This window comes from Oribacterium sp. WCC10 (genome assembly GCF_900113415.1).
Lineage (GTDB): Bacteria > Bacillota > Clostridia > Lachnospirales > Lachnospiraceae > Oribacterium.
Genome location: NZ_FOPH01000008.1, coordinates 57,672 through 115,342, shown reverse-complemented (window position 1 = coordinate 115,342; position 57,671 = coordinate 57,672). Strand labels below are relative to the sequence as shown.

43 protein-coding genes (1 of these 43 only partly in view) are annotated in these 57,671 nt (G+C 41.2%); 36 read left to right on the top strand and 7 right to left on the bottom strand.

What is annotated here, in order from left to right; genetic code table 11:
* The first annotated feature begins 379 nt into the window (after positions 1-379).
* From BM294_RS07845 to fliD, 5 genes are all read left to right on the top strand, one after another.
* Positions 380-2,575, top strand: a complete 2,196-nt coding sequence (locus tag BM294_RS07845; RefSeq protein WP_091206563.1) for an alpha-galactosidase — start codon at positions 380-382, stop codon at positions 2,573-2,575.
* 312 nt (positions 2,576-2,887) lie between these two features.
* The gene (locus BM294_RS07840; protein ID WP_091206560.1) at positions 2,888-4,084 is read left to right on the top strand and encodes an FprA family A-type flavoprotein; all 1,197 of its coding nucleotides are present in this window, start codon (positions 2,888-2,890) and stop codon (positions 4,082-4,084) included.
* Positions 4,085-4,341: 257 nt separating this feature from the next.
* Complete coding sequence (locus BM294_RS07835; RefSeq protein WP_091206558.1) at positions 4,342-4,827, top strand: ferritin; 486 nt, start codon at positions 4,342-4,344, stop codon at positions 4,825-4,827.
* 225 nt (positions 4,828-5,052) lie between these two features.
* Entirely contained in the window at positions 5,053-6,633 is a 1,581-nt protein-coding gene (locus tag BM294_RS07830; protein WP_091206555.1) for a glucose-6-phosphate isomerase, read from the top strand.
* A gap of 335 nt (positions 6,634-6,968) precedes the next feature.
* Entirely contained in the window at positions 6,969-8,009 is a 1,041-nt protein-coding gene (fliD, locus tag BM294_RS07825; protein WP_091206552.1) for a flagellar filament capping protein FliD, read from the top strand.
* 223 nt (positions 8,010-8,232) lie between these two features.
* Here fliD and BM294_RS07820 read toward each other — a convergent pair whose 3' ends face one another.
* Complete coding sequence (locus BM294_RS07820; RefSeq protein ID WP_091206549.1) at positions 8,233-8,904, bottom strand: hypothetical protein; 672 nt, start codon at positions 8,902-8,904, stop codon at positions 8,233-8,235.
* A 201-nt stretch (positions 8,905-9,105) separates the two neighbouring features.
* Here BM294_RS07820 and BM294_RS07815 point away from each other — a divergent pair, with 201 nt between their 5' ends.
* From BM294_RS07815 to BM294_RS07790, 6 genes are all read left to right on the top strand, one after another.
* Positions 9,106-11,346 (top strand): ATP-dependent helicase, encoded by a 2,241-nt coding sequence (locus tag BM294_RS07815; RefSeq protein ID WP_091206547.1) that lies wholly within the window; start codon positions 9,106-9,108, stop codon positions 11,344-11,346.
* Between the two features lie 189 nt (positions 11,347-11,535).
* On the top strand, positions 11,536-12,948 hold the full coding sequence (locus BM294_RS07810) for an alanine/glycine:cation symporter family protein (RefSeq protein ID WP_091206544.1): 1,413 nt from the start codon (positions 11,536-11,538) through the stop codon (positions 12,946-12,948).
* Between the two features lie 212 nt (positions 12,949-13,160).
* Positions 13,161-14,084, top strand: a complete 924-nt coding sequence (locus BM294_RS07805; protein ID WP_175494592.1) for a hypothetical protein — start codon at positions 13,161-13,163, stop codon at positions 14,082-14,084.
* A 27-nt stretch (positions 14,085-14,111) separates the two neighbouring features.
* Positions 14,112-14,564 carry a NusG domain II-containing protein gene (locus BM294_RS07800; RefSeq protein WP_091206539.1) on the top strand — a complete coding sequence of 151 codons (453 nt, stop codon included), beginning with the start codon at positions 14,112-14,114 and terminating at the stop codon, positions 14,562-14,564.
* 386 nt (positions 14,565-14,950) lie between these two features.
* Complete coding sequence (locus BM294_RS16510) at positions 14,951-17,521, top strand: FAD-dependent oxidoreductase (protein WP_207648049.1); 2,571 nt, start codon at positions 14,951-14,953, stop codon at positions 17,519-17,521.
* Between the two features lie 378 nt (positions 17,522-17,899).
* The gene (locus tag BM294_RS07790) at positions 17,900-18,559 is read left to right on the top strand and encodes a zinc ribbon domain-containing protein (RefSeq protein WP_091206536.1); all 660 of its coding nucleotides are present in this window, start codon (positions 17,900-17,902) and stop codon (positions 18,557-18,559) included.
* A gap of 36 nt (positions 18,560-18,595) precedes the next feature.
* Here BM294_RS07790 and BM294_RS07785 read toward each other — a convergent pair whose 3' ends face one another.
* On the bottom strand, positions 18,596-19,666 hold the full coding sequence (locus BM294_RS07785) for an anthrax toxin lethal factor-related metalloendopeptidase (RefSeq protein WP_091206533.1): 1,071 nt from the start codon (positions 19,664-19,666) through the stop codon (positions 18,596-18,598).
* Between the two features lie 211 nt (positions 19,667-19,877).
* Here BM294_RS07785 and fliB point away from each other — a divergent pair, with 211 nt between their 5' ends.
* Positions 19,878-21,089, top strand: a complete 1,212-nt coding sequence (gene fliB / locus BM294_RS07780; RefSeq protein WP_091206531.1) for a flagellin lysine-N-methylase — start codon at positions 19,878-19,880, stop codon at positions 21,087-21,089.
* A 230-nt stretch (positions 21,090-21,319) separates the two neighbouring features.
* Here fliB and BM294_RS07775 read toward each other — a convergent pair whose 3' ends face one another.
* Complete coding sequence (locus tag BM294_RS07775; RefSeq protein WP_091206528.1) at positions 21,320-22,435, bottom strand: hypothetical protein; 1,116 nt, start codon at positions 22,433-22,435, stop codon at positions 21,320-21,322.
* Positions 22,436-22,830: 395 nt separating this feature from the next.
* Between BM294_RS07775 and BM294_RS16125 the strand changes: the two genes are divergently transcribed.
* Positions 22,831-23,226 (top strand): barstar family protein, encoded by a 396-nt coding sequence (locus tag BM294_RS16125; protein WP_091206526.1) that lies wholly within the window; start codon positions 22,831-22,833, stop codon positions 23,224-23,226.
* Between the two features lie 71 nt (positions 23,227-23,297).
* On the opposite strand, the gene BM294_RS07765 is transcribed toward BM294_RS16125, so the two are convergent.
* Together BM294_RS07765 and BM294_RS07760 are read right to left on the bottom strand one after the other, a co-directional pair.
* Positions 23,298-24,617, bottom strand: a complete 1,320-nt coding sequence (locus BM294_RS07765) for an EAL domain-containing protein (protein WP_091206524.1) — start codon at positions 24,615-24,617, stop codon at positions 23,298-23,300.
* Between the two features lie 360 nt (positions 24,618-24,977).
* Complete coding sequence (locus BM294_RS07760; RefSeq protein ID WP_091206652.1) at positions 24,978-25,874, bottom strand: tRNA modification radical SAM protein MnmL/YtqA; 897 nt, start codon at positions 25,872-25,874, stop codon at positions 24,978-24,980.
* A 79-nt stretch (positions 25,875-25,953) separates the two neighbouring features.
* Between BM294_RS07760 and BM294_RS07755 the strand changes: the two genes are divergently transcribed.
* The gene (locus BM294_RS07755; RefSeq protein WP_091206520.1) at positions 25,954-26,880 is read left to right on the top strand and encodes a Tim44 domain-containing protein; all 927 of its coding nucleotides are present in this window, start codon (positions 25,954-25,956) and stop codon (positions 26,878-26,880) included.
* A gap of 248 nt (positions 26,881-27,128) precedes the next feature.
* On the top strand, positions 27,129-28,400 hold the full coding sequence (locus BM294_RS07750; RefSeq protein WP_091206518.1) for a chloride channel protein: 1,272 nt from the start codon (positions 27,129-27,131) through the stop codon (positions 28,398-28,400).
* 163 nt (positions 28,401-28,563) lie between these two features.
* Here the strand turns inward: BM294_RS07750 and BM294_RS07745 are convergent, their stop codons facing one another.
* Complete coding sequence (locus BM294_RS07745; RefSeq protein ID WP_091206515.1) at positions 28,564-29,442, bottom strand: ROK family protein; 879 nt, start codon at positions 29,440-29,442, stop codon at positions 28,564-28,566.
* 349 nt (positions 29,443-29,791) lie between these two features.
* On the opposite strand from BM294_RS07745, the gene BM294_RS07740 reads away from it, so the two are divergent.
* The 5 genes from BM294_RS07740 to ptsP all read left to right on the top strand — a co-directional run bounded on the left by BM294_RS07740 (position 29,792) and on the right by ptsP (position 36,836).
* Positions 29,792-31,645 (top strand): alpha-amylase family protein, encoded by a 1,854-nt coding sequence (locus BM294_RS07740; protein WP_091206512.1) that lies wholly within the window; start codon positions 29,792-29,794, stop codon positions 31,643-31,645.
* Positions 31,646-31,888: 243 nt separating this feature from the next.
* Positions 31,889-32,713, top strand: coding sequence for an HAD family hydrolase (locus BM294_RS07735; protein ID WP_091206509.1), 825 nt, complete (start codon positions 31,889-31,891; stop codon positions 32,711-32,713).
* Positions 32,714-32,860: 147 nt separating this feature from the next.
* Positions 32,861-34,720, top strand: a complete 1,860-nt coding sequence (locus BM294_RS07730) for a PTS sucrose transporter subunit IIABC (RefSeq protein WP_091206507.1) — start codon at positions 32,861-32,863, stop codon at positions 34,718-34,720.
* A 78-nt stretch (positions 34,721-34,798) separates the two neighbouring features.
* A complete protein-coding gene (locus BM294_RS07725; protein ID WP_091206503.1) occupies positions 34,799-35,056 on the top strand; it encodes an HPr family phosphocarrier protein in 258 nt (85 codons plus the stop codon).
* A gap of 154 nt (positions 35,057-35,210) precedes the next feature.
* Entirely contained in the window at positions 35,211-36,836 is a 1,626-nt protein-coding gene (ptsP, locus tag BM294_RS07720) for a phosphoenolpyruvate--protein phosphotransferase (RefSeq protein WP_091206501.1), read from the top strand.
* Between the two features lie 205 nt (positions 36,837-37,041).
* Here the strand turns inward: ptsP and BM294_RS07715 are convergent, their stop codons facing one another.
* Positions 37,042-37,530 (bottom strand): peptidylprolyl isomerase, encoded by a 489-nt coding sequence (locus BM294_RS07715; RefSeq protein ID WP_091206498.1) that lies wholly within the window; start codon positions 37,528-37,530, stop codon positions 37,042-37,044.
* A 612-nt stretch (positions 37,531-38,142) separates the two neighbouring features.
* On the opposite strand from BM294_RS07715, the gene BM294_RS07710 reads away from it, so the two are divergent.
* The 16 genes from BM294_RS07710 to dapA all read left to right on the top strand — a co-directional run.
* The gene (locus BM294_RS07710; protein WP_091206496.1) at positions 38,143-38,574 is read left to right on the top strand and encodes a flavodoxin; all 432 of its coding nucleotides are present in this window, start codon (positions 38,143-38,145) and stop codon (positions 38,572-38,574) included.
* A gap of 98 nt (positions 38,575-38,672) precedes the next feature.
* Complete coding sequence (locus BM294_RS07705; RefSeq protein WP_091206493.1) at positions 38,673-39,251, top strand: DUF3793 family protein; 579 nt, start codon at positions 38,673-38,675, stop codon at positions 39,249-39,251.
* Positions 39,252-39,421: 170 nt separating this feature from the next.
* The gene (locus BM294_RS07700) at positions 39,422-40,288 is read left to right on the top strand and encodes a S1 RNA-binding domain-containing protein (protein ID WP_242944480.1); all 867 of its coding nucleotides are present in this window, start codon (positions 39,422-39,424) and stop codon (positions 40,286-40,288) included.
* Between the two features lie 245 nt (positions 40,289-40,533).
* Entirely contained in the window at positions 40,534-41,577 is a 1,044-nt protein-coding gene (locus tag BM294_RS07695) for a carbohydrate ABC transporter permease (RefSeq protein ID WP_091206491.1), read from the top strand.
* A 254-nt stretch (positions 41,578-41,831) separates the two neighbouring features.
* The gene (locus tag BM294_RS07690) at positions 41,832-43,154 is read left to right on the top strand and encodes a PP-loop family protein (protein WP_091206489.1); all 1,323 of its coding nucleotides are present in this window, start codon (positions 41,832-41,834) and stop codon (positions 43,152-43,154) included.
* Positions 43,135-44,061: a radical SAM protein gene (locus BM294_RS07685; RefSeq protein ID WP_242944479.1), complete on the top strand. Its 927-nt coding sequence runs from the start codon at positions 43,135-43,137 to the stop codon at positions 44,059-44,061. Before BM294_RS07690 ends, BM294_RS07685 begins: the two co-directional genes overlap by 20 nt.
* Positions 44,062-44,459: 398 nt before the next feature.
* Positions 44,460-45,200: a Fe-S cluster assembly ATPase SufC gene (gene sufC, locus BM294_RS07680; RefSeq protein ID WP_091206487.1), complete on the top strand. Its 741-nt coding sequence runs from the start codon at positions 44,460-44,462 to the stop codon at positions 45,198-45,200.
* A 68-nt stretch (positions 45,201-45,268) separates the two neighbouring features.
* Positions 45,269-46,687 carry a Fe-S cluster assembly protein SufB gene (sufB, locus tag BM294_RS07675; RefSeq protein WP_091206484.1) on the top strand — a complete coding sequence of 473 codons (1,419 nt, stop codon included), beginning with the start codon at positions 45,269-45,271 and terminating at the stop codon, positions 46,685-46,687.
* 266 nt (positions 46,688-46,953) lie between these two features.
* Entirely contained in the window at positions 46,954-48,003 is a 1,050-nt protein-coding gene (locus tag BM294_RS07670) for a SufB/SufD family protein (protein ID WP_091206481.1), read from the top strand.
* A gap of 129 nt (positions 48,004-48,132) precedes the next feature.
* Positions 48,133-49,377, top strand: a complete 1,245-nt coding sequence (locus BM294_RS07665; RefSeq protein ID WP_091206479.1) for an aminotransferase class V-fold PLP-dependent enzyme — start codon at positions 48,133-48,135, stop codon at positions 49,375-49,377.
* A gap of 46 nt (positions 49,378-49,423) precedes the next feature.
* Positions 49,424-49,891 (top strand): Fe-S cluster assembly sulfur transfer protein SufU, encoded by a 468-nt coding sequence (gene sufU / locus BM294_RS07660; RefSeq protein WP_091206476.1) that lies wholly within the window; start codon positions 49,424-49,426, stop codon positions 49,889-49,891.
* Between the two features lie 186 nt (positions 49,892-50,077).
* Positions 50,078-50,719 carry an RpiB/LacA/LacB family sugar-phosphate isomerase gene (locus BM294_RS07655; RefSeq protein ID WP_091206474.1) on the top strand — a complete coding sequence of 214 codons (642 nt, stop codon included), beginning with the start codon at positions 50,078-50,080 and terminating at the stop codon, positions 50,717-50,719.
* A 523-nt stretch (positions 50,720-51,242) separates the two neighbouring features.
* Positions 51,243-53,876 (top strand): transglycosylase domain-containing protein, encoded by a 2,634-nt coding sequence (locus tag BM294_RS07650; RefSeq protein ID WP_175494591.1) that lies wholly within the window; start codon positions 51,243-51,245, stop codon positions 53,874-53,876.
* A 126-nt stretch (positions 53,877-54,002) separates the two neighbouring features.
* Positions 54,003-54,617: an IMPACT family protein gene (locus BM294_RS07645; protein ID WP_091206471.1), complete on the top strand. Its 615-nt coding sequence runs from the start codon at positions 54,003-54,005 to the stop codon at positions 54,615-54,617.
* Between the two features lie 120 nt (positions 54,618-54,737).
* The gene (gene typA / locus BM294_RS07640) at positions 54,738-56,576 is read left to right on the top strand and encodes a translational GTPase TypA (RefSeq protein WP_091206469.1); all 1,839 of its coding nucleotides are present in this window, start codon (positions 54,738-54,740) and stop codon (positions 56,574-56,576) included.
* Between the two features lie 225 nt (positions 56,577-56,801).
* Positions 56,802-57,671: the 5' portion of a 4-hydroxy-tetrahydrodipicolinate synthase gene (gene dapA / locus BM294_RS07635; RefSeq protein WP_091206466.1), read on the top strand. 15 nt of this gene lie beyond the right edge of the window; the window shows 870 of its 885 coding nt (coding positions 1-870); its start codon is at positions 56,802-56,804; its stop codon lies beyond the right edge, outside the window.

The following is a 57,671-nucleotide window of genomic DNA, read 5'->3' as shown; positions in this document are numbered from 1 at the left end:
ATATGGAAACGCCCTGTAAAGGGATTTCCTGCCCGGATTATAGAAACGAAGTATCTGTTTCCTTTGAAGATCCGTGCCCCGACGTCGGAGGCTATGAGGAAACACAGATATTATCAGTGTTTCCTTAGTAGTGTGGAAGCTACTCCCGTTTAACTTGATGGACAGTATACTGTCTAAAAATGTAACATGTCAACTATTATTGCATCATTAAATATTTAACAAAATCAAGTTTAAAAATCACGACTATATAGTATACTTATAAATGCTGCAAATCGGTTGACAGAAAATGCTTCTATAAATTCATCGGAGTGAAACCGTATTTTCTGTCATGACATTATGCAAAGTGCTTATATCTTTTTAAAAAAAGGGAGTCAACTATATGGCTATTACTTATGATGAATCAAAGAAAATATTTACATTAACCACTAACAATTCGGAATATCAGATGAAGGTCGATGATATCGGACTTCTTTTGCATACATACTATGGAAAGCCGGTTTACGGTACAGACATGAGCTATCAGATAGTACCGGTGGACAGGGGATTTTCCGGTAATCTCTATGAATACCGTATGGACAGGGGACGTTCTATTGATACATTACCACAGGAATTTTCAGGCTGCGGCATGGGCGACTACAGGATAAGTTCTGTGGCAGTTAAAGCAAAAAATGGAAGCAGAACATGCGATTTTCGTTATAAATCCCACAGTATCAAAGAAGGAAAACCATCCATTCCGGGACTTCCGTCTGTTCGTCCCTGTGATGACGAAGTTTCAACACTGGTCATAACTCTGGAGGACAGATTAACCGGTCTAGAAGCTGAACTTTTCTACTCCGTATTTATGGACAAGGACATTATCACAAGACATACAAGATTCGTTAATGCTTCTGATAACGGCATGATTCTTGAAAAAGCAGCTTCCATGATGCTTGACTTACAGTATGGAGAGTGGGATGAGATACATTTTGCCGGAAGACACTGTATGGAGCGTTCTGTCCAGAGAAACAGACTTTCCCAGGACATCAGAGTGATAAGTTCAAAGCGTGGAATGAGCTCTCATCATCAGAATCCTTTTGTGATTCTCTGCGATCATACCGCAACAGAAGAGTCCGGTTCCTGCTTTGGAATGATGCTCATGTATTCAGGCAATCACAAAACAGAGATAGAGCAGGATCAGGCAGGTGCTGTCAGAATCGTTTCAGGTATCAATGACGAGAACTTTTCATGGAATCTGAAGAGCGGTGAGAGCTTCGATACACCGGAAGTCATCATGGCATACAGCGCAATAGGACTTTCGGCTTTGAGCCACCTTTACCACAGGATTATCCGTGAAAATGTCTGTGACAGAAAGTATCTTGATATGAAGAGACCTGTACTTATCAACAACTGGGAAGCAACTTACTTTGACTTCAATTCTGACAAGATCATAGACATAGCAAAAACTGCATCGGAGCTTGGCGTTGAAATGATGGTTCTTGATGATGGATGGTTCGGAAAACGCGATGACGATAATTCAGGTCTCGGTGACTGGTTAGTGAATGAAAGAAAGCTTCCGGGTGGTCTCAGGAGGATAACGGATGAGGTCACAAAGATGGGTATGAAGTTTGGACTATGGTTTGAGCCTGAGATGGTTAATGAAGACTCCGGGCTTTTCAGAACACATCCTGAATGGGCTCTTCGTGATCCGGGTAGAAATCCAAACCTTTCCAGAAATCAGATGGTTCTTGATATGAGTAACAGTGAAGTGGTTGATTATCTCTTTGACTGTATGAAGAAAGTTTTGGACAGCGCCGATATTTCTTATATTAAGTGGGATTTTAACAGAAGTGTTTGTAATGTTTATTCCAATGCATTGGAACCTTCACGTCAGGGTGAAGTGGCCCATAGATTTATGCTTGGTACATACTCATTGCTTGATCGTCTCACAAAAGCGTATCCGGATCTCATGATCGAGGGATGTGCAGGCGGTGGCGGAAGATTTGATGCAGGAATGATGTATTTCTGTCCTCAGATCTGGTGCTCAGATGATACGGATGCCATCGAACGCCTCGAGATACAGGAGGGAACCTCCTTCGGATACCCAGTCAGCACAATGGGAAGTCATGTGTCAGCTGTCCCTAACCACCAGACAGGAAGGACAACCCCTCTCAGTACAAGAGGGGTAGTGGCGATGTCCGGAACATTTGGATATGAGCTTGATATCACAAAGCTTACAGATGAAGAAAAGAGTACCATCAAGGAGCAGATAAAGACATTTAACAGACTCTATCCACTTATTCAGAAAGGCACCTACTATAGGCTGTCTCAAGGTGATCAGTCTGAAATATATAAAGCCTGGGAGTTTGTGGCACCGGACGGTTCCGAAGCACTCATTAATATTGTTCTCAAGAAATCACAGGCTAATGCCCGCATAAAAAATGTGCATCTTAAGGGGCTTTGCGCTGATGCAATGTACAGACTTGAAGGAACGGAGCAGGTTTTGAGCGGTGCTGCTCTTATGTACGGCGGCTACGCAATTAATCTTTCATCAGGAGATTACTCATCAGCACAGCTTCATTTTATTAAAACGACATAACAGGTAAAGGAATTGATCCTCCCGAAAAGACATGGGGAAAAGCTTTGATAAGCCTTTTCTATGTCATTTTCGGGAGGATTCTTTGACACTCAAGTCCTCATATATAAAGATCAGAGTAAATCTATAGTTCTAAGGAAAATCTCTAATCAGCGTTTCCCTATAGTGATGAATCTTTATTATTGTCGGTATTTTACAAAAAATGGATATTCCGTTTTGGATAATTGGTTTATAATTATCATAAACTTATATGTATTTATCATCATTTGAGTCAATGACTCATGTGGCACAACGTAAAATGAAAGAGGTGACGACATGTACAATATACGTAAGGTACAGACTGATACATGGTGGCTGGGAGCTTCAGACAGAAGACTTGCTCTTTTTGAAAATGCCTATCCGACACCCGGGGGCATGGCATACAACAATTATCTGATACTTGATGACAAGACCTGTCTGATGGACGGTATCGATGATGCTGTTTCAAGGCAGTTTATGGATAATCTGGTAAAAGCTCTTGACGGAAGATCACTTGATTACATGGTGGTTCAGCATATGGAACCTGATCACTGCGCAATTATTCCTGAGTTACTTAACCGTTACCCTGAACTTAGGATTGTGGGATCTCAAAAGGCGGTCCAGATGATAAAGCAGTTTTATCACATAGATGTTGATGCCGTCACTGTAAAAGAAAAGGATACTTTAGAGCTTGGACACCATACGCTGACTTTCTACACTGCACCTATGGTTCACTGGCCGGAGGTTATTGTAACCTATGATGATGTGACCGGCGCTCTTTTCTCGGCGGATGCTTTCGGTGCATTTGGTGCCTTGAGCGGTAATATATTTGCGGACGAAGTTGACTGGGAACATGACCATAAAGACGAAACCAGAAGATACTATGCCAATATCGTTGGAAAATACGGAATTCAGGTCAATGCACTTCTTAAGAAGTTGAGTGACATTGATATCAAATGCATCCTTCCTCTCCACGGTCATCTCTTCAGAAATGATATTTCGGAGATCATCGGTCTATATAAGAAGTGGGCCGGCTGGGTTCCCGAAAAGCAGTCGGTAGCTATATTCTACGGCTCTGTTTACGGGAATACAGCCAATGCTTCAGATATTCTTGCCATGGATCTGGCAGAGCACGGCATAAAGGATGTAAAAGTATATGACGTTTCAAAAACCGATACTTCTACACTGCTTGAAAAAGCGTTTGAGTATTCTCACCTTGTATTTGCAAGTTCTACCTACAATGCTGAGATATTTGACAACATGCATACTTTTCTTACAGATATGAAGAATCATAATCTGTCGGGCAGAACTGTAGGATTCATGGAGAACGGAAGCTGGGCTTCACAGTCCGGGAAAAAGATGACAGATCTGATAGGCAGTATGAAGAATATGACTATTCTTGAACCGATGGTTACCATAACATCTTCCGTAGATGAATCATCGAGAGAAAAGATAGATGAACTGGCAAAGGCATTGGCAGAGAGTCTGGAATAACGGATTACCGTGAAGTATGGTCATAATAATCAATGGCCGGTTAAACTATGATCAGAATATATGGTCTTTCTTTATGTATTGATAATTATGCTTAACTTTTTTTGAATTATGACGAGTAATGATTAGAAGAAGTATTTGACAACATCAACCGGGATATGATTTCTGCTTTGAAGAAACGTATCCATATCAGGATGGTGTATCGGATATGGAATAAGAGATAAAACAATAGACCGGTACGCCTAAAAAGGAGAGAGTGTATGAATTCAAAGGTTGCAGAACTTTTAGTTGCACAGGTAAACAAGGAATTTTATTCAGCATATCTGTATCTTGGAATATCAAAATATTTCCAGCAGAATGATTTAAGCGGATTTGCTTCATGGTACAGGGCTCAGGCTATGGAAGAGCAGGAGCATGCTCTTAAGTTTTATGATTATCTTTTAGACAATGATCAGGATGTTCCTCTCCCTGCCATTGAAGCTGTTACGGCAGAGTATAAGACAGTTCTTGATGCCGTAAAGACTGCTGACAAGCATGAGCACTATATCACCGATGAAATCAACAAGATTTATGATGCCGCTGTATCAGCTAAAGACTATCGTACACAGCTTTTCCTGAACTGGTTCATCACCGAGCAGGAAGAAGAGGAGAAGAACTCAAAGGATATGATCTCAAAGGTTCAGCTTCTCGGAGACAAGCCTAAGAATCTGTATCTCCTTGATAAGGAGCTTGCAGCCAGAAAGTAAGTATATGCAGTAAGGTTTATGTATTTTAAAATACGGGGCAGTTCTCTTATGAGGATTGTCCCTTTTTTGATGAATTATAAATTTCTTTCTTGCGATTTGCAGTAAGAAAAGTCATAATAGTAATGTTGTATTTTGATGGATACAATATTTAGCCAATCATTTATGGCAAATACAAAAAAGCTAGTTTTATACATGCGTTTGCATGGTTAAAGGAGGAGTCAGAGTATGATCAACTGGAACAATCTCGATACTTTAAAGTCCTTTCAGAAGCTTAAGGATGCTAAGCACATTGATCTTGTAAAGGCTATGTCCGGTGAGAACGGCGCGGAACGTGTAGGCAAGTATTCTGTACCGATGGCTGAGGGTATGGTTTATAACTACGCAGCGAAGGAAATCGATGACGATATTCTTTCAACACTTGCAGAGCTTGCCGAAGAAGCACAGCTTGCTGATAAGTTTAAAGCTCTTTACGAAGGTGAAGTAGTTAATACAGGTGAGAAGCGTATGGTTCTTCATCAGCTTACAAGAGGTCAGCTCGGAAAGGATGTTATTGCTGACGGAGTGAACAAGCGTGAGTTCTATCTTACCGAGCAGAAGAGAATCGCAGAATTTGCCGGAAAGGTTCATTCAGGTGAGATTGCCAATGCAGCAGGCGAGAAGTTCACAACAGTAGTTCAGATTGGTATCGGCGGAAGTGATCTTGGCCCTCGTGCCATGTATCTCGCTCTTGAGAACTGGGCGAAGAAGCATGATACATTCAAGATGGAAGCAAAGTTCATCAGTAACGTTGATCCTGATGATGCATCAGCAGTACTCAATTCTATTGATGTTGCTCATTCTCTTTTTATCCTTGTTTCAAAGTCCGGAACAACACTTGAGACTCTTACAAACCAGTCATTTGTTATGGATGCACTGAAGAAGGCAGGACTCAACCCTGCAAAGCACATGATCGCTGTTACATCAGAGACTTCACCGCTTGCTCACAGTGATGATTTCATTACAGCATTCTATATGGATGACTATATCGGAGGACGTTATTCAAGCACTTCCGGCGTAGGCGGAGCAGTGCTTTCACTTGCATTCGGTCCTGAAGTATTTGCAGCATTCCTTGACGGTGCAGCAGCAGAAGACAAGCTTGCAGCCAACAGGGATCTGTTCAAGAACCCTTCTATGCTTGATGCTCTTATCGGAGTTTATGAGCGTAATGTTCTTGGCTATCCAAGTACTACAGTCCTTCCTTATTCACAGGCTCTCAACCGTTTCCCTGCTCATCTTCAGCAGCTTGATATGGAGTCAAACGGAAAGAGCGTTAACCGTTTCGGTGAGCCTATAGACTATGTGACAGGACCGGTTATCTTCGGTGAGCCCGGTACAAACGGACAGCACAGTTTCTATCAGCTCCTTCATCAGGGAACAGACATCGTTCCTCTTCAGTTCATCGGCTTCAGAAACAGCCAGCTTGAGAATGATGTAGATATTCAGGGAAGCACCAGCCAGCAGAAGCTTTGTGCCAATGTTGTTGCCCAGATCGTTGCATTCGCATGCGGTAAGACTGATGAAAACCTTAACAAGAATTTCAAGGGCGGACGTCCATCAAGCATCATCATAGGCGATGAGGTTGATCCTAAGACACTTGGCGCACTCCTTGCTCATTTCGAGAATAAGGTTATGTTCCAGGGCTTTGTATGGAATATCAACAGCTTCGATCAGGAAGGCGTACAGCTTGGAAAGACTCTTGCCAAGAAGGTACTTGCACACGAGACAGAGGGCGCACTTACAGCCTACAGCAGACTTTTTAACATTTGAAATCATGTATGTTAAAGTGTTTAATCCGGCATTCGTGCAAGGATTTCCATTTTAGTATGTGAAATATATGAATGATAATGTTGTTTCATATGACAACATAACGGGATAATATAAGGATACCCTTTCAATATTCGTTTCATTGGTGGCGGATACTGAAAAGGGTATTTTTTTTGATTTTTACATATTCAGCCGCAAAATAAAAAATATATTCATGTATCTTTATTTTGCGGAATATGTTACCATAATAGTAGGAAAGTCTAAGTGTAGACTTATGTTCGGATAATCTCAAGTATATAAGGATATATACTTACACTATTGATGAAAGGAGGCAGAAGATGTCAATTAGTGCTATAGGTGGCGTTAGTTCATTCAATTTCTATAATACCAGCAGCATTTCGAACATGTACCAGTTGATGCGTTATCAATACAACATCAATTCGTTACTGTCATCAGGAAATGCATCCAAAGTCACTTCTTATCTTGGTTCATCACAGGCAGCAGCTTCCTCCTCCGGTGTCGACAAAACTAAGGCCTTTCTCGGTGCATATCAGAGCGATCTCACTGATCTTGAGAAGGCAGCGGACAAGCTGAATTATTTCAAATCCGGTAATGTTTTTACGCAGTATACATTAGGTTCATCCGACGAGGATGTAGCTGAGATATCTGTCAATTCATTAAGGAAGCAAAAGGACTTCAGTGTGACCGTACAGAATCTGGCTACCGACAGCCAGCCTGCAAGATATTCCATTACCGAGAATGGAAAGACCACGCAGTATACTTCAGCGTCCAATACAGTTCAGCTTATCAATGCTGATGCGACACTGACGCTTCGTGGTACCGGAACCACCAATATCTACACCGGTATTGATGAGGATGAAATCGTTACAGCCATGAAGGACATGGTTACAGCTCACAACAAAACTATGGAAACTCTTTCTGCCGGAAAGGGTCTGGGATCAGGTATTGAAAAACAGCTGTCACGCATGACCGGAACACTTGCCAACGGCAATATCATGAGCATGGTAGGATTATCCTATGACAAGAACGGAGATCTGAAGCTTGATGAGAAGAGGCTTCGTTCCGCTCTGGAGAACGACTTCGATACGACTAAAGAACTTATCGGAGGTCAATATGGCATAGCTTCCATTCTTGGCGATAGAGCGGCCAATACTTTAAATGAGTCTGTCAGAACCATTGTAGGAACCACAAATACATATTCCACCATGGATCTGTTCGGACAAAACGGCAGAGGTCTTTATTCCGGAAATGACATCAGTACAAATTACATGAACATGATGTTCGATTTTTCAAGGAATACACCGTATAACTATAGCAATTACTATGCTGTGGGTTCTATGCTTAATCTTCTCGGATAAAATCGTTTGAAATTTTCATTTTTATTCTAAAGAATACCCCCATCTAAAGATATCATGATATCCATAGATGGGGGTATTCAATATATATAACCAAGGAAATACCGGTATACTCAGCATTTCCCCAGAGTCTCCGAAACCGGAGTACTTTCCTCATTTGCAGGTTATATCCTTATTTATTCGTAAGGTGATTCGATGTTCGATTTGTGACAATTGCTAATGATGATTACTTCTTTTTACCGTTTAGTATATTTTCTGTACGTTTCCTGAAATTCTCACCGGCTTTACTGTCTGCTGAAATCAGCTCACCTAGTATGGCTTCTACGATATTGGCATAATCCTTTGTGCCGTCATAGTACATATAAATATCAGTAGGAACGGATTCTCTCTCAAATTCAATGAAGCTCTTATAGCTCACATCTACTCTGAAAGTTTCTACGGCTCCGCCAAAGTCTACGGAAATCTTCATAGTTTCCTTTTCTTTATCCTTCTCCTCAGAAAGTATGATTGCATCATAAAACGGATCTATGTATGTTGCCTTAATGATATCTCCATCAAGAAATGTCTTTGGTGTGAAGGAACTGTATTTGTCTTCCTTAACATTCATGATATAACCATATACATACCATATGCCGTCTATTTTATTACATTGTGTAATGACTTTGTTTTTGTGGCTTGGTTGATACATGATACAATAATCATCCTCAGCGTATATATATGATGCACCGGCAGTATCATCAATTCTCAAAACGTAAGGTTTTGTCCTGATATCACTCATTACTGCGTCTACATGTTCCTGAACTGTATCATATTTAGGACTGTTATCAATGCATCCGGCAAGTGTACAAATGATTAAAATCATGCTTAAGACAAGCATTAGCCAGGACTTGATTCTCATATATTGTTTTCCTCCAAAGCTATCTATAAGATGATGTGTGTCAAAAGTATCAGCATTAACAGATTGGCGCTAACGCACATTTCTGTGTTAAATGTGCTTCATCATAAGATAAACTTCGTCTTAAATGCTTCATTAATAAGATTAATAGTAGAAAAATGTTGTTCTTGAGCAGTAAAGCCGCTGTGTGATATATTGAGTGCTATGAATTTTTACAATCATCTTTTAGAACACAATATCAGACCAACAAAGCAGCAAAGAGCAGCAATAGACTCAATAGACGGTGCCATACTTCTTCTTGCCGTTCCCGGGTCAGGAAAGACAACAGTCCTTGTGGCAAGACTTGGCTTTATGATATATGAAAAGCACATTGAACCTGAAAGGATTTTGACATTAACCTACACGGTTTCGGCAACAAAAGATATGTCGGAGCGATTCAAAAGTCTGTTCGGTGACGAATATGCCGAAAGGCTTGAGTTCAGAACCATAAACGGAATATGTGCCCGAATCATCAATTACTATGGAAGAATGATAGGTAAGAGTGCATTTTCTCTGGTGACAGATGACAGGATGAACTCAGAACTACTGGGGCATATCTATCAGCAGGTCGAAAAGGAATATGCTACTGAAAGTGATCTCAAAACAGTAAGATCTCTTATAACCTATATTAAAAACATGATGCTTGGACCAGATGAGATAAAGCATCTTGATGAAGCGGAAGAGATAAAGATATCAGAGATATACAGGCTTTATCAGGAAGAAATGAGAAATCGTGGACTCATGGATTATGATGATCAGATGGTTTATGCCCTGATGATACTTCAGAGGAGTCCTGAGACGCTGTATTATTTCCAAACAAAATATCCCTATATCTCCGTTGATGAGGCACAGGACACTTCAAAGATACAGCATGAGATAATCAAACTACTTGCTTCCGGGAGTGGCAATCTTTTTATGGTAGGAGATGAAGATCAGAGTATATATGGTTTCAGAGCGGCTTATCCTGAAGCATTACTCGACTTTGAAAAAGAACATAAGGGTGCCCGGGTTCTTCTCATGGAAGAAAACTTTCGATCCGGTAGACATATAGTGGATAAGGCTCAGCATTTCATAGGTATGAATGTTCTGAGACACGAAAAAACCATGTTCACCAAAAATCCGGCTACTGGAGTGATCAGAAACATAGAACTAAAGAGCAGGAATGCAGCCTACAGCTATCTTCTCAAAGTTGCAACCGATTGTACCTGTGAAACTGCTGTTCTTTACAGAGATAATGAAAGTATTCTTCCCCTTATCGACCTGCTGGAAAGAAATGGAGTGCCGTATCGTGTGAAAAATATGGACCTGACGTTCTTTACACATCGTACCATAACAGATATTTCACATATCATACATTTTGCGAAAAATCCTTCTGATGAAGAACTGTTTATGCAGATCTACTATAAGATGAAAACATATCTTTCGAAAGCATTGGCACAACAGGCTTGTATGGAAAGCCGTAAACATCAGATTCCGATCATTGATGCGGCACTTAGATACTGCAAGCTTCCGAGAGGAACCGAAAACAGTCTTCAGGATATCAGACTCAATCTAAAAAATCTACTTTCAGATAAGGCTGATCAGGCTATAGGACGTATTACAAGACAGATGGGTTACAATGATTATCTGGACAGGAGTAAGATAAGTGACAGTAAGATAATGATTTTAAAAAGCCTGTCATATAGAGAGGAAAGTCCGTTATCACTTCTTGACAGGCTTAATGAACTTCGGCAAATATTAAGAGAAAGGGATAATGATCCCGATTGCCCGTTTATCCTGTCAACCATACACAGCAGTAAGGGACTTGAATACGAGACGGTATATCTTCTTGATTCAATAGATGGAATATTCCCTCAGGAGGTCCCGGATATCGCATGGAAGAGTAGTTCTATACGTAAATCCGCAAGTGGAGATGACCTTTTGGAGTTAAAAATCTTTGAGGAAGAAAGAAGACTTTTCTATGTCGGGTTAACCAGAGCAAAGAAGGATCTTTTTATATTTGAATATAAAAATGAGGATACAACTTTTCTGAATGAGCTATTCGACAGAGGTCACACGAGAAGGCCGGATACTTCGGGTCATAGTGCGGGAGCTATAGATCACCCGGGATTCTTTATGCGTAGCGGAGCAGTGACATATACTTCGACACTAAGATATAATGCATCAACCCCTGTGGCATATATGGAAAGATCATCAGCGAAACCGGTAAAAGATTTTTCGGAAGATGAATATCGTGCATTTATAGACTCACTTGCTGAAGGAGTAAGAGTCGTCCATAAAAAGATGGGAAACGGAACCATCATATCACTTGACAACAGAACAATATTGATACGGTTTGATACAGGAAAGGAATCTTCATTACAGCTTCATTTCCTGTATTCACATGATCTATTAAAGCTGCTTTGACTAAATGTCATGGCAGCTTTTTCAGTCCTGTTTTCAGAAGAATGGAATTAATCAATTAATTATATTTATGATGTGCATTAAATCTAATACATGAATCACATACACACTTTACACTGTTACACTTTGCTTTTTTAAAGTACTAGTGTATAATTCAATGAGTTGATTACTATAAGGAATGGTTTTTATAATATGCAGTTATTTCAACTTATTTACAATTTTCTTTGGGGAGATTTAGTCAATATCCCTCTTCCGGGAGGTTCTTCTCTCGGCCTTTCACTTCTTATCATGCTTCTCATACCGGCAGGGCTTTTCTGCATGATCATAACCGGATTTCTGCCTATACGTTTACTTCCGGAGATGATAAGAGTGGCAGCTGAAAAGGATGTGGATCCTGAAAAGAAGAGCAGTGTTTCAGGACTTGAGACATTGATTGTTTCAACGGCAACCCGTGTCGGAATGGGCAATCTTGTGGGTGTAGTGGCTGCAGTTTCAGCAGGCGGAGCAGGTGCCATATTCTGGATGTGGGTTACTGCAATCATAGGATCTGCCACAGCCTTTGTTGAAGCAACTCTCGCCCAAATGTATAAAGAAGAAGATCCTCTATACGGCGGATACAGAGGAGGTCCTGCATATTATATTCATCACCTTTTTGCAGGCAAAAAGAAGAAAAGTATCATGGCTGTGCTGTTTGCACTTTCCGGACTTCTTTGCTGGTGTGGTATAAGTCAGGTTATCGGTAATTCTGTTTCCTCAGCACTCAACAATGCATTCAATGTACCGCCGCTTTATACGGCTATCTTACTTTGCATCCCGGGAGCATATATAGTTCTCAAGAAGAATGTTACAGTTAAGGTTCTGGATGTTATAGTTCCTGTTATGGCAGGATTCTATATTTTCCTTACTCTGTTTGTGATTATCAATAATTTTTCATCTTTGCCGCAGGTTTTCTCACGTATATTCTCTGAAGCCTTCGGAGTACGTCAGGCTTTGGCCGGAGGATTCGGTTCTGTTCTCATGAACGGAGTCAAGAGAGGACTTTTCTCCAATGAAGCAGGTTCAGGTTCTGCACCTTGCGCTTCAGCCAGTGCGGATGTTGATCATCCTGTAAAGTCGGGTCTCCTGCAGGCGTTGGGAGTTTTTATTGATACCATTATCATCTGCAGCTGTACAGCATTTGTGATGCTTCTTGCACCTGAAGATTTTACAGCCGGATTAAGCGGCATGGATCTTCTTCAGGCAGCAATGAGATATCACTTCGGAGAAGCAGGAGTGATATTTATTGCAGTAACACTTTGGCTTTTCTGCTTTTCAACTTTCCTCGGCATACTTTTCTATGCAAGGTCAAATGTTGCTTATGTTTTCGGAGATAACTGGACTTCACAAACCGTATACAAAGCGCTTTCACTGGTTAACCTTTTTATAGGCTGTCTTGCGGCATACACCTTCGTATGGGATCTCGGAGATGTAGGTATAGGTCTTATGACTATATTCAATCTCATTGCGCTTATACCTCTTTCAAAAGAAGCCGTTCGTTCACTCAACGACTACGAGAAAAGGCATCTCAAGAAGAAACAGGAAATAAAACTTCGAAATGTAGTATAAGTGGTATATTCCTGAAAAGTATATTTTTGCCAATGAGCGAGTGGTAAATGTTGTGTGGCTGATCTATTGGTGAAATTGTTTTTGACACTAACTTTTTAGTAGGACATTTAAGCACTGTTGAACCGTTATATTCGGTAACAACAGTGCTTTTTTGACTGTTATGGATGTGTTTTTAATCTTTATTTTTTTGTAAAGTCGACTACAATATGTCTATGAATATTTTTGATAGTATAAAACAGGAATTCAGCATACCGGATGCATACGAAAACTGGAGAACATATCGTGAAGAGCTTACAGCTTGTGTTCTTGCGACGAAAAATGCCAGGAAGATGCCGAATCAGTCAGTTGACCGGGTTGATAGTAAAAGACCTGAAGAAGGATCTAAGGGAACGCTTGCTGTTCTTGGTGCCGGTCCTTGCAATGATCTTGATATAAACAGGCTTTCAGAAGCATTTGATCATATTGATCTTATAGACATAGATACGAAGAGTATAACTGCCGGGCTGAATCGTCAGAACAAGGCGCATGATTCCCGGATAGATATTAAGCTAATGTCTGTCTCCGGTATAACTGAAGAGATGGTCACTCATTTTTTTAACCGGCTTTATATGTACATTATCGAAAAAGGTCATTCACTTACGGAAGGGGAGTTTATAGCAAGATCTCTTTCGGAGTTTCAGTTGATTGAAAACTTTATGTACAGGGATCTCACTGATTTCGAGACAGTGCTTCCGGAAAAACATTACGATACAATTATTGCAGCCGGCCTTCACAGTCAGCTTTTCAGTATGATTTCCTACTGTTGGCATATACTTGCAGGTAATATTTCAGAACAGCTTTTTAGCGGCAGAATAGTAAATCCTGATCCGTTTCATGACCATATTCGAGAAGTGGATGACAGATTGATTCCCCTTCTCAACACTGCCATTTCAAATTCTGCAAGGAAGCGTATACTTCTTGCATCAGAATATGATCCCATGAATCCTGTGGAGGGAGCCTGGCAATGTATAAGGGACATTCGTACAAGATATACCGGAGGAAGTATCTCACTGACAGAGTCTACTCTTGAATGGCCTTTTTTTCCGGAACAGGGTAGAAAATATATTATGCTTATTCAGGATATTGTGTTAATATGACACTAAAATTTTATTACGGAGTTAAAAATGCAGGAAAATATAAGTAAGAAGAGAAACATTATCGTAATAGCAGTTATACTGCTTATCATCGTTGCGGCTTTTGGCCTTTCGGCCTACAGTCGCTATAATACACAGAAACAGAAGGAATCAGAAGCAGAGGCAGAGCCACAGCTTCAGGTGGTTGTACAGTACGTTGACAGAGAGATATTCAGAGCACCTCTTGATAAGGATGCCATGTACATGATTAAGGATGGTGTAGTTTCAGAGGTTCCTATGGATACAACCCTTGAGTCAATGGGAGATGAAGCCCTTGAAACAAAACATCACATAAATCTTATGCAGGTCAAGGACAATGCAGTATCCGTAGTTCAGTCAAACTGTAGTAATCAGGTTTGCGTTTCTATAGGAAAGATCAGCGGATCAAACTATGATTTTCCGATAACATGCCTTCCGCATGGACTCATCATTGTGGTTGAATGAGTTTCTGTCACCTGTTCATGACGGTAACATATAAGTGGCCAATATACTATGACCCTCATACTGATATTAAAAAGCTTTCAATGAAAGGATTTATCCTTTCGTTTGAAAGCTTTTTTGTTTGTTGAAGAAAGTGGGTAATACATTATCATCTACTTTTCATTGAATTATTGAGGACGGATTAATCTCCAATATTGATGGAATTTGTGATATATGCACCAAAAATATGCTAATGTGTCTAATTACGGCTGCGATTTATGCATAAAAATGATACATTGTTAACATTTTACATTTTTAAGCTCATTTGTAACCGCTTTCGGTTTGTCTTTTGTTGTTAACTATGCTTATAATATATTAGTATTTTACAGGTGCTTTAATTAGGAGGCAAAATGAAAAAATTTCTTAAGGGGGCAATGGCTGTAGGTCTTGTGGCATCAATGACCGCCTGCGCATCACAGCAGGCTGCTGAGACTACAGCTGCATCAACTGCTGCAGCTACTGAAGCTCCTGCAGCATCAGGAAACTTTGTTCCGGGTACATATTCCGGTTCAGATCAGGGCTTCGGAGGAAAGGTAACCGTTACTGTAACAGTGACAGATACCGACATCACAGGAGTTGAAATCGAGGGCAATGATGAGACACCTACAGTAGGTGGAGCTGCTCTTGAGGAACTTGCAAATCAGATCAAGAATGCACAGTCAGCAGAAATCGATGGTGTTTCCGGCGCTACATTGACATCAAACGGTGTTAAGGCAGCTGCAGCAAAGGCTATCGAGGCTGCAAAGACAGGTCAGGCTGCTTCTAACGATGCAGAGCTTGCATTCACAGCAGGTACTTACACAGGTAAGGGAACAGGTTACAACGGAGAAGTAACTGTTGACGTTACATTCGATGACAAGAATATCACAGCCATCGAGGTTAAGGAATCAAAGGAAACAGAGCATGTTGGTGATGTTGCATTCGGTATCCTTGTAGATGATATCATCGCAGCAAACGGAACAGGTGTTGACGGTGTTTCCGGCGCTACATTCTCATCAAGAGCCATCAAGGAAGCTGTTAATGATGCAGCTGACCAGGCAGGTGTAACAAACAAGGATGCATTTACATCCAACACTGTTGAGGTTAAGGCTCAGGATGCTGTCGAAGAGACCTATGATGTAGTTGTTGTAGGTGCAGGTGGAGCAGGTATCTCTGCAGCAGCTCAGGCAGCTCAGGATGGCAATACAGTTCTCGTTATTGAGAAGAATGCCGAAGTCGGTGGTAATACACTTGTATCCGGTGGTCAGTATCAGTCAGTTATGCCTTATCTCGTATGGGATGAGAAGAATCCTGATGCAACTACAGGCAAGGGCTTCGACGGCAATGAGTACAATAAGGTTAAGTCAGTTCAGGGATGTATCGATGAATTAAAGACTATCCTTAACTGGTCAGAGGACGAGTTTGATGCTGATTACTACAAGGATCACGAGTATGTAGCCGGCGATATCGAAGAGCTTTCAAAGCATGGTGTTGTTAAGGATTATCTTCCAACACTCCAGGCTCTCAAGAAGGAGATCAAGGCATATCTTGATTGGGCACAGCCTAAGCTTGATGCAGGAACACCTGAGTCTGATCTTACACTTTTCTCAACTCTGAACCTTCATATCTTCCAGACATACTATGGCGGACTTCGTCAGAGTGCTGACAAGTCAGAGTGGATCTATGGTAATGTAGATCTCGTTTCACAGTTCATCACAGATGGTCAGGATATCAAGCCATGGCTTGAGTCTATGGGTTCAACATTTGTTGAGGATACACAGCCTACACTTATCGGTGCACTCTGGTACAGAGAGAATCAGTTCATCGGCGCCAACGTAGATGCTGATGGCGATGGAACTCCTGAAGAGTACGGCGGAAGATGGGGAACATATTTCATGGCTCCTATGACATCATTTAAGAATGCCAACGAAGCTAACAAGATCATGACACGTACAACAGCTGATGAGCTTATCGTTGAAGACGGTCGTGTAACAGGCGTTAAGGCTACAATGTACGATGGTACACCTGTAACCGCTCACGCAACTAAGGGTGTTATCCTTGCAACAGGTGGTTTCGCAGCTAACATTTCAAAGGTTGTTGAGACAAACAAGTACTGGTCAAGTGAGTTCCTCAATGACAACATTGAGACAACAAACCGTTCATCACTTCAGGGTGATGGTATCAAGATGGCAGAGGCAGCAGGTGCTGCAACAACCGGTGAGGGCTTTACACAGCTTATGCCTATTTCATGGGTAGATGATGGTGATCTTGCATTCGGTGGCGGAGATTATGCTATCTACATCAATCCTACAACAGGCAACCGTTTCGTAGATGAGACTTCAGAGCGTGACGTTCTTTCTCTTGGTGAGTTCAAGAATGGTATCGAGTGGAAAGGCCATAAGGGCGTATTCATCGAGATTGCAAACGCAGCAGTTCCTATCCCGGGACCATATCCATATAAGGATGAGGACGTTGAGGGCAGACAGTATGTAAGAACAATCGGTGAGCTTGCTGATCTCTTCAAGGAGATTGGTTTTGATACTGATGCTGATGCTGTTATCGAGACAATCAAGGATTACGATCAGGCTATTATGAACGGTAAGCAGCCTAAGGATGTTACAAAGAAGCAGTTCTCAGCACTTATCGGTGATGCGGAGAAGAACGATGACGGTTCATACAAGGCTGATACATACAACCTTGATGACGCTAAGCTTCGTGTACGTCTCATGGCTCCATCAACTCACCATACAATGGGTGGTGTATCTGTTGACGTTGATCGTCATGTTCTTGATAAGGACGGCAATGTTATCAAGGGTCTCTACGCAGCAGGTGAGGTAACCGGAGGAATCCACGGTGGTAACCGTCTAGGCGGTAACGCTATCACTGAAATCTTCGTTTCCGGACGTACAGCTGCAAAGGCTGCTACAGCAGATAACAAATAATCAAGTATTCTATATTCAATTGAATTAGATTCATTAAAGCACTGATTAAAATATTAGGAGCGTTCCGAAAGGATCGCTCCTTTTTCTGTACTCAGGATTATAAAGTGAAATAGAGTTAAATGATGGTGATTTATTGAAGCTCTAAGAAAAATCTGAGTATATCAGTGTTTCCTTAGACTTTCTTACGTCGGGGCACGGATTTCCAAAGGAAATTGATGCTTCGCATAGATAATCCGGCCATGGTAAGGCTATAATCAGCGTTTCTCTAAAATAAATTCTATGTCCTTTCGGTGTCTCTGTGTATAATGATATGATGTGAGAAGCATAGATGCTCGCATCATTATAAACATATATCTATTTGAAATTTTGAGGTGAAATATGAAATGTCCAAGATGTGGTGCAGACATATCGGATAATACACAGAATTGTCCTTGCTGTCATACACCAATAGTGAAGATAAAGCCGTTAAGAGTATGTACCAATTGCGGCAGTGAAGTGCCTGATGATGCAGACAAGTGTCCGGGATGTGGTCGTACTGTAAGGAGAAGAACACATCAGACTTCCGGAAAATCCACAGGTTCCGATACAGTTCCAGGTAAATCCGCAGCAGGGAACAGTACGCTGATAAATGATATAAAAAAAGAAAAGTTTGCATGGCTTCAGGCTACGGTTCCTGCTATTCTGGCCATTGCATATCATCTTCTGGTGCTTAGAAATAATCTGATATTTAATCTCATGAATACTTTCATAATTTATGAGGCACTGGTGTTCATATTCGGATATCTTGATATAAAAAATCTGAACACAAGACCCGAAATGATGGAAGGGCTTGTGTTCAGTGAGAAGTTTATATATATGTCTTATTTTCTGCCTATACTTAGCCTGTGGGAGAGAAAACATCTTCCCGGAATGAACAGGAGAGCACTGTATCCTTTGATTCATGCTGTTCTGTTTACAATACTTATAGTGACAGTTATGATCACCATGGATTCGGATGCTATAAACAATGTACATTCAAATGGAATCTACATGGGATAATGCATATTTTATTGACCGAAGCCATAGTACTGCATATCAATAACCGTATGAGTAGGTTGTAACGACAGATACCATGGTTCCATATTCTGTAGTTTTGACTGTAGTTGTAGTCACAGAACCATCAGTATTGACAACTGTAGTTGTACCGTCGCCGTTTGCAGCGGCTGCAGTTGCGGCTTCTACAGTTTGTCCGGTCTTTTCAACACCATCTTCGGAATCTACATTGGCATTGGTGTATCCGGTATATTGGACGCCTCCGGATGTGACACCTGAGATCTGTGAGACATTGCCGGTAAGCTGTGTTCCTGAGGTGCCTGATGTAGGACTTGTTGCGGCGGCATTCTGATAAATATTGCTGATAAGAATACCTGAAACAGTGGTGCCGCCTGTTATTTGATCGATAGTGGCAGGTACAGTCACTGTAAGAGCTATATTTTCAGCTGATGCAGGAAAGTTTTGAGTAAACTGCTGAACCAGAGTATCGATATACGCATAAGTATATGGAGCGTATTTCATTAGTGAGCTCGGGCTTGTACAGTAAAGACCAAATGAACCTGCAAAGTATTCATTGGCATCTGTCTTTTCATAACTCGATACAGGAGAATTCTTCTTTTCAGCCAGGAAAATACGTTTAAACTCATCCGTGTCTGAAATGTATTTTTTTCCGTTCTGAGTGATTATGAATTTGATACCACGGTATACAACCGATTTTGCAGTAGTTCCTTCATCAGGGAAGCAGATATCATCAAAGTAATGCCCCATCTCATGAGTTATGGCTTCAGCTCCGCCATAATCGCGATTGGTAAGGATGATTTTGGCTTCCTGACCCTCCTGACCTGAATATGCACCCAATAGATCTTCGATAAGAGGATTATTATCGAAGAAATATATGATATTACCGCTTTTCTCATAAACATCACGAATGGATGCCGGAATCATATTATACTGATATGTTACTGCCTGAATCTGCTGTGATGTTACTGCTGTACCTGAATCCTCAAGTGGAATGGCAGCATATGATGTCAGTCCGCCGGCCAATGTTGTAAAAAGCGTGGCTGTGACTGTCAGGACGATTTTTTTGATGTCATTAGAATCTAAAATATGCAAGTTGTATGCCTCCTGCCTGAATATATGTATATTATATACCTTTGTGTGTGCTTTGGCACTCACGTCATGATTCTTTGAACCGGGATTTATCTTCGAATACCGGGGAAACACTGATTTAATCTGCATTTCCTGATAAAGTATATACTTCAAAAATGTGATAAATTTATGATGAATTCATACTGTTTGGATTCATAAATGGAAGGAAGAAAATATGTCCTTAAACGTAATAAAACCTGATTATTATGATGATTTCCACTGTATAGGCGGTTCCTGTTCATTTACATGTTGTCAGGAATGGAAGATCGCGGTTGATCCGGAAACAAAAAAGAGGTGGCGTTCCATAAATGCTCCGGAGGGACTTAAAGAAGCCGGAAGACTGCCTGAATGGCTCAATGAGCACAGTTGTCTTTCAAAGTTCATAGTCAAAAAGGATGGAACAGATGTTATCGGACTCCTCAGGGATATGACGTGTCCTTTCCTTGATTCTGATCATCTTTGCAGACTTGTTATTGATCATGGTGAAGAGATACTTTCCAAAACCTGTCATGAGTTTCCGAGAGAAAATCATGAATATACTGATCGTACCGAGAAATCACTTGTAGCCTGTTGCCCTGAAGTTGTAGATAAGTGGAATGAGCGTAACATACTTACTTTTGAAGGGCTGAACTATAGAGATACAGAAGGTCTTAAGCACACTAAAGATACGCTTATGGCTGCAAGAAATCTCATTATGTATCTGCTTTCGGATGAACAATGTGATAATCGTATCAATCTTCTAAAGTCCTTCTATATTCTTCTTGATATCTACAGTAAAGAATCTTTGAAGGACATGTCTGACTATATCGATCCTAAAGTTCTTCGTGAGCTTGAGTCAACCATCGCTTCACTTGAGCGTGATGTTTCTGAATCCATGGTGGAACGAAATGAGCTTTTTCTTGATATGACTGAAAACTATGCTGCAGAAAACAGGTATACAGCTTTCATCAGTCCACTGAGAAATCTTGCAAAAGAACTGGACGTAAACGAAACCGATATGTCAATGTATGCTGATAAAGAAAATGCTTCGGGAAAGAAGGATGACAAGTCTGATTTTCTTTCTTCAATATCAAAGTACGAATCTTTGTTCAGAAACTATCTTGTTTCCGAAGCTTTTTCAGGTCTTCTCATACCGGGAATGGATCTTAGGGACATGGTGATGCAGTTTGAATGGATGATTATGGAATATGCTATCATTCAGCAGGCATTGTATCTTAAGTGGAAAGAGAATCCGGAACATGATTTGAGCTATGAAACAGTCAGAGAGATGATTGTTTTGATTTCGCGGCTTACGGGCTATGATGCAGATGATATAGAAGATTATCTTGAAAGCAGTTTTGAATCTCCGATATGGGACTTTGGATATGCTGATTTTCTATTAGGTTAAAAGTCTTGGATTATCTGAATGCCATCTGTTGCGCTTCATTGGTGAGTGGCAAATACTTTTGATACTCACATCATATCCTCGTTTCCTCAGAGCCGCCGGTGTCAAGGCACGGGTTTTCAAAGGAAGTTGATGTTTCGAATCAAAATCGGGACAGTACAACGCTTTAATCAGCTTTTACTAATAAAACAGCCGGGACAAGTGATTTTGTCCCGGCTGTATTGCCGATAGTTTTAGCTTGCACTATAGCTGTATGGGTTGTAATCAGAAACCCAGACTCCGGAAGAATTAACATAGTAGCCGTCAGGAGTTACAGTGTTTGTGAGCATTGCTCCATCGGAACCGCAGTAGTAATACTGATTATTCCATAAAATCCATCCGGTTTTCATGTAGCCGTGATCATTGAAGAAGTAGAACTTACCATTTATTTGCTGCCAGCCGTTTGAAGTCCATGAGCCGTCTGCGTTCTTGTACCACCATCCGAACTCATCCTGAACCCACTGACCACCCTCTGATGAGGTTAAAGCATTGGCATAAGATGTAGAGCCATATACAGTTGAACCAGTGAGGTTTGCGAGATATGAGCTTGATGAAGAACTTGTTGTACTGTTGGTACTTGAGTTGTATGAATTATATATCTTCTCGGCCTGGGACTCAGTTACATACAGATCATCTGATTCTTCCCATGAGCCCTTGTTAGAACTAGAGTAAATTGCGCGCACCTTATATGTATAGGTTCCTGCCTGAGTGAAATAGTTGGCAAAACTGTAGTAATCGTTAGTTGTTGTTACAGTTGTAAGAAGAGAACTTCCACGATAGAGCTTTACCTCATATTTCTTGGCACTTTCTGCTTCACTCCAGTCGGCTATGCCATAACTTGTCTGCCAGTTGGCATTGGATATGTCAAGATCAAGTGAACTTGACCAGTCATCGTAAACTTCATCGAGATCGTCCAATGTATACACAATAGTGAGATATCCGTGTCCACTTCCTCCGGAAACAGATGTGACGGAACCGGAATCACCGGTTACAGTGACAGTTGACTTGGTGATGTTCCATTTGTAGTCATCGTCATCCTCAAGCTGAAGTTTTATCTGTACCTTGGGATTGTCATTTTCATCCCATCCATCGCTGGGTGTATTTGTAATGTAGGCACTATATACATCATACAGAGAAGAGCTTGTTGTAACCTCTACATCGCTTGAAGTTGATCCGATGGAAAGGTCGGTAGCTACATTGATGGTGACTGATGAGATAGCAGTTCTTGAGTCTGCATAAGCGGGAACAGACAGAGCAGCGATCATTGAGGCCGATGCCAAAGCTGTTGCTAATTTTTTTAAGTTGATCATTTAAAGCCTCCTTTAGACTTGTCGTTTATGCTTTGATAATGCTTTTACGGAACTTTTGTGTGTCGGGAACCGTAAAGATAGTAGCAGAAACCTGTTTCACATAATGTGAAAGATGTAGGTTCATCTGAACTATGGCATTATGTTATCAACTATGGCTGAACTGAAACTGAAAAAAGATGAATCAACTTTTACGCTTCTGTTAAGTATCTTTCGACTTTTATCTACAGGATTCAAAAATATTCTTTCTTATACAATAATCTTACAACTTAAGTATAATCATTTTCAGAATATTGTCGGTAATTAATCTATGACCCGGGTGCCAATAGCATTTGCCACCCACATTTGATTCAATTAAACACATGTGGCAAGGAAGCCATCGAACACCGGAGGAACATATGAAATATATTCTTGATCTGTCTGATGTAACTGATCGCGACGAGCTCTATGATGCGATAGAAGATCAGCTGCCTGTACCGAGCCATTTCGGAAGAAATCTCGACGCTCTGTATGATGACCTAAGCGATGCCATCAATGATTGTGATCTGATAGTGAAAAATTTTGATGAGTTTGCGGAATCCGATCCTGCATATTTTAAAAAATTCAAACATACACTTAAAGACCTTATGGTAGATATTCCTGATTTCACAGTGCATTTTTCATCTGATGATGAACCTGATGATGATTATGACAATGGCGAAGAATCAGAGTATGATGACAGCGGAGATGACTATTCTGATCCTGATGACAATTACAGTGACAGCGATGAATATGACAAAATGGAGACAGATTAACTATTGTTAAGTATCGGATAGTACCGAAAAAAGGATGCGAACAAAAACATGTCCGCATCCTTTTAGACTTTTTAAACAGCTTCCAAAACCAGATTCCTCATGGATTTCGGATGTTTGGCGCCCTTGTTGGTTCTTTCGAGATTGTAGGCTTTTAAAACAGTATCGAACTTATCGATAGGTACAGGCCTTGAGAAGTAAAATCCCTGAAAGAAATCACACCCGTTTATCCTGAGAAAAGCAGCCTGTTCCTGTGTTTCAACACCTTCGGAAATGACCTGCATATCAAGTCGTTTTGCCATCTCTATAACTGAATCAATGATGATCTCTGACCGGATAAGATTGTCATTATTCTGCAAAAATCCCATATCAAGCTTTAGAATATCCGCATGAAAGTTTTTGAGCAGTGTGAGAGAAGAGTAACCTGTACCGAAGTCATCTATCTCTATGGCAAAGCCGGCATTGTGAAGCTTCTCTATAAGCTCAACATAAAACGCAGGATTACTTACAAAACTTGTTTCCGTAATCTCAACATTCATCTTTTCGGGTGAAATGTTATATTTATTGACAAGACCTATAAGTGTCTTTTCTATATCAATGTAATGAATATCTTTAGGCGAAATATTAACAGATATACTCAGATTCTTCTTGTCATCTTCCTGCTTCCAGCAGGCAAGAAGCTGAGCGGCTTTCTCCCACATATATAGATCGAGCTTCCAGATAAGCTCAGACTCTTCAAGTATACTGATGAAATGTGAAGGTGACAGTATGGTGCCATCCTTCATAAGCCATCTTGCCAAAGCTTCAGCACTTATTATCTCACCTTTTGTATTGGCCTGAGGCTGAAGATACATGAGAAATCTGCCTTCCTCAAGAGCATCATTGAATTCGCTGATGACTTTCTTGAAGTACAGACGTTTCTCCATGATGGACTCGTTGTACCAGGCAACAGAAAACGGTTCATCGATCTTTATGGACTTGATGGCAAGTTTAGCCCTGTCACACATGGAAAGAATCTCCATGTCAGGGTTCGTGATCTCATATATCCCAAGCTGGAAATGAACACGAAATGATGAACCCATGATAAGATTGGAACAGTTATCGGCAATAGTTCTGAATATCGCCTCGGAATAACTGTTCTTCTCCATCAGAAAAACAAACTGATCAATGTGAAGCTGACAATAGACATCAAAACAAAGTCTTTTTTTATCAAAATATTCCTCAAGACATTGAAGAATCTCATTCCCCTTTTGAAATCCAAAGACCTGATTGACAAGCTTGAAATCCCTTATATTTGAGCGCACTAAAATAAAGCGCTTTCCGGGACTTGTACTAAGAATACGCTGTGCCCTCTCAACAAACGTATTCATACTATTCAATTTACTCTCAGTCATAAACTAACCCTTTCCCCTAATGCACCAGGTCATCCCCTCAAATTTGACATGGTGTAAATATCTTAAAAAACGGGTCTGCAAGCAGTTTCCTCCCTGAAACTACTGTGTCTAATACCGGATTTCCTAAAACGTCTCCTCCATAAGACTAAAATTAAAATCAATAATAAAACATCAGACATATAACTTAAGATACTATTTTATTGTATAGGAAAATGATTATCTTTAGCAATACGCTTATATAATTTAACTGTCATATATATATCATTCGCTTGCGCTATAGATATTAGCTATAATGTATATTAGTAAAATTTGTAACACAATGCAAAGGATTGTGTGACAGGATGCCACGTTTTATGATGGCTATGCTTCCCTGATTGCCTTGTTCAATGCATTAAGAACAAGCTTTTTGTCTCCGGACCACAAAGGTGCGATGAGTATTCTTTTGGGACCGTCTCCTGTAATACGATGTACGACTGTTTCTCTGGGAAGGAGCTTTAGACATTTGACGATGATGGAGCAGTATTCTTCAAGAGTGAGAACATGAAAGGGACTTGCCAGATAATCGTTTCCCATTGCGGTGCCTCTAAGCACATGAAGAAGCTGAAGCTTGATTCCGTCAAGGGTTGGAGTAAGTTGAGACAGATAGCTAACCGTTTCAAGAATGTCCTCTTCGCTTTCCCATGGAAAACCTATGATGACGTGGACTATGACAGAAAGTCCTTTAGATTTAAGGCGCTTGTAGCAGTCCTCAAAAACACTTAGAGGATATCCTCTGTTGATTTTCTGTGCAGTATGATCATGTACTGACTGAAGACCCAGTTCAATCCATATCTTCTTGTTATATCGCTCCTGAAGTTCATTAAGTGCTTCTATCATGTCATCCTTAATGGAGTCAGGTCTCGTGCCAATGGAAAGAATCTCTACTCTATCATCTTTCAAAGCCTCTTCGAATATTTCTCTAAGTACCGGAGTTTCGCCATAAGTATTGGTATAGGATTGAAAGTAGGCAATAAATCCATGCCCTCCTGTTTTGGGCAGTTTGGCTTCGACTTTCTTTATGCCGATGTCTATCTGTTCACATATGGGCAGAAGAGGAGCTGCAAAATCACCGGATCCTCCCTCCGAACAGAAAGTACATCCTCCTTTTGAAACTGTACCGTCTCTGTTTGGACATGAGCATCCGGTTTGAAGTGAAATCTTATATAGTTTTTTCCCATAGGTTCTTTTTAAGTATTCTGAAAGTGATAAATAATACATAACCTGAATTATAGCATTTATTGTTTTTGAAAAAATGTTAAAATAGAAATATCTTTTCAATCATAGGAGTAAACGACACATGAAAAATAAATCCAGACACAAACTTATATGCATATTACTTCTTTGTTTCGTGATGTTTTCATTTACTATAAGAGGATTTGCCGATTTTGGAAGCTATTCCGGAGATTCTGACTACAGCTCCAGCGACTGGAGTTCGGATTCGGGCAGCAGTTATGATTCCGGATGGAGTTCATCAGGATCCGATTACGGATATTACGGTGGCAGCGGTTCATCAGGCAGTGACTCAGACTTTGACATATTTACAGTCATCATCTTTGTTATTATCCTTATATATGTATTCACACAATTCAGGGGCATGAACAAGATACATGCAAACAAACCGGTCAATACAGCTGTGAACAGAGTTACCAGAGGTCAGCCTGTAGAACAGTACAAGTCTATCGATCCGGGATTTGACAGTGCTGAATTTGCAGCAAAACTTTCCAATGTTTATGTGAAGCTTCAAAATGCATGGCAGGCCAAGGATCTCACAGAAGTACGTCCTTATCTTACAGATGACTTCTATGCCCAGATGGAACGTCAGCTTAATATCATTAAGAGCAAACATCAGACAAACTACATTGAACGTATAGCAGTTCTCAGTGTAGAACCAAAGACATTCTATCAGGATAATGAATTAGACCATATTGTGGCCTATGTAAAGACTCGTATTGTGGACTACACTCTTGACGACAATACAGGTGCTCTGATCTCGGGTGATAAGACACGTGAAAAGTTCATGACATATGAATATGACCTTTGCCGAAAGAAGGGAGTAATCACAAAGATTTCAACGGGCATGAAGTCTGTGGTATGTCCACACTGCGGAGCACCGCTTAATATTAACCAGACAGCGAAGTGTCCATACTGTGATTCAATAGTCACAATTGAGAATGAAGACTGGGCAATCAAGAGTATCAAGGGAATATCTCAGCAGACAGTATGATAAGATGCTGTGGTATAAGACACATAGATGTGACTTCTATTAATATCGGTGAGTGTCACATACTTTTGTGGCACTTACTGATGAATTACTCTGAGGAACCACTGATTATATCAGTGGTTCCTCAGAGTCTCCGGCGTCGGAGCACGGATTCTCAATGGAATTTGATGCTTAGCATCAAAATTCCGCCCATGGAAACACTTTAATCAGAGTTTCCCTAAATACAATAATTAATCGAGGTAACTGACGATATGTCAAAGAAAGAAGACGATCTGTTTTATAATCTTTTGAGTAAACTTCTAATCAATCTTAAATGGATGTTCTTTGGTATCCTTACAGGAGTGCTGGTAGGAACTGTCTCAGCATACTTTGGAAAGGCTATTTCCATTGTCACCAGGTTTCGCATGGCCAATCCATACATTATTTTTGCATTGCCTTTTGCCGGTGTATGCATAGTTTACTACTATCATCTTTTGGGGGCACGCTCACCCAGGGGTACCAACCTTGTATTAGATGCTATTCATAAGGAGCAGAAAGTCCCGCTTCGTATGGCACCTCTTATCATCGTGTCCACTGTCATAACACATCTTTTCGGTGGTTCTGTCGGACGTGAGGGTGCAGCACTTCAGGTCGGAGGTTCCCTGGGAAATGCCATCGGCCAACTTGTTCGATTTAATGAAAAGGATCGTCGTAATACTATATTGTGTGGAATGAGTGCATCTTTTTCTGCTTTATTCGGTACTCCGCTTGCAGCTTCCATCATGGTAATTGAAATGAGCACCGTTGGGATAATGTATTATTCGGCGCTGGTACCTTGTGTGATTTCCGCACTTACTGCTCATTTTGTGGCAGAGATGATAAACCCTGGTGCAGAAGCAGTGATGACTGTTTCTGAGATAACTCCGTTTTCTGTTAAAACCGGTGGCTTCACTATAATATTTGCTATACTTTGCGCCCTGGTTGCCGTGCTGTTTTGTGTAGTACTTCATGAAACAAAGTCTATCGCCAAAAACTATATAAAGAATCCTTATCTCCGCGCTTTGGCAGCAGGTGTTCTCGTTGTGATTATGACGCTGCTTGTGGATTCACAGACTTACAACGGTGCAGGATCGGACATCATTGCAAAGTGTATCAATGACCCTTCATACAGGATTGTGCCGTATGCATTTCTTTTAAAGATCATTTTTACCGCAGTTACACTGTCAGGAGGGTTCCAGGGTGGAGAAATCGTTCCTTCACTTTTCATCGGAACAACCTTCGGACACGCACTTGCAGGTGTATGCGGCATGTCACCAGCCCTTGGTTCAGCACTTGGAGCGATTCTGGTATTCTGCGGTGTAACCAACTGTCCGATTGCCTCTATACTGATAGGCTTTGAACTTTTTGGATTCGATATGTCTTCATACCTCCTTTTAGGTGTGGCAATCACATATCTGTTCTCCGGAAACTACAGTCTTTATGCTTCACAGAAGATCAAGTTCAATAAGTATGATCAGAGTATAACCGATACAAAAACACATTAACTGATAATAAATAACACAAATAAAAAACTCTGCAAAAGGGATTGATGATTTACCTTTTGCAGAGTTTTTCTTATATTGCGAAGTATCAAATTCCTTTGAAAATCCGTGCTTCGACGCCGGAGGCTCTGAGGAACCACTGATATAATCAGTACATTCTTAGGAATCAGCCTTCGAGTGTCTTCTCATCTATGGCAAGCTTGATGCATCCCATGATACCCTGATTGTCATTTAATGATGCGGGTACGATATAATGATCAAGATTCTCCATTTGCTTTGTTTTGATATATCCGTTAAGCATCTCGGCGGTCTTTTTTCTGATGAGCGGGAAGAGCTGTGTCTGATGCATAACACCGCCGCCAAGGATGATGATCTGCGGGCTCATCATAAGGATAATATTGGAGAGGGCCTGTGCTATATAGTAAGCCTCGATATCCCAAACCTTTTCGTCATCCTTTAGTTCTATGGCTTTCTTTCCGTAACGTTCTTCAATGGCAGGACCTGCAGCCATACCTTCAAGACAGTTTCCGTGATAAGGACAGTGTCCCTTGTAACTGTCATCAGGATGAGGTACAAGCTTTATGTGACCAAGTTCAGGATGAAGCATACCGTGAACCAGTTTTCCGTTTGACATAACTCCTGCGCCGACACCGGTTCCGATAGTGATATAAACAGCATCTGTTAAACCCTTTGCCTGTCCATATGTGACTTCTCCGAGAAGAGAACCGTTAACATCGGTATCAAATCCCACAGGCACACCCAGTGCATCTCTGAAAGCTTTAACAATATTATAATCAGCCCACTTGAGTTTAGGAGTGGTTGTAAAGCTGCCGTAAGTCTCAGAATCTCTGTTAAGGTCTATAGGACCGAATGCGGCTATACCTAAAGCTTCAATATTTTTATCCTTGAACCAGGCGATGATCTCGGGAATTGTTTCCTCGGGAGAAACAGTAGGTATGGATGTCTGTTCCAGAATCTCTCCATTTTCATCTCCGATGGCTAAAACCATTTTGGTTCCGCCGGCCTCCAATGCTCCAAACAACATGTTCGTACCTCCTACAGAATACATTCAATTTAACCGGCAGATTTACCCATTCATCCACCGTAATAATTCGATTTTAGAAGATTGACAATAAAAAATCAATCGTTGAAAAAATGTATAGTATCTTTTTTTTCCGGTTAACCGCTTTAATGACATTTTCCCCAAAATGAATCGTGGATTTTTGGTGATTAATCACAGTTTCAACGGATTGATGCGATAAAAATTTTTTCTTATAATTAAAGGATAACTAGCAATTACTTTTATATTTTAGGTAGCATGTCAATTTTAAGTGTGAATGTACTTCACATTTTAATGCCAAATTTTGAGTGTTTAGCAGAGGATTACAGTAAATATGTTTAGTAAACTTAAATTGGAGAAAGAATTCAAAAAACGTCTGGACAGGTATTATGACGAGCTAAAATGGCTGTATAGCGAGCTTTATCATAATGATACACAGGCATTTGATTATTTTTTATGTATGCTCCACCAATATTACAAGGAACGTACACCGGATCTCAGGGAATGGGATGAAGCAAGGGAACTGGTTCCTGACTGGTATCGTGGAAATGAAATGCTTGGAATGCAGATGTATGTCAACTGCTTCAATAAAGATCTGAAGGGGGTTAAAGAAAAGATATCATATCTTAGGGAAACAGGTTCCAACTACATTCACCTTATGCCTCTGCTCGAAAGTCCCAAAGGGCGTTCTGACGGTGGATATGCGGTTTCTGATTTCAGAAAGGTTGACCCGTCGCTTGGAACTATGGAAGACCTGAAGGATCTTGCTGAAGAGTGCCATAGAAACGGAATGAGTGTATGCATGGATTTTGTCATGAATCATACATCGGAGGATCACGAGTGGGCAAGACGCGCCAGATCAGGTGATCCGGAGTATCAGAGTCGTTACTTCTTCTTTGACAACTGGTATATACCTAATGAATTTGAAAAGACTGTGCCTCAGGTGTTCCCAACTACAGCTCCCGGTAATTTCAGCTGGTGCCCGGAAGCCAACAAGGTGGTCATGACCACGTTCTATCCGTATCAGTGGGATCTTAATTACGGTAATCCGACTGTGTTCAATGATATGACAGCCAACATGCTTAACCTGTGCAATCACGGCATAGACATTATCAGACTTGACGCAACACCTTATATCTGGAAGACACTCGGCACCACATGCCGTAATCTGCCCCAGGTTCATACTCTGGTCAGGATAATGCGTATGGCGACAGAGATAGTCTGTCCGGGTACTCTGCTTCTTGGTGAAGTTGTCATGGAACCGAGCAAGGTTGTTCCATACTTTGGATCAATAGATAAGCCGGAATGCCACATGCTTTACAATGTCACAACCATGGCCAGCACATGGCATACAGTTGCCACTCAGGATGTCAGACTCATGAAGCATCAGCTGGGACAGGTATTTGCTCTTCCAAAGCAGTATGTCTTCCTGAACTATCTGAGATGCCACGATGATATCGGTTGGGGGCTTGATTACGATTATCTCAAGCAGTTCGGGGTAAAGGAGGTAGAACATAAAAAGTTCCTTAATGACTATTTTTGCGGACACAGACCGTTTTCCGATGCAAGAGGTGAACTTTACAATAACGACCCCCGGCTGGGAGATGCAAGATTGTGCGGAACCACTGCGTCTCTTTGCGGTATAGAGGCAGCAGAATATGAAAATAATCCATGGAAGCTGGATATGGGCATAAAGCTGGATATCATGCTTCATGCTTTTCTCTTTACACAAAGCGGTATTCCTATCATCTATTCAGGTGATGAGATAGGACAGCTCAATGACTACAGCTATCATAATGATCCTGAAAAGTGGGATGACTCAAGATATCTTCACAGAGGAAACTTCAAATGGGATGAAGTTAGCAGCAGACGTTCAAACACAAAACGTCAGGGCAGACTCTATAAGGCCATAAGGAAACTGGAAAAGATCAGAGAAAAACACGATGTATTCGACACATCTGCAGATTGCTGGATAGTTGAAACCTACAATGATCATGTACTTGGTATAGGAAGATATCACCACGGGGAGAAACTTATAGCCCTTTTCAACTTCTCGGATCATGACGAGACTGCATGGATCAATGAGAGAGAAGACTACAAGGATCTCATGACCAACAGAAAGAGGGAGGCAAAGGCTGTAGGAGTACCGGCTAAGGACTTTGTATGGCTTATAACCAAATATAAATAACATGTGCTTTGTGGCAAAAACATTATCCGCATCAAAATTCTGTAAATAATTTTATATAAATTTACTTCATTGTATACTGTATAGAACATACCACAGAGAACCTTCGCTAAAAAAATCAAAAAAGTAGTGGAATATTTTTAAACATTTGTTACAATATCAATGTGTCAACCGCATGACATACCAATAATAGCGTTTTCTTCGAGAGTTTCCCGAAGTTCACGATAATATGGAGATTTCTTTGATATGAATACTAAACTGATTTTTGTAGATATCGATGGAACGTTGACACCTGCAGGTACCAATGTTCCACCGGAAAGTGCAGTTCTTGCCATCAAAAAGGCTCAGGCAAAAGGACATAAAGTATTCCTTTGTACAGGTAGAAACTTTGACATGCTTAAGCCTGTACTTAAATACGACTTTGATGGTGTAGTGGGAAGTTCCGGAGGCTATGTAACCTGTGGTTCCGAAGTTCTTTTCGATTGCCCCATGAGTAAAGAGCAGCTTGATATTGCTCTTGAGTCGCTTCATAAAAATGGAGTTTTCTGTACCATCGAAGGCAGGGACGGTTCCTTTGGAGATGCTAATCTAAAGGATTTTCTTGACAGTACAGAAGGCGGTAATTCCGAAATTGAGCGTTGGCGTAAAGCACTGAGCGAAAACCTGGGTATCAGACCTATGGAAGAGTATGATGGTCAACCTATATACAAGGTTGTCATCATGGCTCAAAAAGCATCTCAAATTGACGAATGTCGTTCACTTCTTGAAAAGGATTTCAGTTTCGTCATTCAGGATGTACCGGCTCACGGTTGTGTAAACGGGGAACTCATTAACAGGAAGTTCGATAAGGGAAAAGGAGTAAGACTCATAGCCGAACACCTGGATATCCCTATAGAGGACACCATAGGATTCGGTGACAGTATGAACGACCTTGAGATGATAGAAACCGTAGGGGTTTCTGTATGTATGGCGAACGGATCGGAAAAGCTTAAGTCGGTTTCCGATATAGTTTGTCCGTCAGTCGATGAAGACGGACTTGCAAAGGCATTTGAGGATTTAAATCTTGTCTGAACTTCATCAGATAGATGAAATTCTATGCACCGTTTCTATGTTTCACGAAAGAGTATAGATCAGCAAATTTCGGGAAATCATTTCACAGTACACTTCTGTCCGACATAAGGACAGATTAGATAAATAACTATAAGTGAGGTAAATACAATGGCACTTGATTACAGAAAATGTGCGCAGGAAATCGTTGACCACATCGGTGGCCGCGAAAATGTCGCACAGGCAGCGCACTGTGCAACAAGGCTCAGGCTTGTCATCAAAGACAACAGCAAAGTCGATAAGGACTACCTTGATAACGTTGAAGGCGTTAAGGGTATGTTTGAGTCAAACGGACAGCTTCAGCTTATCATCGGAACAGGAACCGTTAATAAGGTTTATGATGAGTTTCTGAGTATTACCGGAATGACTGCAGCAACCAAGGATGATGTCAAGGCAGCTGCAGCGGCAAAACAGCCTCTTTGGAAGCAGCTTCTCAAGCCTATCGGTGATGTATTTGTACCTATTCTTCCTGCCATCGTGGCTTCCGGTCTTATGATGGGTCTCGTAGAAGCCCTTGGTAAGATTCCGGGTCTTAACTTTGCAGGAACAGACTGGTACGCTTTCCTTGATATGGTAGCCAATACAGCATTTGCATATTTGCCTGTTATCGTTGCCATATCAGCCGCAAGAGTATTCGGCGGAAACATTTTCCTCGGCGCAGTAATCGGTCTTCTGATGATCCATTCAGCCCTCACAAACGGTTGGAGTGCAGCAGACGGATACGGAGTGTGGTATCTGTTCGGCAACTTAAAAATCACAGACAGCTACTCACTGCTTCAGATTAATCAGCTTGGATATCAGGGGCATGTAATTCCTGTTATCATAGCGGTTCTTCTGATGAGCAATATTGAGAAGTGGTTCCATAAGCATGTTCCGGAGATGCTTGATCTTTTTATCACACCGCTTTGTACAGTTCTTTCAACAGCTCTTATCACATTTACAATCATCGGTCCAATTTTCTCAGGACTTGAAACCATGGTTCTCAGCGGAGCACAGGTTCTTGTAAAGAATCCTCTCGGGGCTATGGTAATGGGTGCTATATATCCTATCACTGTAGTTATGGGGCTTCACCATATGTACAATGTTATCGAGGCCGGAATGCTTTCAAGTGTTGGTCTCAACACCTGGATGCCTATCGCATCAGCAGCAAACTTCGCACAGTTCGGTGCCTGCCTTGCAGTAGGTCTTAAGGCTAAGAGCAACAAGACAAAGGTTATAGCTGTTCCTTCGGCTCTTTCTGCTTCTCTCGGTATCACAGAGCCTGCAATCTTCGGTGTAAACCTTCGTTACTATAAGCCATTCCTCGCAGGTATGGCCGGTGGTGCAGTCGGTTCCATCTTCGGTGCCATCACAGGAATCGGTGCAACCGCTTATGGTGTAACAGGAATTCCGGGATATCTTACAATCAATAACCTTCCTGTTTATACACTCCTTCTTGCAGTATCCGGCGGTGTGGCATTTGCCGGTACATGGTTTTTCTGGAATGAAGAAACAAAAGAGCAGAATAAGCCGGTATCAGAAGAAACACCAAATGCAGAATTGGATCAGAAGCCAGTCATTACATGTGAAGCAGGTACAGTTCTTGCTCCGGTTAAGGGTAATGTAATTCCTCAGAATAAGATACCTGATGAAACATTTGCAACAGGTGTACTTGGAACTGGTGTCGGTATCGAACCGGAAGATGAAACCATTTACGCTCCATATGACGGAGTGATCTCATCAGTTGCAGAATCGAAGCACGCTGTGGGAATCACAGGACCTAATGATATGGAGGTTCTTATCCATGTCGGTGTAGATACAGTTGCCATGAATGGAGAGGGGTTTGAACCTCTTGTTAAAGAGGGAGACAAGGTAAATGCCGGTCAGCCTTTACTTAAATTCTCCAGAGAAGCAATAAAGAAAGCCGGTCATCCGGATATTGTTGTAGTTCTTTTAACAAATAGTGATGATTATAACGAAGTTTCTGTATAAATTTTAACGAAGTTTGTGTATAAATTTTAACGAACATAGTATATAATATAGTAACAGTTTTACAAAAAGGAGATTGCTATGAAAGAAATCGAGTACACAATCAACGATCCTAACGGTATCCATGCACGTCCGGCTGGAGTTCTGGTTAAGACATTGAAGACATTCAATTCAAAGGTAACTATCTTTAAGGGCGACAAGAATGTTGATATGAAGAAACTTCTTGCTCTTATGGGTATGGGCATCAAGCAGGGAGACACCATCAAAGTTCAGATTGAGGGTGATGATGAAGAAGCTTGTGCTGCAGAGCTTGAGAAGTCACTTAAGGAGAATTTCTGATTCTAAGGCTTTTCATTACAATTTACTGACATTGGGCTGATGTGAAGATCAAGGGCTGATCCATTTCAGTTTCACGTCATATGTCAAACCAGATCAAAAGCTTCTCGAAAACCGGAATGGTAATTTCGGGAAGCTTTTTTACTAAGGAGAAATTATGCAGGTTGCAACAGGAAAAAGCGTTCTTAACGGAATTGCTATCGGTAAGATAAAAGTATATACACCACCTAAGGTTGTCATAAGTGAGAAGCTTGTAGACGACGTAGAGTCTGAGCTTGCACGTTTTGAAGAGGCCCGTGAGAAGGCCATTGACCAGCAGAATGCACTTTACGAGAAAGCATGTATAGATGCAGGCGAGGATAGTGCAGAGGTATTCTCTGTTCACGCAATGATGCTTGAGGATGATGATCTCATTGATGCTACAAAGGAAATCATCCAGTCACAGAAGCACAATGCAGAGTATGCTGTAAAGACTGCATTTAACAATCAGGCAAGAGTTTTTGCCGAGATGGATGATCCTTATATGAAGGAGCGTTCAGCAGATATTTATGATATCGAGCAGGCAGTTTTGAACATTCTCTTCGGAATCGATCCTGAGTCAATGCAGGGAACAGAGCCGGCTATCCTTGTAGCCAATGATCTCACACCGTCAGAGACCGTAAGACTTGATAAGTCAAAGCTTCTCGGTATCATCACAAGACAGGGTTCCCTTAACAGCCATACAGCTATCCTTGCAAGATCCATGGGTATCCCTGCACTTGTTCAGTGCGGTGAAGTTGCCTCCAAGTGGGACGGCAAGATGGCTATCATTGATGGCTACAATGCATGTGCATATATCGAGCCTACAGAAGACCTTATGACCATACTTCGTAATAAGAAGGATGCTGACACAAAGCAGAAGGCTCTTCTTCAGGAACTTAAGGGACAGACAAATACAACTATTGACGGAAAGACCATCAAGGTATATGCAAACATCGGTGGCCCATCAGATATCGGACTTGTTCAGCAGAATGACGCAGGCGGAGTAGGTCTTTTCCGTTCCGAATTCGTTTACCTCAATGCAAAGGACTATCCTACAGAGGAAGAACAGTTCAATGCCTACAGACTTGCAGTTGAGTCTCTTGCACCAAAGCAGGTTATCATTCGTACCTGTGACATAGGTGCCGACAAGCAGGTTGACTATATGAATCTCACAAAGGAAGAGAATCCTGCAATGGGTTGCCGTGCCATCAGACTTTGTCTTACAAGAAGAGATTTCTTTAAGACTCAGTTAAAGGCCCTCCTCAGAGCTTCAGCATATGGAAACCTTGGTATTATGTTCCCTATGATCATTTCTACAAGAGAGCTTCATGAGGTTAAGGAGCTTATTGCAGAGTGTACAAAGGAGCTTGAAGAGAATGGATACACGATAGGAAAGTACTCTATCGGTGTCATGATTGAGACTCCTGCGGCTGTCATGATAGCAGACGAGCTTGCTGAAGAGTGTGATTTCCTTTCTATCGGAACAAACGATCTCACACAGTATACTCTTGCTATAGACCGTCAGAATGCAGCTTTGGATCCTTTCCTTGATCCTCATCACCCTGCTGTACTGAAGGAGATCAAGATGACCATAGAGGCAGGTCACCGTCACGGCGCCTGGGTAGGAATCTGTGGAGAGCTTGGTGCAGATCTTACACTTACAGAGACATTCCTCCGTTACGGTGTAGATGAGCTTTCTGTAAATCCTGTTTCCATACTGCCACTTAGAAAAGTGATCAGAGGAATTGATCTCAGAAAGTGATAAAAGCTTATGTTACAGGATTTTAAGTCCTGAAACATAAATAATCTCAAAACAAAAAGATGACCTGTAATCCGAAAGGATAACGGTCATCTTTTTTCGATTCGTCAGACACTATAACTTTCTTTTTTATCCGAAAAGTTGCAACGCCTTGGAAAAGATAGCAGGAGTCCTTGCGGACTCCTGCTTTAATAATATTTAATGAATCTTATGCTTCAGCAACAGTAACCTTAGTCATGGTAACTGCAATCTTAGGTGCATCCTGCCAGCCTGTAGGGGTTGACGCAATTCTGTCTACCTCATCCATACCGTCGATAACCTTACCGAAAGCGGCATACTCACCATCGAGATAAGCAGCATCAGCATGCATGATAAAAAACTGTGAGCCTGCTGAGTCTGGATCCATAGCACGTGCCATAGAGATGACTCCACGAGAGTGATGAAGATCGTTCTTTACACCGTTTGAAGAAAACTCACCCTTGATGTTCCAACCCGGTCCGCCTGTTCCGTTTCCTTCAGGATCTCCACCCTGAATCATAAAGCCGGGGATGATACGATGGAAAGTAAGACCATCATAGAAACCGTCCTTAACAAGCTTGACAAAATTCTCAACTGTGATAGGAGCGATGTCAGGATAAAGCTCAATCTTGATATCCTTGCCGTCGTCCATAGTGATAGTAACTATAGGATTTGCCATAATTTTTTCCTTTCAATCTCAAAGTTCGAGACTTACCGACCTGGGTATGATTCTTATACATCCAAACAGGTACATATCTCTTTATGAATTAGCAAAGGTTTATACCTTTCACTGCATTTTACCAATTAATTATCTGTTAAACAACAAATAGTTACATCATAACTTCATATTGATAATGATCAATCAAAGAATCATGGAGGATATGTGGCTGTTTATTTCAAAAGAAATCTATGGAAACACTGAATATATCAGTGTTTTCATAGAACCTCCGGCGTCGGGGCGCGGATTTTCAAGGAAGTTGATGCTTCGCATCGAAAATCCGACCAGGGAAACTCTTTAATCAACGTTTCCCTATATAAATGCATTAAATACAAAATGCAGATAAATTAAACAAAAAATGGTTAGTTAAGACTATCTAAATATTGACAGTTAGATAACACTAACCTATAATATTCTTGCGGTTAGGAGGTACTAACCTGCTTGTTTATCTAGTATATAAGCCACAAAGGTTTATAAATCTAATATGTTCTGTACAGTAAGGATTTCGTTTTGGTTTAGGTTCATACCAGCAGTCCTTATCTGTCAGACAAAACAAAGAATGGAGAAAGTATTATGGATAAGGTTTATGTAGTTTACTGGACACAGTCAGGCAATACACAGGAGATGGCAGAGGCTGTAGGAAAAGGAATCGAAGCAGCAGGAAAGACAGCAGAAGTTGTCTCTGTATCAGATATTTCCGCTGACGTACTTAAGGATGCAGCCGGCTTTGCTCTTGGATGCCCTGCAATGGGTGCAGAGGAACTTGAGGAAAGTGAGATGGAGCCATTCGTAGCTCAGGTTGAAGCATTTGCAAACGGCAAGACAATCGGACTTTTCGGTTCATATGGATGGGGTGACGGTGAGTGGATGCGTAACTGGGTAGAGCGTATGCAGAAGGCCGGAGCTACAGTTGTTGATGGAGAAGGTGTTATCGCAAATGAAGCACCGGATGATGCTGCAAAGGCTTCATGTGAAGAGCTTGGCAAGAAGGTTGCAGCTGCATAAACAGTAATTCTGATTAGTTTCCTTACAATCATTGTCAGCCTCTCAGACATAACATCCCGGGGCTGACATTTTTGTGGAATAAGTTGACCGAGGTATCTATGGCAAACGAACTCAGCGAGAAGCTTTTACGAAACTGCTCTCAGACTCTTGCGGGAATCAAGACAGGTTCCATCTTTAATATTTCAGATATGGAGGTAAGTCTCCTTGAATCACAGATAAAGGAGATCAGCGAAAAACTAAATCCTCTCGGTGTTTACATTGAACGTATAAAAAGTAAAAAGAATAATTCGTTAGTCTATGTGTACCGTAAGTCTCAGCTTATTCAAGATATGAAGCAACCCGGCGCTATGGATATACTGAAATCTTTCGGATATCCTTCCGGAAGGACAGTGATGGAAACATTAGCCGAGGAATGTGTAGAGTTTCTTATGAAAAGACTTTCTGACTATGAGTGCTTTCCGCATGAGATCGGGCTTTTTCTCGGATTTCCTGTAGAAGACGTTAAAGAATTCATAAAACAGGACGGAAGAAACTGTATAGCCTGCGGATTCTGGAAAGTTTACTGTAATAAGGCAGAAGCTCTGAAGACATTCAAACGTTTCAGAATCTGTGCGAAGATCTACGAAGATGCAGCAGAAAAAAAGCGACCTGTTGAAGTTATGACAGTAGCTGCGTAAAGTTCCTGCTTCATATAATAACCGGTTTATATAAGCTTAACCCGTTATAAAGTCTGTCATTCGTGGCAGGCTTTTTTTCTTAAATATTGTTGTAAAAGAAGTTTTTATGGTAAAATATACAGAAAGAGGGCGTGTCCCGGGATTATTATGAAAACGAGGTACTGTTTATTATGGCAGAAGAAATCAAGAACGAAAGTGTTAAGTCAGAGGTCCAGAAGGCCGCTGAAAACGTAGCTACAGACATTGCCGTTACAGCATCGGACGTCAAGGATCTTGCTGTTGCGGCTGCAGAAAAGATTAAGAAGGAAGTTCAGGATAAGATTCCTTCCATGGACGACTTCAAGGAAGAACTTGAAGAATCCTTCAAGAAACATGCCAATGCCAAGCGCGTAGACATGAGCAAGTGGGAGAAGGTTCTTGATGACTTCGAGAATAAAAATATTCGTGAGGTCGAGATTGCTGAAGCTGTTAAGAGTGGTGTTACAGCAACCCTTGACGGTCTCAGAGCATTCCTTCCTGCTTCTAAGCTTTCTCTCGGATTCGTAAGAGAGGACGAACTCAGCGACTGGGTAGGAAAGAAGCTCAATGTTCGTATCATCACAGCAGAGCCTGAGAATAACAAGCTTGTCATCTCTGCAAAAGATGTTCTTCGTGAGGAACAGGAGAAGGCCAGAGAAGAGAAGGCAGCAAAGGTTTCAGTTGGTCTCGTGACAGAGGGTAAGGTTGATTCCATCAAGGATTACGGCGCATTCGTTGATATCGGAGATGGTGTTACAGGTCTTCTTCATGTTTCACAGATTTCCAACAAGCGCATCAAAACACCTTCAGAAGTTCTCAAGGAAGGTGATACCGTTCAGGTACAGGTTATCGGTATCAAGGACGGCAAGATTTCTCTTTCAATGAAGTCTCTGGAGGCCGAAAAGAAGGAACGTAAGGAAAAACAGGAGCGTGACGACTTCCGTGCAAACTACAAGGAGTCCGGTGCTGCTACAGCTTCTTTCGGTGATCTCATGAAAAAGAGCGGTATTAAGTTCTGATATAATGATTGTATTATCAAAGGATTACCGCGATATTATATCAGTAAACTACATATATTCGTGTGTGGTGTGCTGATGTAATCATCTATAAATATTTTGTGTATTAGAGACCGTGAATATCTTCACGGTCTTTTTTCTATGTTTTCTTATATTTTTCTTTTAGGAGTCGATTGTTATATAGCAGAAATGTGGCAATCCATCAGACTTATGGTTTGCCACATATATTTTTTAAAGGTGATGACAGGATGAAAAATATTTCAAACATAAACAACTTCGGAAAATATATTAATCCACATGACAGTGCATATTCAAAACGTACTAATTTCTTTGTGAGTCTGTTTTTTCTTTTTTTATCACTGATAGTATTTCTTCCGATACTGCTTGTAATCATTATCTCATTCTCTACAGAGGAAAGCGTAAACGAACTGGGATACAGCTTTTTTCCACGGGGACTTTCATTTGATGCATATCAATATCTATTCTATTCCGGAAATTATCTCGGAAGAGCATTTCTCAATTCCATCATTATAACTGTCATTGGAACTGTATTCGGGCTGATACTTATGTGTCCTATAGCATTTGCACTTTCCCGAAAGGAATTCAGATACAGAAAAATCATGCTGGTATTTCTGATGATACCGATGCTTTTTTCCGGTGGCCTTGTTTCTTCATATATGGTAAATACCCAGATATTTCATCTAAGAAACACATATCTGGCTCTGATACTTCCGGGACTGTGTTCCACCTGGTACATCATGATACTGAGAAATTATTTTCATATATCGATTCCCTCTGCACTTATAGAAGCAGCAGAGCTTGACGGCGCTAATCAGTTTCAGATTTTAAGAATGATAATCCTTCCCATCGCAAAACCGGTTATTACCACAGTTTCTGTGTTCCAAAGCTTTGCATACTGGAGCAGCTGGTATCCGTCACTTCTTTATCTTGACAGCAATCATACAGAGCTTTATCCCCTTCAGCATGTACTGGTAAATATGGATCGAAGCATACAGACGCTCACAATGGATGCACAATACATATTTATACTCAGGATAGGAAGTATACTTAATTCGGATTTTGGTCTGTTTTATCAGGTTCCCATGGATTCCGGTTCACTTCAATCTGTCACTCAGACTCTGGATGTCTATGTATATAAAGCTTTGATGCAGCAGGCGAATTTCAGCTTTTCTGCAGCGGCCGCATTCCTGCAGAGTATAGTAGGTTTTGTACTGCTTATGATAACCAACTATATCATAAGCAGAATAGACAGGGAGAGCAGTCTCATGTAGAAGCTGTGTTTTTATTATGTACTTTAGAAGATTTATGCTTCAACTTTTACGCATGTATTACTTCGTGATATTGTTAACATTATTCTACTTGCCGAAATCAGACACTTAACATATAATCGTCGTTGCTGTTTAGAAGAGCTGATTATAAGTTATTCTATCAGCCGTAATTTAATCAACAATCAATATTAATTCATTAAAATATATTCAGAACCGCTCTAACCTGCTTATGAAGAGGTTCAAATCAAGAGGATTATATGGAAGCGAGAAACATAGAGATAACCGTAGATGAATTTGAAACATGGCCTAAGGAAAGTTACACCCTTATCGATGTTCGCGATGAGGAGGACTTTCTGACAGGAAAGATGCCGGATGCCATGAGGGTGGATACCGGAGATATTGCCGACAAAAATCATGCAATACCAAAGGATAAGAAAGTGGTTCTTTACTGCAAGTACGGGGAACTGTCTCTTGTTGCCGCGGAAACACTTTGTGAGCAGGGGTATGAAGCATACAGTTTACAGGGCGGTTACGGTAAGTGGGTTCTTCGTCAGATACAGAGAGATCTTGACTCGGAACAGAGAAGAGAAGATATTGAAAAGTCTCTGCGAAAGAAGTTCAAGAGAAACATTTACAGTATGTTTGTAAAAGCAATCTGTGATTACAACCTTGTTGAAGAGGGTGATAAGATTGCAGTCTGCATATCAGGCGGTAAGGATTCAATGCTTATGGCGAAGCTTTTTCAGGAGCTTAAACGTCACAATAAGCTTCCTTTTGAGGTTGTCTACCTATGCATGGATCCGGGTTACAATGAGGCTAACAGAAAGATCATCGAGAGAAATGCTGAGCTTATGGGCATTCCTCTCACTATCTTTGAAACCAATATCTTTGACTCGGTTTACAATATTCCCAAGTCTCCATGCTATGTCTGTGCCCGCATGAGAAGAGGATATCTCTACAAAGAAGCTCAGAAGCTCGGCTGCAACAAGATTGCCCTGGGACATCACTTTGATGACGTCATCGAGACCATTCTGATGGGAATGCTTTACGCCGGACAGTATGAGGCCATGATGCCGAAGCTTCATTCCACCAATTTCCCGGGAATGGAACTCATCAGACCTTTGTATCTCGTGCATGAAGCGGAGATAAAGCACTGGAGAGACTACAATCACCTTAACTTCATCCAATGTGCCTGCCACTTTACAGCTACCTGCTCTACCTGTCACACAGACGGACAGACCAGTTCAAAGCGTCTTGAAACAAAGCATCTCATTGAGAAGCTTAAGGAGACAAATCCATACGTTGAACGCAATATATTCAGTGCCATGGAAAACATCAGTCTTAACAAGATCCTCGGCTTTAAGCGTCAGCATGTGAAGCACAGTTTTCTTGAGTGGTATGATAATGAAAACGACCTGAAGATAGGCATTCTCTCTGAATCAGAGATTCAGCAGGAAAATGAGAAGAGAAAAGCTCAGGAGCTTCAGAAAGAGAAGGCAAGAATCGAATCCATGCCAAAGTCCGAGCAGGCCAGAAAAAATGCGGAAGAGAACAGGAAAAATGCTAATTTCAGAAAATGATCATTCCACAAATCCTCTGATGGAACACTGTGAACTTTGTCCGAGAAAATGCGGTGCAGAAAGAAATGCAGGCAAAAAAGGTGTTTGCGGTGTCTCTTCAGACATCTATGTTGCAAGAGCCGCACTGCATTTTTGGGAAGAACCATGTATCTCCGGAACCAATGGATCCGGAGCTGTTTTCTTTTCCGGATGCACTTTGAAATGTGTGTTCTGTCAGAATTATGAGCTTAGCCATGGAGAAAACGGCAAAAAAGTAAGTACCGGCCGACTTGCCGAAATATTTCTTGAACTTGAAGCAAAGGGTGCCAACAATATCAATCTCGTTACACCCGATCACTACATTCCTGAAATAAAGGAGTCCATGATATCAGCAAGAAATCAAGGGCTTAAGATTCCATATGTCATAAACTGTTCAGGTTACGAAACTTTTGAACTTATCCATGAGCTTGACGGACTCGCTGACATTTATCTTGATGACTTCAAGTATATGGATTCAGAAAAAGCAGGAAGATATTCAGGTGCCTTTGACTATCCGGAAAGAGCAAAAGAAAGTCTTGCGGAAATGATGTGCCAGTGTCCCAGACCCATGTTTGATGAAAAAGGCATCATGCAGAAAGGTGTCATCGTACGTCATCTTCTTATGCCTGGTATGGTGAGAAATGCTAAGGCGGTTGTGGACTACGTTTATGATAACTACGGAGACAATGTTTATCTTAGTCTCATGCACCAGTTCACACCATTTGAGAGACTTCAGAAATATCCTGAGATAAACAGAAAAGTCACTCACAGAGAATATGAACGTCTCATCGATTACGCAATGGAAAAGGGAATAACCAATGCTTTCATTCAGGACGGCAGTGTTGCTAAGGATAGTTTTATCCCTGACTGGAATGGAGAAGGCGTATAAGCTTATGGCGGATAATCCCTGATGATCCCATGGCTCACATCAAATAGAATATATGATTATGCGATTTTGGTTACGAATAGTGTTTAAAGCACTTTTCGTAACCTTTTTTTATAAATCTTCAAAAACGGATTCCTAGTTTTCTTATGTCTTAAAAAGCTGTAAAAAATAAAAAACAAGCAATTCCTACTAATTTACTTGTATTTTTTCAAATAATCCTACATAATGAGTAGGATTTGTATTGCATAGTATTTTACTAGGAATTATAATCACTATCGTCAGGAGCTCTTATAAACAGTTATATAGTTTGCATTTGAAAGGTGCAGTATACGATTTAGTCGGATAGGACACTTATATAGAATCAAAATCAAAACCTGAGTTTTTATTTTGGAGGAATCAAAATGGCAGATTTACTTAATATCAAAAATCTGGCTGTAAACGTTGAAGAGAAGGAAATACTTCACGGAATCAGCCTTAATGTTAATAAAGGTGAAACTCACGTACTGATGGGACCAAACGGTGCCGGTAAGTCAACACTCGGTAATGCCCTCATGGGAAATCCGGGTTATGAGATTACAGGTGGCAGTATTATCTTTAACGGGCAGGACATCACAAAGGAACCGACAGACAAGAGAGCCAAGCTCGGAATGTTCCTTTCCTTCCAGAATCCCCTTGAAGTACCGGGAATCACTCTTGGCAATTTCATTCGTTCTGCCATTCAGCAGAGGACAGGACAACACATACGTCTTTGGGATTTCAAAAAGGAACTGAAGAAAACCATGGAGCTTCTCAATATGGATCCCTCTTATGCAGACCGTGACCTGAATGTGGGTTTCTCCGGCGGTGAAAAGAAGAAAGCCGAGATACTTCAGCTTCTGATGCTTAAGCCCTCTCTTGCAATCCTTGATGAAACAGACTCCGGACTCGATGTTGACGCTGTCCGCACAGTTTCTAAGGGTGTGGAAGAATATCAGAAGCAAATGGATGGTGCGCTCATCATTATCACACACTCAACAAGAATTCTTGAATCACTGAAGGTTGACCACACTCATGTACTTGTAAACGGAAACATCAAAGCAGAAGGTGATGCTTCGCTTGTTGACAAGATAAATGACGATGGATTTGAAGCGTTTTTAGACTGAGTTGAAACGAAATTTATTTTTTGATCTTATGACATCATCAGATAATATTGAAAAGCAGGGTGACTTATATGGCAGCAAAAGAAAGAGTCGCGGTCAAAGACATTGACCGTTCTATATATGATTTCCGCTACGAAGAACGTGACCGGGATTTCTACAAAATCCAGGAAGGACTCACCAAAGAAATCGTCGAGGAAATATCGGATAAAAAGGGTGATCCTCAGTGGATGAGAGATTTCAGACTGAAGTCACTTGAGATATACAACCAAAAAGAAGTTCCTCAGTGGGGACCATCCATTGCAGGACTTGATATGAATAACATAGTAACCTATGTAAAGCCTAAAACGAAGATGACCGCAGACTGGGAGGAAGTTCCGGATGATATCAAGAATACCTTTGAAAAGCTTGGTATCCCTCAGGCAGAGAGAAAATCTCTGGCCGGAGTAGGAGCACAGTATGACTCGGAGCTTGTTTATCACAATCTTCAGAAGGAAGTTGCAGACAAAGGAGTAGTTTATACTGATATAGAATCTGCGCTTCACGGGACTTTCCAGGATATGATCAGGGATCATTTCATGCATCTGGTTCCGCCAACAGACCATAAGTTTGCGGCTCTTCATGGAGCTGTATGGTCCGGTGGTTCCTTCGTATATGTTCCGAAGGGAGTAAGCGTTGAGATACCTCTTCAGTCCTATTTCCGTTTAAATGCTCCGGGAGCAGGACAGTTTGAACACACTCTCATCATAGTTGACGAAGGTGCCGACCTTCATTTCATCGAAGGCTGTTCTGCACCGAAATACAACATTGCCAATCTCCATGCGGGCTGTGTCGAGCTTTATGTAGGTAAAAATGCAAAGCTTCGTTATTCAACCATAGAGAACTGGTCAAAGAATATGTATAACCTGAACACAAAGAGGGCAGTTGTAGAAGAGGGCGGCACCATGGAATGGGTTTCCGGTTCCTTCGGTTCTCACGTTTCATATCTTTACCCTATGACCATACTTAAAGGTGAAGGCTCACACATGGAATTCACCGGAGTGACATTTGCAGGAAAGGGACAGAATCTTGATACCGGTGCAAAGGTTGTTCATATCGGAAAAGATACAAGTTCATACATCAATACCCGTTCCATCAGTAAGGACGGTGGAGAAAGCACATATCGCTCTTCTGTAGTTATTAAAAACAGTGCTAAAAATGCAAAGAATTCTGTATCCTGTCAGTCACTTATGCTGGATGACATTTCAAGATCTGACACAATTCCGGCCATGGATGTTCGAACACAGCAGGCGGATGTGGGACATGAAGCAAAAATCGGTCGAATTTCAGATGATGCAGTGTTTTATCTTATGTCCAGAGGCATTTCCGAAGAGGAAGCACGTGCAATGATCGTTTCTGGTTTTGCCGACTCTGTTTCAAAGGAACTGCCACTTGAATACGCAGTTGAAATGAACAATCTCATCCGTCTTGAGATGGTGGGAGCGATAGGTTAAACAGCAGGTATTCTTGAAAGAACACTGCAGATCATAGTGGAAATGTATTTATGAAAAGCAAAATTCCGATTAATAGTTTTGGAGATAAAGGGAAACGGTGATAAAACGTTTCTTTTGCAGGGATTTCGATGCGAAGCACAAATTACATTTAAAAATCCGTGCCATAACAGGAGCTTCTGAGAAAGCACTGATTACATCGGAGTTTCTTCGGATATAAACATTTCATGTAATATACCTGCAAGTTTCCTTCAAGAAGAAAGGAATATATGGAACACAACAATTTATTGATAAATGCCATGCCCGCACCTACCTACAACTGGCTCAAGATGAATGATGCTTATGTGCAGGTTCCGGGTAATGTTTCAGAAGGGAATCCTTTTGTCACAAGAAGAAAAGATGTGGCCATTGATGTTACTGATTACGATTCCATAAAGGAAATCCCCGGCGGTATGGGGGCCGCATTCGACAGCTTTATACATAAAAGCAACGTTTCAGTATTGACGGTAGCATCAAAAGAAGGACAGAAAGTAACAGATCCGGTTCGAATAGACTTTGATTATAAAAATGATACTGCTACGGTAAACGCTATTTATATTGAAGCACAGGACAATAGTGAACTCACTGTAATCATGGACTTTTCCGGCGAAAAGAAAGGTCAGGGTTTCGCCGCAGTACAGACCAAAGTGAGAGTAGGAAAGAATGCAAGAGTTCTTCTTGTTCAGGCACAGCGATTGGGCTCCGGCTTTACATTTTTAAATGATATAGCTTCCCGGGTTTCTGATCAGGGTAGATTCGAAGAGATAGAACTTATCCTAAGCGGAAATAATACCTGTCAGGGCTCACGAACAGATCTTTTAGGTAAAGAAAGCACTCTTAAGACAGATCTTGCATATCTTTTGAAGAACAATGAGCATCTGGATATGAATCACATCGCAAATCATATTGGCAAGAAAACAGTTTCAGATATAGATGTAGATGGTGTTCTTCGTGATCATTCATCAAAACTTTTCAGAGGAACCATTGATCTTCGAAAGGGTGCGAAAGGTGCAGTAGGTAATGAACTTGAAGATGTACTTCTTATGGATGATGAAGTCATAAATCAGACCATTCCTGTTATCCTCTGTAATGAAGACGACGTTGAAGGAAATCATGGTGCCACTATTGGACGGCTCGATGATGAATTGCTTTTCTATATGGAATCAAGAGGAATGAACCGAGAAGAAGTTTATGAGATGATGGCAAATGCAAGAATCTCTGCTGTGATAGCAAAGATTCCGGATGAAGAAACCAGAAAAAAGCTGTCAGAATCATTGTGACATAAGGAACCTAAGCCGGGAGTAAACTTCATAGCGCGCCTGTCATGACTTGTGCGATGTTATCAACTACACTCCACGCGAAACGAATCGATGTCCAATTTTACATCATCATATTTCAGGAGAAAAATTATGTTTGAAATTAAAAAAAATAAACTTCAGGCCGAGGATGCACGTATCCTGAAAGATTTTCCGATACTTGACGGAAGCTTCGTTTATCTCGATAACGGTGCTACAACCCAGAAGCCAAAGTGTGTTATCGACGCCGTAGACAACTACTACAAAACCATGAACGCCAATCCGATGCGCGGACTCTACAAGCTTAGTATAGCCGCAACGGATGCTTATGAAGAGGCACGCGAAACAGTACGTTCTTTCATAAATGCAGGTTCTGAAAAAGAGATCATTTTCACAAGAAATGCTACCGAAAGTCTTAACCTTATCGCTTATTCTTACGGCAGAACTTTCATTAATGAAGGTGATGAAGTGGTCATTACCATCATGGAGCATCATAGCAATATGATTCCATGGCAGCAGGTATGTAAGGAAAAAGGGGCAAAACTCACATATATATTGCCGGATCAGGATGGAAAAATCACTGAAGAGAAGTTCCGTTCCTACATGAACCCTAATGTCAAGCTGGTTTCAATGACTCACATTTCAAATGTACTTGGAGTCAGGAATGATGTGAAAAAATTCGCAAAGATTGCTCACGAAACAGGAGCAGTATTTGTTTGTGACGGTGCCCAATCAATCCCTCATACCAAGGTTGATGTACAGGATCTTGATGTGGATTTCCTCGCATTTTCCGGACACAAGATCTATGCGCCCATGGGCATCGGTGTTTTATACGGGAAGAAGGCATTACTCGAAAAGATGCCGCCATTTCTTTTTGGTGGAGAAATGATTGAATATGTCACAACAGAGGGTGCCACATGGAATGAACTCCCACACAAATTTGAAGCCGGAACTGTGAATGACGGAGGAGCTATAGGTCTCAGCGCCGCCCTTAAATATGTAAACTCCATCGGATTTGAACGCATCGAAGAGCGTGAAGTGCATCTCACCAGGCTTCTCGTGGAAGAAATGAAGAAGCTCCCGTATGTTCACATTCTGGGATCATCTGATCCGGATGATCATCACGGCATAGTAACCTTTACTATTGACGGCGTTCATCCTCATGATATAGCTGCAATCTTTGACTCGCACAATGTCAATATCCGGGCAGGTCACCACTGCGCACAGCCGCTGATGAAATTCTGTCAGATTCCCAGCACTGTACGGGCCAGCATAGGACTTTACAATACGGAAGCCGATATTGAAAAGTTTATGGAAGCACTGAAACAGATCCGGGGAGAAATGGGGTATCACGACTGAAAAATCAAATTTCAAATATAAAGTATAAGAATTTTGGAGAAACACTATGGCCAATACCTTTTATAATGAAATACTTACAGACCACAATATCCATCCCACTCATAAGTATAAAATGGAAGATGCTACCTACTCGCTGGAGGGAGTGAATCCAAGCTGCGGTGATGATGTGGTTCTTTATATCAAAGTTGATGATTCCGATAACATCTCAGAAGCATCATTCTATGGTGACGGCTGTGCCATTTCCCAGGCCAGCGCAGATATGATGTGTGACCTGATCATAGGAAAGAACAGAGAAGAGGCACTGAGACTTTCTGACATTTTCCTTCGTATGATAAAAGATACCATCACACCGGAAGAGAAGGAAGAACTTGAAGAAGCCGGAATTCTGGAAGACATTCATCACATGCCCGCCCGTGTGAAGTGTGCGGTTCTCGGATGGCATACCATGAGTCAGATATTTGAGGATGCAGACAACGGAAAAATAGATAAATACGACGGAAAGTTTGAACAGTAATCCGTTTAATAGTGAAACAGTTCAGATGGTAAATGTTGAGTTTAACAGTACATCCATCTGAACTGTTTCTTTTTGTATTACAATTCATGCATTTTCGCAACAATCCACTTGTATTTGTCTGACTTATCATCTAAAATAAGCATTAGTAAATCGGTTAACCAAATACTAAAAGGAGATATATAAATCATGAGAATTGCATTAATCAATGAGAACTCTCAGGCGGCTAAAAATGCTGTCATCTACAACTCTCTCAAAAAAGTTGCAGATGAAAAGGGCTACATTGTAGACAACTATGGCATGTATAGCGCAGATGACAAGGCTCAGCTCACATACGTTCAGAATGGTATTCTTGCTGCAGTTCTTCTCAACAGCGGCGCTGCTGATTTCGTAGTAACAGGCTGCGGAACAGGAGAGGGTGCCATGCTTGCTCTCAATTCATTTCCGGGAGTTATCTGCGGTCATGTTGAAGATCCACTGGATGCTTTTACATTTGCACAGATCAACGATGGTAATGCTGTAGCACTTCCATTCGCACTTAAGTTTGGATGGGGTGGAGATCTCAACCTCGTTTACATTTTTGAGAAGCTCTTTTCGCAGCCATTCGGTGGAGGATATCCACCAGAGAGACGTGAGCCTGAACAGAGAAATAAAAAGATTCTTGATGAGGTTCGTAAGCATACACTGAGACAGGATCTTGTAGAAGTACTTAAGGAACTTGATCCCGAGCTCGTAAAGGGTGCTTTCCTTGGTGAAAAGTTTAAAGAGCTTTTCTTTGCCAACTGCAAGGATGAAAAGATCGGTGCATACATCAAGTCTCTTGTAGACTGATGAAAGTATCAGTAGTCAGTTTCGATATTGCTATAAATACGTGACAGACTCAACAAGATGTATCATATATGTTGAGTGATGATACATCACAGGCGGTTAATCAATTTCAGATTAGCGCGCTATTAATTATTCAAAACAAACCAACTTTAATATTATTATATCTATCAAACAACCAATCAACTATTAACGGCGCTCTCTTGAGCGTCGTTTCTTATTGCAGGTTTTTATTTGAAATGTAAAATACATTAACTGAATACAAGAAAAAATGCCATTGTGACGATTGATTCAAACCGGTTAAAAATGATTTAAATTATATATGCCATAAATATTTCTATAAAATATATGTATCTTTATCCAACAAACACTTTTCAAACTTCAATATTTTGTAAGTCTGACATCATTGCATAGGTTTTAGCAGGCTTGTATAATTAGATTGATTTATTATAGGTATTTATGCGCAATAGTATTCTGTGCCGTAAATCCTATTTACTTATATAAAGTAAGCTAAACTCAGGCAGGAATAATGACAAAATACACAAGATATAATATTGATAAAACACTTGATGCCCTGGATGATACAAAAGGTAAGATCGGACACCGCATCACACATTTTTTCCAGATGTCACTTATCATTGGTGCAGTGTTCGGAGGAATACTGACCGGCGCTCTGGGTTACGGTATGTTTATGGGCATACTTGACTCTGCTCCTGACATCAAGTCCATACATGTTGGACCGACAGCATATGCCTCGACAGTACTTGACACTGAGGGCAATGTTACAGCAAAACTTGTACAGGCAGGTTCAAACAGAGAACGTGTTACTTACGATCAGCTGCCTCAGGATCTGATCAATGCATTTGTATCTATTGAGGATGAACGTTTTTGGGTGCACAACGGTATCGATATCAAGTCAATACTACGTGCAGTACGAGGAGTCGTATCGGATAACAGTTCAGCAGGTGGTGGTTCCACCATTACCCAGCAGCTCATCAAGAATAATGTTTTCGGCGGTGGACTCAATGAAGGATCTTTCGAAAAGTACGTTCGTAAGTTCCAGGAACAATATCTGGCACTTGAACTTGAAAGTCAGACAGATATCTCAAAGGAGGAACTCAAGCAGCAGATCATCACAGAGTACCTGAACACTATAAACCTTGGTGCCAATACTCTCGGAGTGAAGGTCGCAGCAAGAAGATACTTTAATAAAGAAGTAAATACACTGACTTTATCCGAGTGTGCTGTTATTGCAGCCATTACCAAGAATCCTTCTGCACTGAACCCGATCACTCATCCTGAGAGAAATTCAGAACGACGTGCGCAGGTTCTTGCAAATATGCTTGAACAGGGATACATCACCAAATCTCAGTATGATGCAGCAAAGGCTGACGATGTGTATTCACGAATCAAGGATGTAGACACTCAGAAATCAGCGGAAGTGGATGAACCATACTCATACTTTGTAGATGAACTTACGGAACAGGTTGTAGAGGAACTTCAGGAACGTTTGGGCTACAGTAAGGAAGAAGCTACTGACATGCTTTATTCCGGCGGTCTGACCATTTATTCAACTCAGGATCCTTCATTACAGACCATAGTTGATGAAGAGGTTAACAATCCTGAAAATTATGATACCGAGAAATATTCCATCACATGGAGATATACAGTTCGTCATGCTGACGGTACTGTGGTGAACTACTCCGAAAAGGATCTGATCCGTTATATAAAAGAAGTAAGAGGTGTATCTTTCAATGGTCTCTTTAAGTCAGAGGATACAGCACATTCTTATATAGAGGAATATAAGTCAGAACTTCTCACAGATACAGATGTTGAGCTTGGTGAAAAGTATTATGCCACACTTGAACCTCAGGTTTCATTTGTGCTTATGGATCAACATACCGGACAGGTAAAGGCTATAAGTGGTGGACGTGGTAAAAAGCTGTTCTCACTGTCACTTAATCGTGCTACCAATACTCCGAGACAGCCGGGTTCAACCTTTAAGGTTATATCCAGTTTTGCACCTGCAATTGATCTTTACGGTGCCACTCTTGCTACAAGCTTTTACGACGGTCCGTATACCATAGGTGAGAAAACATTTAAGAACTGGTACAGCAAGGGTTATCTGGGATATCAGACCATACGTGACGGTATCATCTACTCACTAAACATCATAGCAGTCAGATGTCTGATGGAGCAGCTGGATCCTCACAAGGGTCGACTCTATGCAGAGAATCTCGGTATCACAAGCCTAGTTGATGATGATGAAAATCCTGCTCTTGCTCTTGGTGGTCTGACCAATGGTGTAACCAATCTAGAACTTACCCAGGCATTTGCCACTATCGCAAATGAAGGACGGTTCAACAAAGCCAAGTTCTTTACTAAAATCGTAGATCAGGATGGTAATGTCATCATCGATACAACACTTGATGAAGCAAGGCAGGCTATGAAACCCACTACGGCATTCCTTTTGACTGATGCTATGAGTCAATCTATGCTCCCAAACAGAGCATTTTCCGGTTCCATCAATGTAAACTCAACATCTACAAGAGCACACTTTGACGGAATGAGTCTTGCCGGAAAGTCGGGTACAACAACGAAGGATGTAGACATCTGGTTTGTTGGATTTTCACCATATTACACAGCAGGTGTATGGGGTGGTTGTGATGAAAACCAGCCGCTTATAGACAGTGCAAGCGGAGAGTATAATGGAGGATCCGGATTCCACAAGGATATATGGCGAAAGATCATGGAACGAGTTCATGAAGGACTTCCTGATATAGGATTCGAAGAACCTGCAGGAATAGTTACCGCAGAAGTCTGCCGTAAGTCCGGAATGCTTCCGTCAAGCGGATGTTATCGCGACTATCGTGGAAGTGCAGTCATTACTGAGTACTTTACAGCCGGAACAGTTCCTGTAGATACCTGTGATCATCACTATAGATGGGGCGGAATAAAAGTCCCTGATGATGAAAGCTACGGAACAGATGACGGCGGATATAGTTACAGTGATCATCAGGCTGAGACCAATATATTGCCGCCTGTTATAAATCTCCCTGAAACTCAGGCCACAACAGAAGTACAGCAGCCTGAAACAGTGGAATTCGGTCCAAGCGGAGGTCCAACTGGCGGAGCTGAAATACCTGCTGTTATAACAGGATAGAAATATATCTTTACGATGTGATTTATACTTATTATTTTCCCCATCTCTATATGAGATGGGGAATTTGATATGATAAGTTACATTATCTATAAAGCATTATAAAATCACATTATCCAAGAGGTATCAATGAAATACATCAAAGATTATGCCACTGGCGAATACGAAGAAAAAAAATCTCGTTTTATCGGTGAAATATTTCCTATTAAAAGTGAGGAAGAAGCACAGGAACATATTGCAGCCATCAGAAAGAAGTATTATGACGCACGTCACCATTGCTTCGCCTATGTTTTGGGTGATAATTATGAAATGGTCAAGCAGTCAGATGATGGTGAACCTTCACAGACTGCCGGTATGCCAATACTTAATGTTATGAAAGGGCAGGAGATACGGGATGCCCTTATCGTGGTTACCAGGTATTTCGGAGGAACTCTTCTCGGTACCGGTGGACTGGTCAGAAGTTATACCAATGCTGCTAAGGCCGCCATTGATGCTGCGACTGTTCTTACTGCAGTTGAAGGTTACAAGGCCACAGCAGAAATACCATATACATTAGTAGGAAAAATAAAATACTATACTGAAACAGAAGGAATCATTGAAGCCAATGCCGAATACGGAAACAATGTCAATATGACATGGCACGTTCCATCTGACAAACTTTCGTCATTTCAAAATCAAATACAAGAATTATCCGGCGGAAGCATTACTCTTGCAATTGAGAAATACCGGTGGTATAATGCGTAAGATTTTTTTTGAGTTGTTGCCCTTGACGGTTATATAAAGCTTTATAGCTTATAGATTATAAAGTCAGTTAGTGGGTGGCAGATTATTTGACACTCACATTATTTTGATAGAGGTAAAAGAATGAGAGAGAAGAGAGAAAACATTCGTAACGTCGCCATCATTGCCCATGTCGATCACGGTAAAACAACATTGGTAGATGAACTTTTGAAGCAGTCCGGTGTATTCCGTGACAATCAGGATATCGGTATCCGTGTCATGGATTCCAATCCTCTTGAGCGTGAAAGAGGAATCACCATACTTTCAAAGAACACAGCTGTAACATATAAGGATACGAAGATCAATATCATCGATACTCCGGGTCACGCAGACTTCGGTGGCGAGGTTGAGCGTATCTTAAAGATGGTTGACGGTGCAATCCTACTTGTTGATGCATTTGAGGGACCTATGCCTCAGACACGTTTCGTTCTTCAGAAGGCTCTCGACTTAAGACTTCCTGTACTTGTTGTCATCAACAAGATCGACAAGCCACAGGCTCGTCCTACAGAGGTTGAAGATGAGGTTCTTGAACTTATGATGGATCTCAATGCTTCAGACGAGCAGCTTGACTGCCCGTTCCTTTACGCTTCATCAAAGGAAGGTTTTGCAAAGGCAAAGCTTGACGACGAAGAGAAGGATATGGAGCCTCTTTTCCAGGCTATCATTGATTACATCCCTGCACCTGTTGGTGATGCAGAGGCTGATACACAGATGCTTGTTTCAACTATCGACTACAACGAGTTTGTTGGTCGTATCGGTATCGGTAAGATTGAGAACGGTTCTCTTAAGCTTAATCAGGAGGCATTTGTTGTTAACCACCATGATTCAGGCAAGAGAAGCAAGGTAAGAATTACAAAGCTTTACACATTTGACGGTCTCAGAAGAGTAGATGTTACCGAGGCTAAATGTGGTGAGATTGTTGCTATTTCAGGTATTGAGGATCTTCATGTTGGTGATACTGTAATAACCGGGGATGCAGAGGCTATTCCTTTCCAGAAGATCACTGAGCCTACTATCTCAATGGATTTCATCGTAAATGATTCTCCTCTTGCAGGTCAGGAAGGTAAGTTTGTCACATCAAGACATATCCGTGACCGTCTCATGAGAGAGCTTCAGACAGACGTTTCACTTCGTGTAGAGGAAACAGATTCTGCAGATACACTTAAAGTTTCAGGTCGTGGAGAGCTTCACCTTTCAGTTCTTATCGAGACTATGCGTCGTGAAGGTTTCGAGTTTGCTGTATCAAAGGCTGAGGTTATCTACAAGACAAACGAGCAGGGCAAGAAGATGGAGCCTATGGAGATTGCTTACATAGATGTTCCTGATGAGTGCACAGGTACTATCATCCAGAAGCTCACACAGAGAAAGGGTGTTCTCAATGGTATGAGCCCGCTTGCAACAGGTTATACACGTCTTGAGTTCGATATTCCTTCAAGAGGTCTAATCGGTTACAGAGGCGAGTTCATGACAGATACAAAGGGTAACGGTATTCTTAATACTGAGTTCGACGGCTACGGCGAATTCAGAGGTGAGCTTTCATATCGTCACCAGGGTTCACTTATCGCTTTTGAGAATGGTGAGGCTGTAACTTACGGTCTTTTCCAGGCTCAGGCAAGAGGAACTCTTTTCATCGGACCTGGCGAGAAGGTATATTCAGGAATGGTTATCGGTCAGTCACCTAAGTCTGAGGATATCGAGCTTAATGTCTGCAAGACCAAGCACCTTACAAACACACGTACATCTTCATCTGATGAAGCTCTTAAGCTTACTCCGAAGAAGATCATGTCTCTTGAGCAGTGTATTGACTTCATCGATACTGATGAGCTTCTCGAGGTTACACCTGAGAACCTTCGTATCCGTAAGAAGATTCTTGATCCTACACTCAGAAAAAGAGCAGGAATTGCCAGAAAGAATAATGGCTGATTTCATTGTTTGAAAAAATGTAATGTAATCAGGCATTAACAGATGGTTTCAGTATAACCGGTAATCAGATGATTGCAGTCTGATAATGAATCTGATAGCATTTCTTACAGTATTTCTGCAATAAATAAAAAATATGGCAGGCGGCAGATTTTCTGTCGCCTGTTTTTATTTCATGTTGTATAATAGGCTGAGTTTAGTTTAAAACCATAAAAACTGGAGGTTATTATGGCCATATTTAAAGGGGCAGGAGTAGCTCTTATTACTCCATTTCATGAGGATGGTTCAGTAAATTACGATAAACTGACAGAGATCATAGAAGAGCAGATCGCAGGCGGCACAGATGCTATTATTGCCTGTGGAACAACAGGTGAAGCTTCGACCATGTCTGAAAAGGAGCACATGGATGTTGTACGTTTCATCATAGATAAGGTAGCACATCGTATTCCTGTTATAGCCGGTACCGGCAGTAATTGTACACAGACTGCCATTGATCTTTCAAAACAGGCAGAAGAGGCAGGCGCTGACGGAGTCCTTCTTGTTACTCCTTACTACAATAAAGCTACACAGAACGGTCTTATCCAGCATTTTACAGCTATAGCCGAGGCCATAAGCATTCCTTGTATACTTTACAATATTCCATCAAGAACCGGTGTTACCATTCAGCCGGAGACTATGGCATATCTTTATAAGAATGTTGAGAACATCGTAGGCGTAAAGGATGCTACCGGAAACATCGAGATGAGCACAAAGCTTATGACTCTTGTTGATGATAACTTCGCTCTTTACTCAGGCGATGACGATGAGGTTGTTCCTCTTCTTGCACTTGGCGGTTCAGGAGTTATCTCAGTTCTATCCAATGTAGCACCTAAGCAGACTCATGATATTTGTCAGAAGTGGTTTGATGGTGATGTCAAGGGTTCACTTGATGCCCAGCTCGAGGCTTTTCCTCTTATCAAGGCACTTTTTGCAGAGGTTAACCCTATTCCTGTAAAGGCAGCCATGAATCTTCAGGGAAAGAATGTAGGTTCTATGAGACTTCCTCTTACAGAGGCAACTGATACTACCAAGGCACTTCTTAAGGAAGAGATGGAGAAG

What these genes read in the sequence shown, in the direction of transcription:
- BM294_RS07845 (WP_091206563.1), top strand. Translation starts at nt 380, where the DNA reads ATGGCTATTACTTATGATGAATCAAAGAAAATATTTACATTAACCACT.
- BM294_RS07840 (WP_091206560.1), top strand. Translation starts at nt 2,888, where the DNA reads ATGTACAATATACGTAAGGTACAGACTGATACATGGTGGCTGGGAGCT.
- BM294_RS07835 (WP_091206558.1), top strand. Translation starts at nt 4,342, where the DNA reads ATGAATTCAAAGGTTGCAGAACTTTTAGTTGCACAGGTAAACAAGGAA.
- BM294_RS07830 (WP_091206555.1), top strand. Translation starts at nt 5,053, where the DNA reads ATGATCAACTGGAACAATCTCGATACTTTAAAGTCCTTTCAGAAGCTT.
- fliD (WP_091206552.1), top strand. Translation starts at nt 6,969, where the DNA reads ATGTCAATTAGTGCTATAGGTGGCGTTAGTTCATTCAATTTCTATAAT.
- BM294_RS07820 (WP_091206549.1), bottom strand. Translation starts at nt 8,904, where the DNA reads ATGAGAATCAAGTCCTGGCTAATGCTTGTCTTAAGCATGATTTTAATC.
- BM294_RS07815 (WP_091206547.1), top strand. Translation starts at nt 9,106, where the DNA reads ATGAATTTTTACAATCATCTTTTAGAACACAATATCAGACCAACAAAG.
- BM294_RS07810 (WP_091206544.1), top strand. Translation starts at nt 11,536, where the DNA reads ATGCAGTTATTTCAACTTATTTACAATTTTCTTTGGGGAGATTTAGTC.
- BM294_RS07805 (WP_175494592.1), top strand. Translation starts at nt 13,161, where the DNA reads ATGAATATTTTTGATAGTATAAAACAGGAATTCAGCATACCGGATGCA.
- BM294_RS07800 (WP_091206539.1), top strand. Translation starts at nt 14,112, where the DNA reads ATGCAGGAAAATATAAGTAAGAAGAGAAACATTATCGTAATAGCAGTT.
- BM294_RS16510 (WP_207648049.1), top strand. Translation starts at nt 14,951, where the DNA reads ATGAAAAAATTTCTTAAGGGGGCAATGGCTGTAGGTCTTGTGGCATCA.
- BM294_RS07790 (WP_091206536.1), top strand. Translation starts at nt 17,900, where the DNA reads ATGAAATGTCCAAGATGTGGTGCAGACATATCGGATAATACACAGAAT.
- fliB (WP_091206531.1), top strand. Translation starts at nt 19,878, where the DNA reads ATGTCCTTAAACGTAATAAAACCTGATTATTATGATGATTTCCACTGT.
- BM294_RS07775 (WP_091206528.1), bottom strand. Translation starts at nt 22,435, where the DNA reads ATGATCAACTTAAAAAAATTAGCAACAGCTTTGGCATCGGCCTCAATG.
- BM294_RS16125 (WP_091206526.1), top strand. Translation starts at nt 22,831, where the DNA reads ATGAAATATATTCTTGATCTGTCTGATGTAACTGATCGCGACGAGCTC.
- BM294_RS07765 (WP_091206524.1), bottom strand. Translation starts at nt 24,617, where the DNA reads ATGACTGAGAGTAAATTGAATAGTATGAATACGTTTGTTGAGAGGGCA.
- BM294_RS07760 (WP_091206652.1), bottom strand. Translation starts at nt 25,874, where the DNA reads ATGTATTATTTATCACTTTCAGAATACTTAAAAAGAACCTATGGGAAA.
- BM294_RS07755 (WP_091206520.1), top strand. Translation starts at nt 25,954, where the DNA reads ATGAAAAATAAATCCAGACACAAACTTATATGCATATTACTTCTTTGT.
- BM294_RS07750 (WP_091206518.1), top strand. Translation starts at nt 27,129, where the DNA reads ATGTCAAAGAAAGAAGACGATCTGTTTTATAATCTTTTGAGTAAACTT.
- BM294_RS07745 (WP_091206515.1), bottom strand. Translation starts at nt 29,442, where the DNA reads ATGTTGTTTGGAGCATTGGAGGCCGGCGGAACCAAAATGGTTTTAGCC.
- BM294_RS07740 (WP_091206512.1), top strand. Translation starts at nt 29,792, where the DNA reads ATGTTTAGTAAACTTAAATTGGAGAAAGAATTCAAAAAACGTCTGGAC.
- BM294_RS07735 (WP_091206509.1), top strand. Translation starts at nt 31,889, where the DNA reads ATGAATACTAAACTGATTTTTGTAGATATCGATGGAACGTTGACACCT.
- BM294_RS07730 (WP_091206507.1), top strand. Translation starts at nt 32,861, where the DNA reads ATGGCACTTGATTACAGAAAATGTGCGCAGGAAATCGTTGACCACATC.
- BM294_RS07725 (WP_091206503.1), top strand. Translation starts at nt 34,799, where the DNA reads ATGAAAGAAATCGAGTACACAATCAACGATCCTAACGGTATCCATGCA.
- ptsP (WP_091206501.1), top strand. Translation starts at nt 35,211, where the DNA reads ATGCAGGTTGCAACAGGAAAAAGCGTTCTTAACGGAATTGCTATCGGT.
- BM294_RS07715 (WP_091206498.1), bottom strand. Translation starts at nt 37,530, where the DNA reads ATGGCAAATCCTATAGTTACTATCACTATGGACGACGGCAAGGATATC.
- BM294_RS07710 (WP_091206496.1), top strand. Translation starts at nt 38,143, where the DNA reads ATGGATAAGGTTTATGTAGTTTACTGGACACAGTCAGGCAATACACAG.
- BM294_RS07705 (WP_091206493.1), top strand. Translation starts at nt 38,673, where the DNA reads ATGGCAAACGAACTCAGCGAGAAGCTTTTACGAAACTGCTCTCAGACT.
- BM294_RS07700 (WP_242944480.1), top strand. Translation starts at nt 39,422, where the DNA reads ATGGCAGAAGAAATCAAGAACGAAAGTGTTAAGTCAGAGGTCCAGAAG.
- BM294_RS07695 (WP_091206491.1), top strand. Translation starts at nt 40,534, where the DNA reads ATGAAAAATATTTCAAACATAAACAACTTCGGAAAATATATTAATCCA.
- BM294_RS07690 (WP_091206489.1), top strand. Translation starts at nt 41,832, where the DNA reads ATGGAAGCGAGAAACATAGAGATAACCGTAGATGAATTTGAAACATGG.
- BM294_RS07685 (WP_242944479.1), top strand. Translation starts at nt 43,135, where the DNA reads ATGCTAATTTCAGAAAATGATCATTCCACAAATCCTCTGATGGAACAC.
- sufC (WP_091206487.1), top strand. Translation starts at nt 44,460, where the DNA reads ATGGCAGATTTACTTAATATCAAAAATCTGGCTGTAAACGTTGAAGAG.
- sufB (WP_091206484.1), top strand. Translation starts at nt 45,269, where the DNA reads ATGGCAGCAAAAGAAAGAGTCGCGGTCAAAGACATTGACCGTTCTATA.
- BM294_RS07670 (WP_091206481.1), top strand. Translation starts at nt 46,954, where the DNA reads ATGGAACACAACAATTTATTGATAAATGCCATGCCCGCACCTACCTAC.
- BM294_RS07665 (WP_091206479.1), top strand. Translation starts at nt 48,133, where the DNA reads ATGTTTGAAATTAAAAAAAATAAACTTCAGGCCGAGGATGCACGTATC.
- sufU (WP_091206476.1), top strand. Translation starts at nt 49,424, where the DNA reads ATGGCCAATACCTTTTATAATGAAATACTTACAGACCACAATATCCAT.
- BM294_RS07655 (WP_091206474.1), top strand. Translation starts at nt 50,078, where the DNA reads ATGAGAATTGCATTAATCAATGAGAACTCTCAGGCGGCTAAAAATGCT.
- BM294_RS07650 (WP_175494591.1), top strand. Translation starts at nt 51,243, where the DNA reads ATGACAAAATACACAAGATATAATATTGATAAAACACTTGATGCCCTG.
- BM294_RS07645 (WP_091206471.1), top strand. Translation starts at nt 54,003, where the DNA reads ATGAAATACATCAAAGATTATGCCACTGGCGAATACGAAGAAAAAAAA.
- typA (WP_091206469.1), top strand. Translation starts at nt 54,738, where the DNA reads ATGAGAGAGAAGAGAGAAAACATTCGTAACGTCGCCATCATTGCCCAT.